This window comes from Stenotrophomonas sp. GD03680 (assembly GCF_029844625.1).
GTDB lineage: Bacteria > Pseudomonadota > Gammaproteobacteria > Xanthomonadales > Xanthomonadaceae > Stenotrophomonas > Stenotrophomonas maltophilia_P.
On sequence record NZ_JAOCKC010000016.1, the window covers coordinates 1 to 55,821 of the forward strand.

General features: G+C 64.8%; 55 protein-coding genes and 2 pseudogenes (1 of these 57 only partly in view). 43 read left to right on the forward strand and 14 right to left on the reverse strand.

The genetic code is table 11. From position 1 onward, the window contains the following. Positions 1–358: 358 nt before the first annotated feature. Positions 359–1,771, forward strand: coding sequence for a DEAD/DEAH box helicase (locus N5J29_RS14680; protein WP_065175363.1), 1,413 nt, complete (start codon positions 359–361; stop codon positions 1,769–1,771). A gap of 114 nt (positions 1,772–1,885) precedes the next feature. Here N5J29_RS14680 and N5J29_RS14685 read toward each other — a convergent pair whose 3' ends face one another. Then, positions 1,886–4,480: a M14 family zinc carboxypeptidase gene (locus tag N5J29_RS14685; protein ID WP_164150970.1), complete on the reverse strand. Its 2,595-nt coding sequence runs from the start codon at positions 4,478–4,480 to the stop codon at positions 1,886–1,888. Between the two features lie 73 nt (positions 4,481–4,553). Beyond that, complete coding sequence (locus N5J29_RS14690) at positions 4,554–7,193, reverse strand: TonB-dependent receptor (protein WP_164150972.1); 2,640 nt, start codon at positions 7,191–7,193, stop codon at positions 4,554–4,556. A 192-nt stretch (positions 7,194–7,385) separates the two neighbouring features. On the opposite strand from N5J29_RS14690, the gene queD reads away from it, so the two are divergent. The 5 genes from queD to radC all read left to right on the forward strand — a co-directional run bounded on the left by queD (position 7,386) and on the right by radC (position 11,592). After that, a complete protein-coding gene (gene queD / locus N5J29_RS14695; RefSeq protein ID WP_053518296.1) occupies positions 7,386–7,748 on the forward strand; it encodes a 6-carboxytetrahydropterin synthase QueD in 363 nt (120 codons plus the stop codon). Between the two features lie 115 nt (positions 7,749–7,863). After that, the gene (locus tag N5J29_RS14700) at positions 7,864–8,217 is read left to right on the forward strand and encodes a phasin family protein (protein ID WP_065175367.1); all 354 of its coding nucleotides are present in this window, start codon (positions 7,864–7,866) and stop codon (positions 8,215–8,217) included. Between the two features lie 261 nt (positions 8,218–8,478). Continuing rightward, the gene (locus N5J29_RS14705; protein WP_023083128.1) at positions 8,479–9,681 is read left to right on the forward strand and encodes a site-specific integrase; all 1,203 of its coding nucleotides are present in this window, start codon (positions 8,479–8,481) and stop codon (positions 9,679–9,681) included. After that, positions 9,678–10,742, forward strand: coding sequence for a PDDEXK nuclease domain-containing protein (locus N5J29_RS14710; RefSeq protein ID WP_023083127.1), 1,065 nt, complete (start codon positions 9,678–9,680; stop codon positions 10,740–10,742). The genes N5J29_RS14705 and N5J29_RS14710 overlap by 4 nt, the downstream gene beginning before the upstream one ends. Positions 10,743–11,082: 340 nt before the next feature. Continuing rightward, on the forward strand, positions 11,083–11,592 hold the full coding sequence (radC, locus tag N5J29_RS14715; protein WP_008643200.1) for a DNA repair protein RadC: 510 nt from the start codon (positions 11,083–11,085) through the stop codon (positions 11,590–11,592). A 41-nt stretch (positions 11,593–11,633) separates the two neighbouring features. Here radC and arsH read toward each other — a convergent pair whose 3' ends face one another. Genes arsH through N5J29_RS14755 form a run of 8 tightly spaced genes read right to left on the reverse strand, consistent with a single transcriptional unit; the run spans position 11,634 to position 17,373 of the window. Next, a complete protein-coding gene (gene arsH / locus N5J29_RS14720) occupies positions 11,634–12,356 on the reverse strand; it encodes an arsenical resistance protein ArsH (RefSeq protein WP_031668144.1) in 723 nt (240 codons plus the stop codon). Further along, positions 12,349–12,771 carry an arsenate reductase (glutaredoxin) gene (arsC, locus tag N5J29_RS14725; RefSeq protein ID WP_023083125.1) on the reverse strand — a complete coding sequence of 141 codons (423 nt, stop codon included), beginning with the start codon at positions 12,769–12,771 and terminating at the stop codon, positions 12,349–12,351. The genes arsH and arsC overlap by 8 nt, the downstream gene beginning before the upstream one ends. A gap of 14 nt (positions 12,772–12,785) precedes the next feature. Further along, complete coding sequence (arsB, locus tag N5J29_RS14730; RefSeq protein ID WP_021204056.1) at positions 12,786–13,865, reverse strand: ACR3 family arsenite efflux transporter; 1,080 nt, start codon at positions 13,863–13,865, stop codon at positions 12,786–12,788. Between the two features lie 29 nt (positions 13,866–13,894). Then, positions 13,895–15,661: an arsenical pump-driving ATPase gene (arsA, locus tag N5J29_RS14735; RefSeq protein WP_164150974.1), complete on the reverse strand. Its 1,767-nt coding sequence runs from the start codon at positions 15,659–15,661 to the stop codon at positions 13,895–13,897. A 13-nt stretch (positions 15,662–15,674) separates the two neighbouring features. Next, a complete protein-coding gene (arsD, locus tag N5J29_RS14740; RefSeq protein ID WP_023083123.1) occupies positions 15,675–16,034 on the reverse strand; it encodes an arsenite efflux transporter metallochaperone ArsD in 360 nt (119 codons plus the stop codon). 41 nt (positions 16,035–16,075) lie between these two features. After that, positions 16,076–16,573 (reverse strand): arsenate reductase ArsC, encoded by a 498-nt coding sequence (locus tag N5J29_RS14745; protein ID WP_008643209.1) that lies wholly within the window; start codon positions 16,571–16,573, stop codon positions 16,076–16,078. 11 nt (positions 16,574–16,584) lie between these two features. Further along, positions 16,585–17,031 (reverse strand): ArsI/CadI family heavy metal resistance metalloenzyme, encoded by a 447-nt coding sequence (locus tag N5J29_RS14750; protein WP_023083122.1) that lies wholly within the window; start codon positions 17,029–17,031, stop codon positions 16,585–16,587. Between the two features lie 12 nt (positions 17,032–17,043). After that, complete coding sequence (locus N5J29_RS14755; protein WP_008643211.1) at positions 17,044–17,373, reverse strand: helix-turn-helix domain-containing protein; 330 nt, start codon at positions 17,371–17,373, stop codon at positions 17,044–17,046. Between the two features lie 369 nt (positions 17,374–17,742). Between N5J29_RS14755 and N5J29_RS14760 the strand changes: the two genes are divergently transcribed. The 5 genes from N5J29_RS14760 to N5J29_RS14780 all read left to right on the forward strand — a co-directional run bounded on the left by N5J29_RS14760 (position 17,743) and on the right by N5J29_RS14780 (position 22,366). Continuing rightward, a complete protein-coding gene (locus N5J29_RS14760; RefSeq protein WP_023083121.1) occupies positions 17,743–18,093 on the forward strand; it encodes a DUF2958 domain-containing protein in 351 nt (116 codons plus the stop codon). 65 nt (positions 18,094–18,158) lie between these two features. After that, positions 18,159–18,437 (forward strand): hypothetical protein, encoded by a 279-nt coding sequence (locus tag N5J29_RS14765; protein WP_023083120.1) that lies wholly within the window; start codon positions 18,159–18,161, stop codon positions 18,435–18,437. Between the two features lie 703 nt (positions 18,438–19,140). Further along, positions 19,141–19,968 carry a DUF932 domain-containing protein gene (locus tag N5J29_RS14770; protein ID WP_023083119.1) on the forward strand — a complete coding sequence of 276 codons (828 nt, stop codon included), beginning with the start codon at positions 19,141–19,143 and terminating at the stop codon, positions 19,966–19,968. 80 nt (positions 19,969–20,048) lie between these two features. Next, on the forward strand, positions 20,049–22,094 hold the full coding sequence (locus N5J29_RS14775; protein WP_164150976.1) for a ParB/RepB/Spo0J family partition protein: 2,046 nt from the start codon (positions 20,049–20,051) through the stop codon (positions 22,092–22,094). A 62-nt stretch (positions 22,095–22,156) separates the two neighbouring features. Beyond that, entirely contained in the window at positions 22,157–22,366 is a 210-nt protein-coding gene (locus tag N5J29_RS14780; protein ID WP_023083117.1) for a hypothetical protein, read from the forward strand. Between the two features lie 130 nt (positions 22,367–22,496). On the opposite strand, the gene merR is transcribed toward N5J29_RS14780, so the two are convergent. Next, on the reverse strand, positions 22,497–22,910 hold the full coding sequence (gene merR / locus N5J29_RS14785) for an Hg(II)-responsive transcriptional regulator (protein WP_343168429.1): 414 nt from the start codon (positions 22,908–22,910) through the stop codon (positions 22,497–22,499). 48 nt (positions 22,911–22,958) lie between these two features. Between merR and N5J29_RS14790 the strand changes: the two genes are divergently transcribed. The 4 genes from N5J29_RS14790 to N5J29_RS14805 all read left to right on the forward strand — a co-directional run bounded on the left by N5J29_RS14790 (position 22,959) and on the right by N5J29_RS14805 (position 25,004). Next, entirely contained in the window at positions 22,959–23,318 is a 360-nt protein-coding gene (locus N5J29_RS14790) for a mercuric transporter MerT family protein (protein ID WP_031668143.1), read from the forward strand. A 12-nt stretch (positions 23,319–23,330) separates the two neighbouring features. Then, positions 23,331–23,606 (forward strand): mercury resistance system periplasmic binding protein MerP, encoded by a 276-nt coding sequence (gene merP / locus N5J29_RS14795; RefSeq protein WP_023083114.1) that lies wholly within the window; start codon positions 23,331–23,333, stop codon positions 23,604–23,606. 7 nt (positions 23,607–23,613) lie between these two features. Then, complete coding sequence (locus N5J29_RS14800) at positions 23,614–23,829, forward strand: GDCCVxC domain-containing (seleno)protein (RefSeq protein ID WP_071535040.1); 216 nt, start codon at positions 23,614–23,616, stop codon at positions 23,827–23,829. Between the two features lie 860 nt (positions 23,830–24,689). Continuing rightward, positions 24,690–25,004, forward strand: coding sequence for a DUF736 domain-containing protein (locus N5J29_RS14805; protein ID WP_023083113.1), 315 nt, complete (start codon positions 24,690–24,692; stop codon positions 25,002–25,004). 318 nt (positions 25,005–25,322) lie between these two features. Here N5J29_RS14805 and N5J29_RS14810 read toward each other — a convergent pair whose 3' ends face one another. Continuing rightward, a complete protein-coding gene (locus N5J29_RS14810; RefSeq protein WP_071533935.1) occupies positions 25,323–25,616 on the reverse strand; it encodes a helix-turn-helix transcriptional regulator in 294 nt (97 codons plus the stop codon). 319 nt (positions 25,617–25,935) lie between these two features. Here N5J29_RS14810 and N5J29_RS14815 point away from each other — a divergent pair, with 319 nt between their 5' ends. The 26 genes and pseudogenes from N5J29_RS14815 (at position 25,936) to N5J29_RS14940 (ending at position 50,152) form a co-directional block, all read left to right on the forward strand. Then, complete coding sequence (locus N5J29_RS14815) at positions 25,936–26,286, forward strand: DUF2958 domain-containing protein (RefSeq protein WP_023083111.1); 351 nt, start codon at positions 25,936–25,938, stop codon at positions 26,284–26,286. 343 nt (positions 26,287–26,629) lie between these two features. Next, a complete protein-coding gene (locus N5J29_RS14820; protein WP_023083110.1) occupies positions 26,630–27,400 on the forward strand; it encodes a DUF2285 domain-containing protein in 771 nt (256 codons plus the stop codon). 114 nt (positions 27,401–27,514) lie between these two features. Further along, positions 27,515–27,799 carry a helix-turn-helix domain-containing protein gene (locus N5J29_RS14825; protein WP_023083109.1) on the forward strand — a complete coding sequence of 95 codons (285 nt, stop codon included), beginning with the start codon at positions 27,515–27,517 and terminating at the stop codon, positions 27,797–27,799. Between the two features lie 26 nt (positions 27,800–27,825). Next, the gene (locus N5J29_RS14830; protein ID WP_031668140.1) at positions 27,826–28,671 is read left to right on the forward strand and encodes a replication initiator protein A; all 846 of its coding nucleotides are present in this window, start codon (positions 27,826–27,828) and stop codon (positions 28,669–28,671) included. A 265-nt stretch (positions 28,672–28,936) separates the two neighbouring features. Beyond that, entirely contained in the window at positions 28,937–29,575 is a 639-nt protein-coding gene (gene parA, locus N5J29_RS14835) for a ParA family partition ATPase (protein WP_021204048.1), read from the forward strand. Next, on the forward strand, positions 29,572–29,835 hold the full coding sequence (locus N5J29_RS14840; RefSeq protein WP_023083107.1) for a hypothetical protein: 264 nt from the start codon (positions 29,572–29,574) through the stop codon (positions 29,833–29,835). Before parA ends, N5J29_RS14840 begins: the two co-directional genes overlap by 4 nt. Next, entirely contained in the window at positions 29,832–30,389 is a 558-nt protein-coding gene (locus N5J29_RS14845; protein ID WP_023083106.1) for a DUF2840 domain-containing protein, read from the forward strand. The genes N5J29_RS14840 and N5J29_RS14845 overlap by 4 nt, the downstream gene beginning before the upstream one ends. Next, the gene (locus tag N5J29_RS14850) at positions 30,386–30,985 is read left to right on the forward strand and encodes a S26 family signal peptidase (protein ID WP_023083105.1); all 600 of its coding nucleotides are present in this window, start codon (positions 30,386–30,388) and stop codon (positions 30,983–30,985) included. The genes N5J29_RS14845 and N5J29_RS14850 overlap by 4 nt, the downstream gene beginning before the upstream one ends. Before the next feature lie 447 nt (positions 30,986–31,432). Then, a complete protein-coding gene (locus N5J29_RS14855; protein ID WP_019043455.1) occupies positions 31,433–33,421 on the forward strand; it encodes a relaxase/mobilization nuclease and DUF3363 domain-containing protein in 1,989 nt (662 codons plus the stop codon). Between the two features lie 312 nt (positions 33,422–33,733). Further along, positions 33,734–35,212 (forward strand): SulP family inorganic anion transporter, encoded by a 1,479-nt coding sequence (locus tag N5J29_RS14860; RefSeq protein ID WP_019043456.1) that lies wholly within the window; start codon positions 33,734–33,736, stop codon positions 35,210–35,212. A gap of 14 nt (positions 35,213–35,226) precedes the next feature. Continuing rightward, on the forward strand, positions 35,227–36,090 hold the full coding sequence (locus tag N5J29_RS14865) for a universal stress protein (RefSeq protein WP_019043457.1): 864 nt from the start codon (positions 35,227–35,229) through the stop codon (positions 36,088–36,090). Positions 36,091–36,331: 241 nt separating this feature from the next. Further along, a complete protein-coding gene (locus N5J29_RS14870) occupies positions 36,332–37,243 on the forward strand; it encodes a LysR substrate-binding domain-containing protein (RefSeq protein ID WP_023083103.1) in 912 nt (303 codons plus the stop codon). A gap of 33 nt (positions 37,244–37,276) precedes the next feature. Next, positions 37,277–37,543 (forward strand): EexN family lipoprotein, encoded by a 267-nt coding sequence (locus tag N5J29_RS14875; RefSeq protein ID WP_024570447.1) that lies wholly within the window; start codon positions 37,277–37,279, stop codon positions 37,541–37,543. A 235-nt stretch (positions 37,544–37,778) separates the two neighbouring features. After that, positions 37,779–39,785, forward strand: a pseudogene (locus N5J29_RS14880) (conjugal transfer protein TraG). Further along, positions 39,782–40,270 (forward strand): hypothetical protein, encoded by a 489-nt coding sequence (locus N5J29_RS14885; RefSeq protein WP_023083102.1) that lies wholly within the window; start codon positions 39,782–39,784, stop codon positions 40,268–40,270. The pseudogene N5J29_RS14880 and the gene N5J29_RS14885 overlap by 4 nt, the downstream one beginning before the upstream one ends. Continuing rightward, on the forward strand, positions 40,267–41,337 hold the full coding sequence (gene trbB, locus N5J29_RS14890; RefSeq protein ID WP_019043462.1) for a P-type conjugative transfer ATPase TrbB: 1,071 nt from the start codon (positions 40,267–40,269) through the stop codon (positions 41,335–41,337). Before N5J29_RS14885 ends, trbB begins: the two co-directional genes overlap by 4 nt. Further along, a complete protein-coding gene (locus tag N5J29_RS14895) occupies positions 41,334–41,726 on the forward strand; it encodes a TrbC/VirB2 family protein (RefSeq protein ID WP_019043463.1) in 393 nt (130 codons plus the stop codon). The genes trbB and N5J29_RS14895 overlap by 4 nt, the downstream gene beginning before the upstream one ends. Beyond that, entirely contained in the window at positions 41,723–41,992 is a 270-nt protein-coding gene (locus N5J29_RS14900) for a VirB3 family type IV secretion system protein (RefSeq protein WP_019043464.1), read from the forward strand. Before N5J29_RS14895 ends, N5J29_RS14900 begins: the two co-directional genes overlap by 4 nt. A 12-nt stretch (positions 41,993–42,004) precedes the next feature. Further along, entirely contained in the window at positions 42,005–44,455 is a 2,451-nt protein-coding gene (gene trbE / locus N5J29_RS14905; RefSeq protein ID WP_019043465.1) for a conjugal transfer protein TrbE, read from the forward strand. Next, positions 44,452–45,195 carry a P-type conjugative transfer protein TrbJ gene (gene trbJ / locus N5J29_RS14910; RefSeq protein WP_023083101.1) on the forward strand — a complete coding sequence of 248 codons (744 nt, stop codon included), beginning with the start codon at positions 44,452–44,454 and terminating at the stop codon, positions 45,193–45,195. Before trbE ends, trbJ begins: the two co-directional genes overlap by 4 nt. A 12-nt stretch (positions 45,196–45,207) precedes the next feature. Then, positions 45,208–45,522, forward strand: a complete 315-nt coding sequence (locus N5J29_RS14915) for a hypothetical protein (RefSeq protein WP_023083100.1) — start codon at positions 45,208–45,210, stop codon at positions 45,520–45,522. Beyond that, positions 45,519–46,907, forward strand: a complete 1,389-nt coding sequence (gene trbL, locus N5J29_RS14920) for a P-type conjugative transfer protein TrbL (protein WP_019043468.1) — start codon at positions 45,519–45,521, stop codon at positions 46,905–46,907. Before N5J29_RS14915 ends, trbL begins: the two co-directional genes overlap by 4 nt. 17 nt (positions 46,908–46,924) lie before the next feature. Continuing rightward, positions 46,925–47,629, forward strand: coding sequence for a conjugal transfer protein TrbF (trbF, locus tag N5J29_RS14925; protein WP_019043469.1), 705 nt, complete (start codon positions 46,925–46,927; stop codon positions 47,627–47,629). Beyond that, positions 47,626–48,630 (forward strand): annotated as a pseudogene (gene trbG / locus N5J29_RS14930) (P-type conjugative transfer protein TrbG). The gene trbF and the pseudogene trbG overlap by 4 nt, the downstream one beginning before the upstream one ends. A gap of 2 nt (positions 48,631–48,632) precedes the next feature. After that, complete coding sequence (locus N5J29_RS14935) at positions 48,633–49,910, forward strand: TrbI/VirB10 family protein (protein ID WP_019043471.1); 1,278 nt, start codon at positions 48,633–48,635, stop codon at positions 49,908–49,910. Then, entirely contained in the window at positions 49,907–50,152 is a 246-nt protein-coding gene (locus N5J29_RS14940) for a DUF2274 domain-containing protein (protein ID WP_019043472.1), read from the forward strand. Before N5J29_RS14935 ends, N5J29_RS14940 begins: the two co-directional genes overlap by 4 nt. Positions 50,153–51,229: 1,077 nt before the next feature. Here the strand turns inward: N5J29_RS14940 and N5J29_RS14945 are convergent. After that, the gene (locus tag N5J29_RS14945) at positions 51,230–52,705 is read right to left on the reverse strand and encodes a HAMP domain-containing sensor histidine kinase (protein WP_065175368.1); all 1,476 of its coding nucleotides are present in this window, start codon (positions 52,703–52,705) and stop codon (positions 51,230–51,232) included. Further along, on the reverse strand, positions 52,702–53,421 hold the full coding sequence (locus tag N5J29_RS14950; RefSeq protein WP_053518291.1) for a response regulator transcription factor: 720 nt from the start codon (positions 53,419–53,421) through the stop codon (positions 52,702–52,704). The genes N5J29_RS14945 and N5J29_RS14950 overlap by 4 nt, the downstream gene beginning before the upstream one ends. A 143-nt stretch (positions 53,422–53,564) precedes the next feature. Between N5J29_RS14950 and msrB the strand changes: the two genes are divergently transcribed. Together msrB and N5J29_RS14960 are read left to right on the forward strand one after the other, a co-directional pair. Then, the gene (msrB, locus tag N5J29_RS14955; RefSeq protein ID WP_053518289.1) at positions 53,565–54,143 is read left to right on the forward strand and encodes a peptide-methionine (R)-S-oxide reductase MsrB; all 579 of its coding nucleotides are present in this window, start codon (positions 53,565–53,567) and stop codon (positions 54,141–54,143) included. Next, a protein-coding gene (locus N5J29_RS14960; RefSeq protein ID WP_065175369.1) for a cytochrome c biogenesis protein DipZ crosses the window boundary here: on the forward strand, positions 54,143–55,821 show its 5' portion. 91 nt of this gene lie beyond the right edge of the window; only the first 1,679 of its 1,770 coding nucleotides appear in the window; it begins with the start codon at positions 54,143–54,145; the stop codon falls past the right edge of the window. Before msrB ends, N5J29_RS14960 begins: the two co-directional genes overlap by 1 nt.

Sequence of the window (55,821 nt, forward strand, 5' to 3'; positions counted from 1 at the left end):
AGCCCGCTTTTGACGTTGACGTTGACGTGGCTTCGGCCTCTGCGGGTGCAGGGCGCAGCCCTGCAGAGAGAACCCTTACCTGAACAGGCCTTTTTGCGTGAAGTCTCAAACATCGTTTAGACTTGCGGAGTCTGCAGCGGCCGTCCGTTTCCCTCCGGGATCGCCGGCGACCAGGGTCCGCCCTCTTCGCCCGCCCCCACTCCGACGCCGTTCGTCACGCATTCCAGCCTGCGCTTCGTGCCGGCTGCACCCAATTCTCGCAGCGCGGTTCACGGGAACGCTCCGAGTCAGCCGATCAGTTTGATCTGCCCCCGTCTGTCCATTCGGACAGGCGTTTCTTGTACTTGGAGCACACTCGATGTCTTTTGAATCGCTGGGCCTGGCGCCCTTCCTGCTGCGTGCGCTTGCCGAGCAGGGCTACGAAAACCCGACCCCGATCCAGCAGCAGGCGATCCCGCTGGCGCTGGCCGGTCGCGACCTGCTGGCCGGCGCACAGACCGGCACCGGCAAGACCGCAGCCTTCGGCCTGCCGCTGCTGCAGCATCTGGGCACCGCGCCGCAGGAAGTGCGTGGCGGTGGCCCGCGCAAGCCGCGCGCGCTGATCCTGGCCCCGACCCGCGAGCTGGCCACCCAGGTGCATGACAGCCTGCGCGGCTACAGCAAGTATCTGCGCATCCCCAGCGCCTGCATCTACGGCGGCGTCGGCATGGGCAACCAGCTGGACATCCTGCGCCGTGGCGTGGACCTGCTGGTGGCCTGCCCGGGCCGCCTGATCGATCACCTGGAGCGTCGCAGCATCGACCTGTCCGGCATCGAACTGCTGGTGCTGGACGAAGCCGACCGCATGCTGGACATGGGCTTCCTGCCGTCGATCAAGCGCATCCTGGCCAAGCTGCCCAAGCAGAACCGTCAGACCCTGCTGTTCTCGGCCACGTTCGAGGACAACATCCGCCAGCTGGCGCTGGAGTTCATGCGCAACCCGGAACAGATCCAGGTGACGCCGAAGAACACCGTGGCCGAGACCATCACCCATCGCGTGCATCCGGTCGACGCCGGCCGCAAGCGCGACCTGCTGCTGCACCTGCTGGCACAGGACAGCCGTGAGCAGACCCTGGTGTTCGCCCGGACCAAGCACGGCAGCGACAAGCTGGCCGCGTTCCTGGAGAAGTCGGGCATCAAGACCGCGGCGATCCATGGCAACAAGAGCCAGGGCCAGCGCCTGCGTGCGCTGGGTGACTTCAAGGCCGGTCGCGTGACCGTGCTGGTGGCCACCGACATCGCGGCGCGAGGCATCGACATCAACGAGCTGCCGAAGGTGATCAACTTCGACCTGCCGATGGTCGCCGAGGATTACGTGCACCGCATCGGCCGCACCGGCCGCAACGGCTCCACCGGCCAGGCGATCTCGCTGGTGGCGCAGGACGAGGTCAAGCTGCTGCGCGCAATCGTGCGCCTGCTCGGACGCGACATGGACATCCGCGATGTGCCGGGCTTCGAGCTGCAGGTGCCGATCCGCTGGGGCAACAGTGCACCGGGCAAGGCCGAGCACGACACCGGCGAGCGCGCCCCGCGCAAGAGCCACGCGCGACGTCCGCACGGCGATGCGCCGCGCCATGCCCACGCCGGCCCGAAGAAGGCCGGTGGTGGCCGTCGTGAGGGTGGTGGCAACGGCCAGCAGCGTGCCGGCGCTGGTCAGGGCCAGCGTCGTGGCGGAGGCGGCAACGGCGGTGGTCGTGGCCGCGGCCAGGGCGGCGGCGGTCGCGCCGGCTGATCCTGACTGACAGGAATGAGGGCGTCCCGCTGCGCGGGAGGCCTTACATCGGGGACGGCGCTGGCGCGCCGTCCCTTTTTTGTTGCCCGCGCATCAATCAAGGCGCCAGACGCCTCACCCGCGTGCTTTCGCCGGATTCGCCAGATTCCCGAAGAAGATCGCATTGATCAGCAGTCGATCCGTGCCATGCCAGTACTTGCGGTGTGCCGGATCATCGGCGAACAGCACCACGTTGCCCTTTCCCTGGGCCGACACCAGCAGCCACGCACTGCCTGCCACCCGCGCACGATTGCGCTCGGACAGGTAACCGTTGACCCGTGGTGACGCGTCGATGCGCACCACCGTCGAGAACGGATTCGCACTCGGCTGCAGCGTCACGCTGTTTTCCTTGTTCACCGCCAGCTGCCGGCCCGGCACGCCGAACGCCAGGGGATGGCTGGTATCGACATCGGCGCTGAGGATGTTGCCGCTCACCCGCTCGATCGCGGCGATATCGCGCTGGTCACCGAAGGCGCGACGGTTTTCGTCGCCGGCCTCTTCGTCCTTGCCGGTCTTCTCGCCATCGGCGAGCTTCTGTTCGATCGCCCACTTCGACGCGCTGCCATAGGTCACCAGCGAGCCGCCGGCCTGCACCCAGCGCTTCAGTGCGGCCACGGCAGTCGCATCGACACTGTTGTAGGTGCCACCGGACAACACGAGGGTGGTGTAGCGATCCAGCGGAACCTTGCCCAGCTGCTGCGGATCCAGCTTGCTGGCCGGCAGGTGCAGGTGCTGGTCCAGCAGGAACCAGGCCGATCCGATCTCGGTGGCCGCCACGCCTTCGCCCATCACCAGTGCCACGGCCGGCTTGCGCAGTGCCTTCACGCCATCGCTGCCGAGATCGATGCCCTCGCGGCTGCGGCCACTCGACAACGCATGCACCTGTACGCCTGAAGCACGTGCCGCCGCGGCCACCGCGTCGAGCAGGGCCGCCCCCTGCAGTGGCTGGCCGGCGACCGGAACGACGATGCTGCCGGCCGCGAAAGCCACATCGCCCTGTGCGGTTCCGGCGGTGAACGGCTGGAATGCAGCGCGGGCGGCCAGTCCCCTGCCCTGCAGCTCGGCCAGCGCACGGCTGGCGTTGTAGTCACGCCAGTCGATGGCATAGGCGAACCCCGCCTGGCCGCCGACGACCGCGCCCTGCAGTGGTGGCAGCTCGCTCACCTGTGCACCGCCGTCGATGCGGCTGCGGCTGCCGGCGAAGGCCACGCCGTAGGCTGGCGCAATAGCGTAGCTGGTGCTGCCATAGAACACGTCGCCCTTGATCGGTGGCGTCTCGGCGAAGATCGAGTGCACCAGGCGGAACTGCGCCTGCTGCACGGGCACGACATAGGCACTGCCTGCCTGGAAGCGCTTCCCCTCGACGGTGACATCCCGGTCCAGCGCGCGTACCTCGATCCGGTGCAGGAGCAGCAGTTCAAGCAGGCGCCGGGTCAACGCCGGATCATGCGCGTCGCCGAACACGAAGCTCTTCTGCGGCTGCTGCGCGGCCTGCTTCAATGCGCTCTGGAAGAAGGTCTTCTGCAGGTCGAACAGGCCACTGCGCTCGGCCACCGCACCGCGCACCGTGCCCAGGCCGGTGGCGACCTGGTTGCGGATGGTGAACGGGAAGGTCAGCAGCCCGTTCACCGACTCCTGCACCCGTCCCCGCGAACTGGCCTGCTCGACGGTGACACCGACCGCGCCATGGAAGTCCGGATAGGTCGAGCCATACACCGGCGAGAAGTTGTCGAAGTTCTCCCCCGTGTAGTACAGCGACCCCAGTGCGTCCAGCGCCTGTGCGTGGTACGTGGCCAGCGTCCTGTTGAACTCGTAGGAGGCAGCCGGGATCAACGGGCTGTGCATGCTCTTCGGCGAAGGCTCGAAGTAGTACGTGCTGTCCTTGCCCATCTCGTGGAAGTCGATCTGCACGTTCGGGTACCACTGGTGGAAGGCGGCCACCTTTGGCCGCGAATCCTGCTGGGTCAGCGCCAGCCAGTCGCGGTTGAGATCGGTGAAGTAATGGTTGGTACGGCCCTGCGGGAACGGCTCGACATGCTCCTTGTCAGCCGGATCGGCCGAGGCCGGGTCCGATGCCCAGGCGTTGTGCCAGTTGGCGGCACGGTCGCGTCCGTCCGGATTCTGCGCCGGGTCGAACAGCACCACCGCCTGCTGCAGCCATTGCTGGGTTTCACTGCTGCGATTTGCCACCAGGTAATACGCGGTGAGCATCGCCGCTTCGCCGCTGGAGGTTTCATTGCCGTGCACACTGTAGCCCAGCCAGACCACCACCGGGCTGTCACCGGCTGCGCTGCGCGGTTGTGCCGGATCGACCAGGGTCGCGTGCTGCTGGCGGATCTGTTCCAACCGCGCCTGGTTGCTGGCCGCGGTGATGGTGGCAATCAGCAGGGGGCGGCCTTCATAGCTGCGTCCAATGTGCTGGACGCGGATCCTGTCCGAATGCCTGGCCAGTTCCTCGAAATAGGCGACCAACTGGTCGTGGCGGGTGTAGCGGCTGCCGATCGGATAGCCGAGGAACTGCTCCGGCGTGGGAATGGCGCTGTCGAACGCGCCGGCCTCGCTGGCCTGCGGGAAGAAATAGGCGCTCTGCGCCTGCGCGGACAACGCGGGGAACACTGCGCTGGCAGCGGCGATCAGCAACGGAAGAACGGCACGGCGGTGGAAGGACACGGTGACTCCCCGGAAACAGGACGGCAGAGGGCAACGTGGCCGGTCACGGCAGGTGACCGGCCACGGCGGTGGATCAGAAGCGGTAGTCGAAGCCCAGCGTGAAGTAGCGACCCCGCAGGTCGTACTGGGTGAAGTCATACGGCGCACGGATGCCCGGGAACGACGCATCGTAGGGCGGCGTCTTGTCACCCAGGTTCTGCACCTTGGCGTACAGGGTCAGGCTGTCGATGCCGGTGTACCCCAGGTACAGGTCGTACTGGCTGTAGCTGCCGACACGCTGCTGCACGGCCTTGGCGGCGGTACTGGCTTCCTGCCGATAGCTGCTGGTGTAGTACCAGGTCACCGCCGCGTTGAAGTCGCCGTACTTCCAGTCCAGCGTGGTGGTGGCCTTGTCCTTGGGCAGGGTGGCGCCGAGGTTGCTGCCGGCGTAGTCGACCAGGGGCCCACCGACCACGGTGGGACGGCGGTAGTCACGGACGTGGGTGTAGGCCGAAGACAGGGTGAAATCTCCCAGGCGCGCCGTCGGAATGCGCTGGCGCAGTTCCACGTCGATGCCCGATGTCTTCAGCTCGCTCAGGTTCTGGTAGCGGTTGTAGACGGCCTGCAGCTTGCCGCGCTCATCGCGCTGCACGGCACCGGCAACGTTGTCGTTGATCAGAGTCTGCGTGTTGTTGGTGCCGACCAGGTTGTCGAGCTGGATACGGTAGTAGTCGACACTCAGATTGGTGTTCGCCCACGGTGACAGCACCACGCCGAAGTTCACGCTCCTGGTGCGCTCCGGCTTCAGGTCACTGTTGCCCACGGTGAAGAACGTCGGGCTCTGCCGCGAGCCCGGCACATCCGGGTCGCGCGGATCGACCACGCTGCCGTAGGAGATGCTGGTGCTGTTGGAGTTCTCCGACAGCGAGGGCGCACGGAAGCCCTTCGAGGCCGACGCGCGCACCAGCAGGAAGTCCAGCGGTTGCCAGCGCAGTCCGAGCTTCGGCGAGAACGCATCGCCGAAGTCATCGTAGTGATCGGCACGCGCAGCGGCGGACAGTTCCAGGGTCGAGGCCAGCGGCACGTTCACTTCCGCGTACGCAGCGCTGACTTGGCGCTCGCCGTGCACCTCGGCGATGGCCGGACGCACCTGCAGGCCGGCATCGATCTGCCAGGGGTTGTTCGAATCGAGCTTCTCGCGGCGCCACTCGGCGCCAGCGGCAAAGCCGATGTCACCGGCCCAGGTGCGGCCCAGGCTGCCCGAGATCTTCGCATCGACACCCTGCAGCTTCGATTCGGCCGGACGCAGCGTAGCGATGTTGATCGCATCACGCACCGACTGCGGGGTGGCCGCCGGGTCGAGCAGATTGTAGCTGCCGCTGGCCAGCGCATCGGCCAGCGCCCAGCGGTTGGCGAAGCCGCCCGAGACGGTCTCACGCTCGCTGCTGCGCGCACCGAACGCCGCCACTTCCCAGTCCCAGTTGGCGGTGGTGCCGCGCAGGCCGAACACGCCGCGATAGGCGGTGGAGCGGTTGGTCTTGATGGTGCCGCCGAGATCGAAGAACGTGTACTCGATCGGCACGGCACGCCCGTAGGGATTGTACGGATTGCCCGCCGGCAGCTGCGACGACACCGGCTCGGCCAGGCCGGTCTCGGCATTCAGGGCGAAGCGGCCGCTTTCCAGCGTGAAGAACGGGCTGCTGCCGAACCAGGCCGCGCTCTTGATCTGGCTGTACAGCACTTCACCGAACGCTTCGACGTTGTCGCCCAGGCGGAAGGTGCCGTTGGCATAGGCCTGGTAGCGCTTCGTGGATGGAATCAGCGTGGTGTACGGCGCTTGGTTGAAGCCGCAGGTGTCGCCAGCCAGGCCGTCGATCGGAGCGCTCGCGACGCGCGTGGTCCCGGTGGGGCAGTTGCCGCTGGCGTCGAGCATCGGCACCGACACGCCATTGATCAGATAGCGCGCACCCTTGGCCGACCAGCCGTTCCAGCGCCCGCCCGGCAGGTCGGTGTAGATGCCGCTCTTGGTCAGATCGCGCTCGTCCTGGTCCAGGCGGTCGCGGTTGTAGCCCTGCAGACTGAACAGGATGTTGTAGCCATCGCTGTCCAGATCACCGAGGCCACCCACGAACTTCAGGTTCTGCTCGCGCAGGCCCCCTTGGTCGGCGCCTCCGAAGCTGCCACCGATCTCGGCACCTTCGAAGTTCTGGCGGGTGATGATGTTGACCACGCCGGCCACGGCATCGGAGCCATACACGGCCGAAGCACCATCCTTGAGCACTTCGATGCGCTCGACCGCAACCAGCGGCAGGGCATTGAGGTCGACGAAGGTATCGGACAGGCCACCGGCCGGGAAGCCGTAGTTCGCCACGCGACGGCCGTTGAGCAGCACCAGCGTGTTCTTCGGTGACAGGCCGCGCAGGCCGATGCTGGCCGAGCCGGAGGCCCAGCCGTTGTTGGTGGTCTCGTTGTTGGCATTGCCGGTGTTGGCGGAGATCGAGCGCAGCACATCGGCGACGGTGGCCTTGCCGGTCTGTTCCAGCTGCTGGCGGCCGATTACCTGCACCGGATTGGACGCCTCGGTATCGGCGCGCTTGATGTTGGAACCGGTGACGCGGACGGCGGCCAGGGTACTGGCTTCGCCACTGGCGGCAGCGGTGGTTTCGGCGGCGGCGGACAATGGCGCGGCCAGAGCGGCGGCCAGGGCCGCCACGAGCAGGGTGTGCTGGGGCATGACGATGTGTGGGGTGGTGGTAGGGCGACGAAGTTCCGCAGTAATCCATGACTGGCCGGGGTCCGACCAATAACATCTCTTCATACGGATATAAGAGAAGCTAACATCTCTTCATCCGGATGGAAATAGTCACTCCGCTTCGGGCCGGCGCGATCCCGGTCGGATGCGACAGCAGCGGCGTACAATCCGCTCATGGAAATCTTCAAAGTCTTCATGCTTGAGGCGGCCCACCGCCTCCCGAACGTACCGCCGGGGCACAAGTGCGCGCGCCTGCATGGCCACTCCTTCCGGGTGGAACTGAAGGTCGAGGGCGAACCCGGCGCGCAGACCGGCTGGATCATGGATTTCGGGGACGTGAAGGCGGCCTTCCAGCCGATCTACGAACGCCTGGACCACCACTACCTCAATGACATCCCCGGCCTGGAAAACCCGACCAGCGAGAACCTGGCGGTGTGGATCTGGAACGAACTCAAGCCCGCCCTGCCGGCGCTGAGCGAGATCACGGTCCACGAGACCTGCACCTCCGGCTGCCGGTACCGGGGCCCCGGCACCTGAACAACTCATTGATATCTAAAGATTTCTAAAGGCGCCTTGGGCGCCTTTATGATTTTTGTTGCAATGCGGCATCATCGGCGTATGCTGCAATGCATCAAGTCCTTTCCTGACGCCCATGACCGCCGCCTTCAGCGATCGCTTCAGTGATGCCACCCGCCAGCTGGCCGCCGCCGCAACGCGCGCGAACCGGTTGGCGCTGGAGAACGCTGAAAGCATGTTCGGCGTGCAGCTGAAGGCACTGGAACGCAACCTGACCGCGACGGGCGGCTGGCTCGGCGAGCTGGCACGAAGCGAAGATCCGGCCGGATTGCTGTCGCAGGGCGCTCAGCTGTGGCAGGACAACCTGCAGCGGTTTGGGCAGGCCCAGCAGGACGTGGTCGGTCTTGGCCTGCTGGCTGGACGCTCCTGGTCCGAGCTGGTGCAGGGCTACAACGAATCAACAGCGGACGCGACCGGCCACACGCCCTGACGCGACGCTTTCGCTCATTGCATGGGTCCCTCCCCCCATGCAATCCGGACCCGGCAGATCCCTCCCTCTGCCGGGTCTTTTTTTATTTCAGGATGACTCCAGTACCGCACTTTGCTGGACTACGCCACAGCCATATACAGCAGGTTTATCAATGACTTAGGCGAGTTCAAGATATGCCGGTGCTTTCTGAAACTTGACCCGGCTTCCCTTCTACTGGCTCCTACGAGGCTCCTGGGAATCGGGTCTTTCCGAGGAGTCATCATGGCTAAGATCAAGCTCACCAAGTCCGCAGTAGATGCGGCACAACCCCAAGCGCAAGCCATCGAGCTGCGCGACACCCTTGTTCCCGGCTTCCTGTGCAAGATTACGCCGGTCGGTCGCAAGGTGTTCATGCTCCAGTACCGAACGAACGCCGGCGAGCGACGCAAGCCGGCCCTGGGCCTGTTCGGCGAGCTGACCGTTGAACAGGCCCGCTCGCTGGCGCAGGAATGGCTGGCCCAGGTGCGCCGGGGCGGCGATCCGGCAGCGGACAAGGCCGAGGCACGCCAGGCACCCACCGTTGAGGAGTTGTGCAAGAGGTTCATGGAGGACTACTCCAAGAAGCGCAACAAGCCCAGCACCCGAGTCGGCTATCAAGGCGTCATCGACCGCTGCATCATCCCGCTGCTGGGCCGCAAGAAGGTTCACGACGTGAAGCGGCCGGACGTTGCCGGGCTGATGGAGAAGCTTTCATACAAGCAGACCGAGGCGAACAAGGCGTTCAGCATCCTGCGCAAGATGTTCAACATGGCGGAGGTGTGGGGCTATCGGCCAGACGGCACCAATCCTTGCCGCCATGTCCCGATGTTCCCTGCCGGCAAGTCCACCCATCTCATCAGCGACGACGACATGGGCAAGCTGTTCCGGCAGCTCGACAAGATCGAGGTCGAAGGGCTTGAGAACTACGTCATCCCTCTGGCGATTCGCCTGCAATTCGAGTTCGCCGCCCGCCGCTCCGAAATCGTCACGCTCGAATGGGAATGGGTCGATCTGGAGAATCGGCGCGTCGTCTGGCCTGACAGCAAGACCGGCGGCATGTCCAAGCCCATGAGCGAGGAAGCCTACCGGCTGCTTTCGACGGCACCGAGACAGGAAGGCAATCCCTATGTGCTGCCGTCGCCACGCCATCCGGCGCAGCACCTGACCACAGGCGAATATTACGGCGGCTGGTGCCGCGTGCTCAAGGCGGCGGGCGCGACGCACGTGGGGACGCATGGCATCCGCCATCGCTCTGCTACCGACATTGCCAATTCAGGTATCCCGGTCAAGGTCGGCATGGCGCTGACGGCGCACAAGACCGTCGTGATGTTCATGCGCTATGTCCACACCGAGGACGATCCAGTGCGCGAGGCGGCCGAACTGGTGGCGAACCGGCGCAAGGCGATTACCGGCGCCAAGCAGCCTCCTGCGGAGGCGACAGCATGACCAGGCGCCGGTCATCTGTGGTATCGCCCGTAGCGCCGTCGGCGCTGCTGGGCGACATTCGGGCACTGATCGAGGCGGCGCGTAAGCACGCCGCCTCGACGGTGAATAGCGAGCTGACGATGCTCTACTGGCGCATCGGCCAGCGCATCCACACGCAGGTCTTGGACGGGCGCCGGGGCGCTTATGGCAAGGAAGTCCTGCCTACCCTGGCGGCGCAGTTGGTGAAGGAGTACGGCAGCAGCTTTGCCGAGCAGAACCTGCGCCGTATGGTGCAGTTCGCGGCCACCTTCCCCGACGAGAAGATTCTCGTATCACTGATACGAGAATTGAGCTGGACGCACTTCATCGCCCTGATCCCGCTGAAAGACCCACTCCAGCGGGACTACTACGCGCAGATGGCGAGCGCCGAACGCTGGAGCGTGCGGACGCTGCGCGAGCGCATCGACTCGATGCTGTACGAGCGCACGGTACTGTCCCAAAAGCCGGGCGAGACGATCGCGCAGGAGCTGGCGACGATGCGCGATGCGCAGCGCATGTCGCCCGCCCTGGTCATGCGTGACCCGTACATCCTCGACTTCCTGGGACTGCGGGACACATGGCAGGAAGGCGACTTGGAGGCGGCGATCATCCGCGAAATGGAATCCTTCCTGTTGGAGCTGGGCGCAGGTTTCAGCTTCGTTGCCCGGCAGAAGCGCATCCAAATTGACGGCGAAGATTTCCACCTTGACTTGCTGTTCTACAACCGCAAACTGCGGCGGCTGGTGGCAGTGGAGTTGAAGGTCGGCGAGTTCAAGGCGGCTTTCAAGGGTCAGATGGAGCTATACCTTCGCTGGCTGGACAAGCACGAACGGGAGCCGGAGGAAGCCTCGCCGCTGGGAATCATCCTTTGCACCGGCAAAAAGCGCGAGCAGATCGAATTGCTGGAGCTGGACAAGTCGGGCATCCACGTTGCCGAGTATCTGACCGCCTTGCCGCCGAGGGGCGTGCTGGTGGAGCGGCTGCAACAGGCAACGCAGCGGGCGCAGTTGCAGATCGAGCAGCGCAAGACCGACAACGAGTAGTCCTGTCCCAAGCAGTCGGGCGTCCCGGCGTGCCGCCGTCGGGTTCACGGGCTGCGCCCCGCGCTTCGTGCCGAATCGCGGCCATCCGGCTTTGACCCCTGACGCCTCCGGCCCTCTCGGGCCTGCGTGCTCCGCTTGCCCCAAAAGCCGACTGTGTGCAGTGGGCGGGTGTGGGCGGTCTTGCTGTTCCCTTCACCGTATCACGGCGTTCTCGCCGTCAAGGGCGGCGCGTGCCATGCACGCTTGCGTCCTGGCGGCCGTCTGCGACCCCTGACTGCTTGCGCTGCGCCGTGCTGGCCACGGTTCCGGGCAATTCCGCCCGAGCAACCGGAGCACGATCATGTCGCAACTGTCCTTTTCCTCGTTCGATGCCTCGCTGATGGTGCGCGATGCACAGGGCCGCTACCTGCTGGCGACGGCCGACCAAATTCTGGAGGCCGCACGCCAGGCCATCGAGTACAAGATGCAGCGCGGTGCGTCGTTCAGTTCGCCGGTGGCGGTCAAGGAGTACCTGAGCGCCAAGTTGGCTGGTTTCGAGCATGAAGTCTTCGCTGTGCTGTTCTTGGATACGCAGCATCGCCTGATCGAATACAGCGAGCTTTTCCGAGGCACCATCGACAGTGCATCGGTGTATCCACGCGAGCTGGTCAAGGAGGCGCTGCGGCTCAATGCGGCAGCGGTCATCGTTTCGCACAACCATCCGAGCGGCAACCCCGAACCGAGCGGCGCCGACAAGGTACTGACCCAGCGGCTCAGGGAGGCGCTGGCGCTGGTGGATGTCCGCACGCTGGATCACATCATCGTGGCGGGTGGCAGCACCATATCCTTCGCCGAACGCGGTCTGATTTGACCGAGGGGGCTTCGGCCCCCTTTTTGCTGCGATGGCGGCTCTCAGATCGCTGCTTGATTGACGCGCCGGCTCAGGGCTTCGGCGCTTTCCTTGCGTTCGCTGTAGCGATCTACCAGATATGGCGCCACGTCGCGCGTGAGCAGCGTGAACTTCATCAGCTCTTCCATCACATCCACGATGCGGTCGTAATAGGCCGAGGGCTTCATGCGTCCCGCTTCATCGAACTCCTGGTATGCCTTGGCGACCGAAGACTGGTTTGGGACGGTCAGCATCCGCATCCAGCGGCCCAACACGCGCATCTGGTTAACGGCGTTGAAGGACTGCGATCCACCCGACACCTGCATCACCGCCAACGTCTTGCCCTGTGTCGGGCGCACCGCGCCGACCGACAGAGGAATCCAGTCGATTTGGGTCTTCATCAAGCCGGTCATGGCACCGTGGCGCTCGGGCGAACTCCACACCATGCTTTCGGCCCATTGCACCAGTTCGTGCAGTTCCCTGACCTTTGGGTGATCGTGAGGCGCGTCATCCACCAGCGGCAGGCCCGAGGGGTTGAACATCCGTGTCTCACCGCCGAGCGCGCTCAGGATGCGTGCCGCTTCTTCGGCAGCCAGGCGGCTGAACGAGCGTTCGCGCAGCGAGCCGTAAAGCAGCAGGAAGCGCGGCGCGTGGGTGGCACGCTCGGGTGCCATCAACCGCTGGGCATCGGGTTGCTGGAACAGCGCGGTGTCGATATTGGGTAGGTCGATTCTGGATTCAGACACGGCGGCCTTCCGCATTCACGACGGCTTCGCCGTCTTCCTTGCTGAATGCACCGCGCTGCGGCTGGGGCAGGATGCCCAGCACCGCTTCCGAAGGTCTGCACAGCAGTGTGCCCAACGGCGTGACCACGATGGGGCGGTTGATGAGGATGGGGTGCTGGAGCATGAAGTCGATTAAATGTTCGTCGCTCCATTTGGAATCATCCAGGCCCAATTCCGCATAAGGTGTGCCTTTCTCGCGCAGCACCGCACGCACTGGCACGCCCATCGCGGCGATCAGCGTTTTCAGCGTCTCGCGGTCGGGCGGTGTTTTCAAGTATTCGATAATGGTCGGCTCTTCGCCGCTGTTGCGAATCAAGCCCAGCACGTTGCGCGACGTACCGCAGTCGGGGTTGTGATAGATGGTGATCTGGCTCATGCCATTGCCTCGGTTCAGGGATTCGTGGGGTTGGCGGAATACATGCTGGCGCCCTTGAGCCGCCACCGGCGGCCCAACCGCAAGGCGACATGCACCAGCAGGATGAGCACCGGCACTTCCACCAGCGGCCCGATCACCGTGGTGAAGGCGACAGGCGAAGCCAGGCCGAACGACGCGATAGCCACGGCGATGGCCAACTCGAAGTTGTTGCCTGCGGCAGTGAAGGCGATGGCGGTGGTGCGTGGGTAGTCGGCTTGGATCAGCCGGCCCATGAAGAAACTGATGAGGAACTGGATCACGAAGTAGAGTGTCAGCGGCACGGCAATCTTTAGCGCGTCCATCGGCAGGCGCACCACGTCGGCACCTTTGAGGCTAAACATGGCCACGATGGTGAACAGTAGCGCCGCCAGCGTGATGGGACTGATCCGCGGCAGGAATGCACGCTCGTACCAGTCCTGGCCCTTGCGTCGAATCAGCGAGCGCCGGGTCAGGTAGCCGGCCAGGAACGGGATGCCCAGGTAAATCAGTACCGCCTCGGTGATCGTCCAAAAGCCCACGTCGATGACGCTGCCTTGCAGGCCGAACACAGGCGGCAGCACCGAAAGGAAGAACCAGGCATAGGTCGAGAAGAACAGGATCTGGAAGATCGAATTGAAGGCGACCAGGCCCGCGACGTACTGGTTATCACCACGCGCCAACTGGTTCCACACAAGCACCATAGCAATGCAGCGTGCCAGTCCAATCAGGATCAGGCCGGTCATGTATTCCGGCTGGTCGCGTAGGAAAATCACCGCCAGCACGAACATCAGCACCGGCCCGATGATCCAGTTCTGCACCAGTGACAGCAGCAGCACGCGCCGGTCGGCGAAGACCTCGTGTAGCGTCTCGTAGCGCACCTTGGCCAGCGGCGGGTACATCATCAGGATCAGGCCGATGGCGATCGGGACGTTGGTCGTGCCGATCGAGAGCGCATTGAGCGCATCGGGCAAGCCGTCGAAGAACGTGCCCAATGCAACACCCAGCGCCATCGCGGCGAAAATCCAGACGGTGAGATAGCGATCCAGGAAGGACAGGCGCGATGGCGTGTTCAGCATCGAATGCCCGCTTTGGGGGCTGTCGTGATTCATGAGGTTTTCCTGTTTGCCAAAGCCCGCAGACGCTCCACTCCCACCGGCTCTTCGGTCAGAAGCGGCACGACAGCATGGCGTCGGGCATGTTGTGTGGCCACGGCGTCGATTTCCCGCAACTCGTTGCGTGCACGCTGGCGCAGCAGCGGGGAATGCGGATGTGCGGCCGCCACGCTGTTGTTAACGATCCAGGCCCACGGCTCGATGCCCGCGCGGCGCAGGTCGTCTTGCAGGTTGGCCGCTTCCAGCACGGGCGTGGTTTCGGCCAGGGTGACAATGAGCACCTTGGTCTGCTTCGGGTCTTGCAACTGCATCATCGGCGTCGTGAAGTGAACGCCCGTCTCACCCATCTGCCGGGCGATGTCGCGGTGGTATGCGCCGGTGGCGTCGAGCAGCAGCAAGGTGTGGCCCGTGGGCGCGGTGTCCATCACCACGAACTTTCTGCCCTCTTCACGGATGGCACGGGAGAATGCCTGGAACACCGCGATTTCCTCGGTGCAGGGCGAGCGCAGGTCTTCTTCCAGCAAGGCGCGGCCTTCGGCATCGAGCTGCACGCCCTTGGTGTCCATCACATGCTGGCGATAGCGTGCCGTGGCTTCCTGGGGGTCAATGCGGCTGAGAGCCAGATTGGGAAGCGAACCTTCCAGCGTGTCGGCCAGATGTGCAGCCGGGTCGGAGGTAGTGAGATGCACGGGCAGGCCCCGGCCCGCCAGCTCCACGGCAATGGCGGCGGCCAGCGTGGTCTTGCCCACGCCGCCTTTGCCCATCACCATGACCAGACCGTGCCCATCGGCAGCGACTTCATCGACCAGGGCGGACAAGTCCGGTGCATTGATCTGGTCGGGCAGCTCGATGGCATCGGCGCCATACGTGGCGTCGGTATCGACCAGCAGGTGGCGCAGAGCGTCGAGGCCCACGAGGTTGAACGGCTTGAGCGCGATCTGATCCCGAGGCAACGCCTGGAGGACAGACGGAATGGCGGCCAGCGTAGCCTGCTCTTTTTCGTAGATGGCAGCGGCAAGCGTATCGGTTTCGGCCTCGCTGGCAGGAAATACGCCGTTGATGACCAGGTGTTGCTGTGACAGGCCGATAGCGGCCAGTTCTTCATGGGTGCGGGCCGCCTCGCGCAGCGTGGGGCGCTGCGCACGGGCAACCAGCACGAGGCGAGTACGCAAGGGATCAGCCAACGCCTCTACCGCAGCCTTGTACTGACTGCGCTGTTTTTCCAGGCCCGCCAGCGGCCCCAGGCACGACGCATCGCCTTTGCCTGCTTCCAGAAAGCCACTCCATGCGCCCGGCAGTTGCAGCAGGCGGATGGTGTGGCCGGTAGGGGCTGTGTCGAAAATGATGTGCGCGTAATCCTGCGTCAGCGCCGCATCGGTCAGCAGGGCCGTGAACTCATCGAAGGCGGCGATTTCCGTGGTGCAGGCACCCGACAGGGATTCTTCGATGCCATCCACTACCGCATCGGGCAACACGCCTCGCACTGGGCCGACTATGCGGTCACGGTACGCTTGCGCGGCTGCCTGCGGGTCGATTTCCAGTGCCCATAGATTCGGCACGGCGGCAATCGTCGTGATGTGGTTTCCGATGCGTTCGCCGAAAACCTGCCCCACGTTGGAAGCCGGGTCGGTACTGACGAGCAGCACACGCTTGCCCTGGGTCGCCAGTTGCACGGCCGTTGCGCAGGCGATGGAGGTCTTGCCGACGCCCCCTTTGCCGGTGAAAAACAGGAAGCGAGGCGGCTGGGTCAGGAAGTGCATGGGATCTCCTTGTTCAGCAGCAGCGGCCGCCAGAGCAGCAGGCGTTTTGGGCTGGCGAGGCTTCGGGCGCCTCGATGCCAGCCCAGCGGGTCAATTCGCTTCGGCTGGGGTAGCGACCGGCCAAGGCCACCTCACCATCGACCAGAACCAGGGGCAGCGCCTCTTGGCCCGAGCGTTGTAAAAAGCCTTTCACTGTCGGGTTTTCGGCGAAAGCGAGGGGTTGCTGTGCCAGGTTGAAGCGTTCGACCTGAGCACCGTGTTGCTTGGCCCAATCCACATCGGCGGCGAAGTTCACCAAGTTTTGATCCACTTCAACGCCACATACGCCGGTGCTGCAACACAGCGCCGGGTCGAAAATCTGGATGTTTGGCATGGGGTGTCCTTTCAAATTGGTTGTTGATGAAATGACGCTCTTCACTCTTGGCCGATGTTTCGCAACTCGCGTTGCAGCGACATGGCGTCCAGGCGTTGCAGTGGCAGCGAGAGAAACAGCTCGATGCGGCGGCGCAAGATCAGCGCGGCATCCTTGAACGCTTTGAGTCGTTGTTCTTCGCTGCCTTCGACGGCTGCCGGATCGGGCACGCCCCAGTGAGCCGATACCGGCTTGCCCGGCCAAAACGGGCACGCCTCGCCGGCGGCGTTGTCGCAGACGGTAAAAATGAAGTCGAACACCGGCGCCCCCGGCGCTACGAACTCATCCCAGCTTTTGCTGCGGTAGCCAGTCGTTGGCATGTGCAGCCGCTCCAGCGTGGCGAGCGCCAGCGGATGCACTTCGCCCTTGGGCTGGCTACCTGCCGAGTACGCCCGAAAGCGCCCTTGGCCCAGTTTGTTGAGGATGCCTTCGGCGAGGATGGAGCGTGCGGAATTGCCCGTGCAGATGAACAGTGCGTTGTATGCGGCCTCTGTGGTCATGGTGTGCTTTCTCAACAGCAGGAAGAACGGGGGCTTGCTGTGCAGCAAGCCGGTGCGATGATCGGTGTCGTGACTGAGGCCGCTTCATGGAAGACCGGGATGCTGCCTAACGTGTGGAAGTGCTCCCAGGCAATACCCTGCGGATCGGTGACCCAATGCTTCTCGCTGCGTGCGTAGCAGCAGGTGGTCGTGCCTTCGTCGAGCAACTCCATGTCGGCGGCTTGTGCACGGATTTTCAGGGCGGCCAGTTCCTCGGCGTCGTCGGTCTGGATACCCAGGTGGTCGATGCCCGGCTTGCTGCCGCGCGTGGAGATGGCGAAGTTGACCGGCGGGTCTTCGAGCATCCACTTCGCGTAGTCGCCTTCGACGCGCGCAGGCTGCGCCGCGAATAGTTGGGAATAGAAGCCGATGCTGCGGTTCAAGTCATCGACGTGCAGGTGGACGTGGAAGCGCTTCATGGAGAGTTCCTTTCAGCAGGAGGCACAGGTGGAGGGAGATTCAGTGACTTCGCATACGCCGCCCTGGCAGCAGTGCTCGGTCATGTAGCCAAGCAGACTATTCATCTGCGCGAAGTCGGCGCGATAGATCAGGTTGCGCCCTTGCTGTTCGATGGTGACGAGGCCAGCGTGAGCCAGCTCCTTCAGATGGAAGGACAGAGAGTTGCGGGCCACGTCGAGCTGGTCGGCCAAGACGCTGGGCGTCAGCCCCTCGGGGCCTGCGACGACCAAGGCGCGGAACACGCGCAGGCGTTGGGTGTGGGCCAGGGCACCGAGGGCGGAAACAGCTTGATCTTCGTTCATGGTTCGATAATACAACATTTATTGAATCATTGTGCAAGAAACCAGCAAACAGAACCTCGTAGCGCCCCGGCGTGCCGCCATCGGGTTCGCGGGCTGTGTCCCGCGCTTCGTGTCGAATCACGGCCATCCGGCTATGCCCCCTGGCGCCTCCGACCTGGGTGCTCTGCTCGCCTAAAACCGACGCATATGGAGGTGTAAGGGAGGCGGTCTTGCTGTTCCCTTCATCGTGCCACGGCGTGCTCGCCGTCAAGGGCTGCGTGCCGATGGCGCTTGCGTCCTGGCGGCCGTCGTTGACCCCTGACTGCTTGCGCTGCGCCGTGCCCCGGAAGGGTCGGGCAATTCCGCCCGGCAACCCTTCAGGAGTTCACCATGAACAACGCACTCATCACTGACGAGCAGCGCGTCGTGCTGCTGGCCAACGGCCGCGAATCGCTGGAGAACCCGGACTTCGATCCGGCGCCCGTGGTCAAGCTGTTCACGCCGGATGGCGGCGCGACCTGGCTGCTGACCGAGATTGATCCCGACGACCACGACCACGCCTTTGGTCTTTGCGACCTGGGCTTGGGGATGCCGGAAATCGGCTGGGTCAGCTTGGGCGAACTGGCGACGGTGCGCGGCGGGCTGGGCCTGCCGATCGAGCGCGACCTGTCTTTCCGAGCCGAGAAGCGGTTGAGCGCCTACGCACGCGATGCGCGGCTGGCCGGGCGGATCGCTGTCTGACTCGGCCCTGGAAGCGCCGCAAGGCGCTCCTTGTGCTTTCTCAACCTTTGCAGGAGATCCATGCCATGAGCAGCCATCACGACTACATCATCGAAATCACGGCGCAACACGATGCGCTCAAGCCGTTCGCGCCGGAGAACGGACAACCCTTACGCTTCAAGATCGGCGACGCGGTGATCTACACCAACGAGTTTGGTGCGCAGTTCCGGCGCCGCGTCACCGGGTTCTACCAGCCTACCGAGCCTTCGGGGCTGTATGCGCGTGGCAGGCGCTACTACCTGAACTCGACTTCGCCTTGGATGCCGGTTGCGGAATCCAGCCTGTGTCCTGACGACTCGGCGTGATGCCTTCGCGCCCCTGACGGGGCGCTGCGCTTGCCTCCAGGGGAAAGCCCTCCGGGCCATCCCCGCCGCGCGATGCTTGGCGCCCCTCAAAGACCGCCGAACCGGCTACGCGGGATCGGCCAGACCGCAGCAATCACCGGCACAACTGGCTCTGCTTCCCGATGCTTGGCGAATGAGCTTGTGCATCGAGCTTTGAAATCCGGGCGTCCCCGGCCAAGAAACATGGCCGGTCGCGCTGTCGTGCTGCGCATCGAACCCCCTGCGGGGTTTCGCCCCTGACGGGCTTCCATCGTTCCCTCGCTCCGCTCGGCTGACGCCTCCGGCCCGGCTTCCAGCTTCGGGCCTGCGCGCTTCGCTTGCCGTGCGGTTCGGCACACAGGGAAGGCCGTTGCCTTGTCCAGCCGTCTCCCCTGACTTCATCACCTTGTCCGCGACTGTAGCCCGCGCCCGTGCGCCGTCAAGGCGCGCAGGGCCGTGTCCTCGGCTTCGCCTGCGGGCCGCACCAACCCTGCGCTTGCCTCCTTGACGGCACCCGTTCGCGCGCTCCTGACCGTCGCGGGCGATGAACTAAGGAAAGACGGTGGCAACAGGGCCAACCGGGTTCCTCGTGCCAACCGCACCGAACAGCCGAAAGGCTGGGCTCCGAATCTAGGAATCCGGTGTGCGGTTTGAACAGCAAACCCTTTTCGTCAGGAGAAAGACCATGCAACTCGCATCCCGTTTCGCTTCCCGTTCCCCGTCGCTGCGCAGCGACTACCCGCTGTCCGATGACCAGATTCGCCGCGTGGCCCCGTCCATCTTCGCGGATGCCCCACACGAGAGCCGTTCCGAGCGGTACAGCTACATCCCCACCGCCACGGTGCTGACCGAGCTTCGCAAGGAGGGGTTTCAACCCTTCATGGTGACGCAGACCCGCGTGCGCGATGAAGGCCGCCGCGAGCACACCAAACACATGATTCGCCTGCGCCACGCCAGCCAGATCAACGGCGCGGAAGCTAATGAAATCGTGTTGCTGAACTCGCACGACGGCACCAGCAGCTATCAGATGCTGGCCGGGATGTTCCGGTTCGTGTGCAGCAATGGCCTTGTGTGCGGCGACACCGTGGCGGATGTGCGCGTACCCCACAAAGGCGACGTGGCCGGGCACGTCATCGAAGGCGCTTTCGAGGTGTTGAGCGGCTTTGAGCGAGTGAAGGAATCCCGTGACCTGATGCGCAGCATCACGCTGGACGAAGGCGAGGCCGAAGTGTTCGCCCGCGCTGCGCTGTCGCTCAAGTACGACGATCCCGACAAGCCTGCACCCATCACCGAATCGCAAATCCTGATGCCGCGCCGGTTCGACGACCGCCGCCCGGACTTGTGGAGCGTGTTCAACCGCACGCAGGAGAACCTGACCAAAGGCGGATTGCATGGCCGCAGCGCCAACGGACGCCGCCAACGTACCCGCCCCGTGCAGGGCATTGATTCCGATGTGCGCCTGAACCGCGCCCTGTGGCTGCTGGCCGATGGCCTGCGCCAGTTGAAAGCCTGATTCCCCACGCGGCAGGGGCAGGCAGCAGCCCTTGCCGCTTCTTTCGCTGCTGCATTTCCTAACCGCAAGGAGTTATCACCATGAACGCCATCACCCAAACCGAAGCCCGCGCCGTCAATACCGCCGCAGCTATCCCGCTGGAAGCCGCCGACCCGACCAAGAACCTGATTCTGGTTCCGCTGTCGCGGCTGGTGCTGCGCCCCACCGGCCGCAACGTGCGCAAGACCCCGCGCATGTCCATCCCCGAACTGGCCGCATCCATCCAACGTGTCGGCTTGCTGCAAAACCTGATCGTGATTGCATCCGCCGATGGCGAGCATTACGAAGTCGTGGCCGGTGGCCGTCGCCTCGCCGCCTTGAAGCTGCTGGCAAAGAAGCATCGCATCAGCAAGGAATGGGAAGTGCCTTGCCTGCTGGTGGCCGATGGCACCGCCTGCACGGCCAGCCTCACCGAAAACGTGCAGCGCGAGGCCATGCACCCGGCAGACCAGTTTGAAGCCTTCGCCGCGCTGGTGGCCGAAGGCCGGCCCATCGAGGACATTGCAGCAGATTTCAGCGTTACGCCGCTGGTGGTGCAGCGCCGCTTGAAACTCGCCAACGTGTCACCGCGATTGATGGCCGACTATCGCGCCGATGCCGTGAGCCTTGACCAGTTGATGGCCCTTGCCATCACCGACGATCACGCCGCGCAGGAAGCCGCGTTCTACGATGCCCCGCAATGGCAGCGCCATCCCTCGCACTTGCGCGAACGCCTGACCGAACGGGAAATCGACGCCTACCGGCATCCGCTGGTGCGCTTCGTCGGGCTGGACAGCTACGAAGCCGCAGGCGGCGGCATCCGCCGTGACCTGTTCGCCGAAGATGACGCAGGCGTGTATCTGACCGATGCCGCGTTGCTGGAACGGCTGGCGCAAGACCGGCTGGCAGGCATTGCCGCCAATGTTCGCGCCGAAGGTTGGGCATGGGTGGATGCCACGCCGGGAATGACCCATTCCGACCTGCACGCCTTCCAACGCGCACCGAAGGAGCGCCGCGAACCGAACAAGCGCGAAGCCGCACGCATCGAGAAGCTGCAAGCCAAGCTGCACGAACTGGCCGAAGCCGTGGATGCCGCGCTGGACGCCGAGGACGAGGACAAGGCCGACGCGCTGCAAGAGGAAGGCGAAGCCGTGGGCGAGCAATTGCAGGCGCTTGAAGATGGCTTGCAGGACTACAGTCCGAACGTGAAGGCCGCAGCCGGGGCTATCGTCACCATCGACCGCAACGGCGAAACCGTGATTCATCGCGGCCTGATGCGTGAGGCCGAAGCCAAGGCGCTGCGCACGCTGGAACGCTTGCGGCAGGGTTTCGGCGGCGAAGGCGAAGCCGGAAACGACGACGAAGGCGAGGACGACGAACAGCCCAGGATCGCCGCCATGTCTGACCGGCTAGCGCAGCGGTTGAGCGCCCACCGCACCGCCGCGCTGCAAATCGAAGTCGCCCGGCACCCGCAAGCCGCGCTGGCTGCCGTGGTGCATGGCATGGTGCAGACCATCTTGCAGGGCAGCCACTACGGCCACGACCTGCCGCTGGGCGTGAGCTTGAAAGTGCAAGACCGGCTGGAAGGCATGGTCCCGGACTGGCCGGAATCGCCCGCCGCCGTGGCACTGCGCGAACTGCAACAGGTGGCGGGCGAAGCCTTGCCGGAGGACAGCGCCGAACTGTTCGCCGCGCTGCTGGCGAAGCCGCAAGACGAACTGGTGCGGCTGCTGGCCGTATGCGTGGCTTCCACGGTGGACGTGGTGACGCCCCGCGCCACGGTGCAGCAACCCGGCGAGGAATTGGCGCAGGCCGTGGGCCTAGACATGGCCGCATGGTGGCAGCCGACCGCAGAAGGCTATTTCAAGCACGTTCCTAAGGCCGTGATTCTGGATGCCGTGGGCGAGTACGCGCCGCAGCACGTCACCCGGCTGGCGAAGTTGAAGAAGGCCGACATTGCCAGCGAGGCCGAACGGCTGGCCGATGGCACCGGCTGGATGCCCGCCATCTTCAAGGCCGCAGGCCCGCAGGAGGCAGGCCCGGAGCAGGACGCCCCGGAGGACGCCGAGGCAATGGCGGATGAACCCGCCGAGGCGCTGGCCGCTTGATCCGCGCCGAAGGCATGCGCCCCGGCCTCAACCGGGGCGCTTCGCTGGAAGGAGACACCCCCATGACCCGCACCACCATCAGCCGCCCGCGCATGGCGGCGATCTACGCCCCCGGCACGGTACGCGCCCGCCGCTGGCACGGCGATGGCGACGTGCGCGGCTACCGTCCGCCCTTGGGCTGGACGGCCTGCGCCGACCTCACCGACATTCATCCCATCACAGGCCGCGTCTTGCCGCGTGCCGTGTGGTGGCTCATCGAGACGAAGGGATGACGCCAGCGCCGACCCCAGCGTTTTGCTGGGGCCGGTGGACTCAAAAATCCGGGCGCGGCAGTGGCCGCGCCCGGTGTTGAAGGCCAACAGCCCAACGCACTTCGCCGCCCTCATTCCTGGGAGACGGGCCTCAATCACACTCCAGCACGTCGATGATCGGGCAGGAAGCATGTCTACCCCCGGCATCGCACTGCTGCACCAAGCTGGCCAGCGCCTGCCGCATGGCCGCGAGATCGGCCATCTTCTGTTCGATCAGACTCAGCTTGCGCACCGCCAGCGCCCGCGTCTCGCTACAGGCGCACGCCGCGTCGAGAGTCAGCAGGGCGCCCACCTCGTCCAAGGTGAAGCCCAGCGCCTGCGCGCGCTTGATGAACCGTACGCGCTTCACCTGCCCCGGTTCGTAGCGTCGATGACCGCCCTGCGGTTTGGGTGGCTCGTCCAGCAAGCCGCGCCGCTGGTAGTAGCGGATTGTCTCGATGTTCACCCCGGCAGCTTCCGCCAGCCTGCTGATGGTTAGATCGGCTGTCATCAGATTTCCCTTGATTCCGTACCTAGGTACGGAATGTAGAGTAACACTTGGGCAAACAGGTTCATGGGGATCTCTATGGCACAACTCACCGGGAAGGGCTCGTTGATCGCGGGCGTATTGGCCGCCATCGGTGCGTCGGTGTGCTGTGTCGGGCCGCTCGTGCTGCTGACGCTCGGGATCGGCGGCACGTGGGTCGCTGGCCTCACGGCGATGGAGCCGTATCGACCCATTTTTATCGGCCTGACGCTGCTGTTTCTCGGGCTGACCTTCCGCCAGCTCTATCTGGTGCCGCAAGTCTGTGCGCCGGATACGTCATGTGCCGCCCCTCGCACGCGCGCACGCCAACGGCTCGTGTTCTGGATTGTCGCGGCGTTGCTGGTCGGTCTCTTGGCCGTTCCGTGGCTGGCCCCGCTGTTTTACTGAAAGGAGACGCTCATGCGCAAACTGCTGATCGCTTTGCTGGCGGCCTTGCCGCTCGCGGTGCTGGCTGCCACCCCGAAATCCATCACGCTGTCCGTGCAGAACATGACCTGTGCGCTATGCCCGTTGACGGTCAAGAAGTCGCTGGAAAAGGTGTCTGGCGTCAATGCTGTTCACGTCGATTTCGACAAGAAGACGGCCACCGTCACCTATGACGCTGACAAGACCAAGCCAGAAACTTTGACCCAAGCGACAACAAGCGCGGGCTACCCGTCCACTGTGCAGAAGTAGCGCCACCATGAGTATCGTCAATCTCGAATCCGTGCTGACCTGCCCGCGCTGCGGTCATGCCAAGCAGGAAACCATGCCAACGGATGCCTGCCAGTTCTATTACGAGTGCTCGGCCTGTCATACGCTGCTGCGCCCGAAGCCGGGAGATTGTTGTGTGTTCTGTTCCTTTGGCTCGGTGCCATGCCCGCCGATCCAGGAGCAACGCGGGTGCTGCGCAGGTTGAAGCCATAGCGGCCCGAGCTGGCGGCGCTGCTCAAGGCGGCAGCAGCCTGGGGTAGTCCTGATTGGACAAGCCCCCAGGCTCCTGAAAGAACGGCCTGGGCGTGTCGGCGCGATGCGCCGCCGGGCTTTCGGGCTGCGCCCCGTGCCGACTTCGCTGTCACGGCCATTCGGCTTCAATCCCTCACGCCTTCGCGCCTGCGGCGCTGCGCGCTGCGCTTGCCTCCAGGGGAAAGCCCTGCGGGCTATCCCCGCCGCGCGTGGCTTGGCGCCCCTCGGTCCCGCCGAACCGGCCCGGCCAGCGCCCCGCCGCAATGGGCGGGGCGCTGGCGAACACGCTGGCGCTTGCTGCGGCGGGTTGTGCAGTTGCGTGCCGTCCTCAACGCTAGTGGTTCTCGCCCATCACGTCACGAAGGACGGTTCACGGATATCCCGTCCGGCATCGCTATGGAACTTCCACGCCACGCCTCAAGACCGGCGCCGCAAGGTGCGGCAGGGGCGTTCTCGCCTGTCGTCGGGTGGTTGACCTGGCCCACGTCAGCGGGCGAGCCGGAGAAGCCTTCGTGCGGGGATGCCGAGTCGGCCACATCTCCTTTCGGTGCGGTTCGGCCCAAGGCGTCCTTGTGTTGTTATGAATCCTGGCGGGGGCGCGGCTGCGCCTCGGGCTTCATGGCTGCAACCGTCCGGCGAAAACAATTTCCCCTGCGCTGCGCGCATTCCTCGCGGGACAAATTCTTTTCGCCTCCCGGCTCTCCACTGCGTTGCGACCGCAAGCGGTGCAGCCAGCCCGCCCCCCCCCGCCGGCCGGATCACAACAAGGACGCGATGGGCGCGAACCTTGTTCAACCGAAAGGAGAAATCATTATGGCCAACATCGGCACCTTCACCGCAGACAAAGACGGCTTCACCGGCACGCTTCGCACCCTGACGCTCAGCGTCAAGGTCAAGCTGGTTCCCAACGACAAGGGCAGCAGCGAGAACGCCCCCGACTTCCGCCTCCAGGCCGCCGGCCACGACATCGGCGCGGCGTGGAACAAGACCAGCGAAGCCGGGCGGGAATACAAGTCCGTGACCCTCGACGATCCTTCATTCCCGGCTCCGGTCTATGCTCGCCTGATCGAAGGCGAGGACGGCACGCACGATCTGATCTGGTCACGCAGCAGGCCGCAAGCGGCCTGACGGCTACCCCAAGCACCCCGCCCATTGCGGCGGGGTGCAGCGCTGCTTATCGCAGCACCGAACACGCGGCAGCGGGAAACCGTCAGCTCGCGCCCGATCGTTTCTGGTTCCGGTATTGCCGCAGTCATATTCAGCAGGTTCAATGCCCGTGGAGGCAAATCCAAGATGGCGTGTCGGCGCTGCTAGCACCGCCGGGCTTTCGGGCTGCGCCCCGTGCCGGCAAGCCGTCACGGCCATGCGGCTTCAATCCCTCACGCCTTCGCGCCTGTGGCGCTACGCGCTCCGCTTGCGGACTCCAGTCTTACACGCCGACGCGCGCTACGGCGTGCTGCGCTCTTTCAACACCGCCTCAAGCTCCTGGCGTACCCGCGCCAGCAGCTCATCGGTCTTATCCGTGCTGTCGCCGGCATAGGCCAGTGTCAGCAGCGTGAGCGGATGCACCTCCATGACCTCGCACAGCTCGGTCAGCTTGTGCAGGGTCGGGCTTTTCAAGTCGCGCTCCAGCGAACTCATGTAGGTGCGGCTAGACACGTCCGAAAACGCTTCCTGGCTCAAGCCCCGCGCCTTCCTGACTGTCCGTATCGCCGTCGCCAATGAGTGTTTCGCTGTCACCAACTTGGTTTCCCCATAAAAACCAAGATGACAGTCCATTGCGCCCTATAGGGCTACAATCTATAGTGTTCATTTATGACTGAGAGGCACGCTTTCGTGCTTTTACGGAAATCCGCATATGCGGATTTCCTCAAACCCGTGGAGCCACATCCGTGTCTTTCATGGCCTGCACAATTCCGCTTCTGCGCTTCCGTGCCTGTACGGATTCGACGGCTTACGCCTTCGTGCTTCCGCACGAAAGCACGCATCCATTTCGCCGCTTCCGTGTTTTGGCAGGAAGGCTCCTCCTTGCATCGTCGGATTCGTGGGAATGCCAACCATGACCCAACCGCTCATCACTGCCGAACAGCACGCACAACTGCTCGCCGTTGGCGAGGCGCGCGCCGCCGGCCGGAGCATCGACCCGATGCCCGTGGTGCGGCTATTCACCCCGGACGCGCACGCAACCTGGTTGCTGGCCGCGCTCGATCCTACCGATGGCGATACGGCCTACGGCCTGATCGACCTCGGGATCGGGATGCCCGCCTTGGGAACGGTGAAGCTGTCCGATCTGGCTGCCATCGTCGGGCCATGCAAGCGGCCCGTGATGCGCGACAGTTACTTTCAACCTGTGCGGCAACTATCGGAATACGTGCGGCTGGCGCAGGAAAACGGCTCGATCATGGATTGATGCAAGCCAGCGCAGCCGGGTCAAACGGGCGCATCGTGACTATTTCGGTCTTACCCAAGACCGGGCAGGACTGAATCCACATCCTTGCACCGAAGCGGTGCGCTTCTGACGCAAACAGTCATGATCTTTGGCGCGGGCTGCTGCACCGTGCGCCATGCCGCGCACCATTTTCGTGGCGGCGCAGCCGTCGCATTCAGACGATTTCAGCAATGCCCCGGAGCGAATCTGTCTTGACACCAGTAGTTACAGCTTACCCCGATTTCGATGACAACCTGATGGTGATTCGATAGCTCCCGCACGACGGAATCCAGGCGACGCACCCCAAGCACAGGGAGGTTCCGTCATGACTGATCGCAGCGTCGAACACTGGTATCCGACAGCGGCTTATCTCTACGTTCTGCACCAGGGCGGCCCCGCGCTGGCCTGGGAGTACCTGCGCCGAAACCCTGACTACCGGCACGACTGGCTGCACCGTCGCCGCCGACCAGATACGGCGCATCGTTGGGGCTTGCGCCTGCTGGAAGATCCCGCCCTGGATGCACGCGACGCGCATCCGGCGTGGTTCCCCGATCACGATGGCGTGATCCAGCTCTACCCGGACGACGACCCGCCGCCGGATGCCGATGCCTTCGAATTCTGGAACGTCCCAGGACGCAAGCACCTGATCCATGATGGCAAGCGCCTGGTGCTGACGACGCAATGGCCTGGCTGCTGCGTGCGGCTCGCGCTCACGCCGAGCATGGCCGACGGAATGGCCTACCTCTACGCCATCCGAGGCTGCACTACGCCTTGCGCACGCTATCGCGCACTGGCGGCTGGGCTGGATGCGTTGTCCACTGCAACCGGGGCCGCGCCTGCGGCGGCGACCCGCTCGCGGCCCACGCACGCCGCAGTGCTGGAACTGCACACCTTGCAGGCACTAGACGCGACCCTGGCGGGCGCGTCTTTGCGCGAGGTTGCCGAGGGGCTGTTCGGCGTTGATGCCGTCGCGGCCGATTGGCACAAAGACAGCGCCTTGCGTGCCCGCGTGCGGCGCCTGGTGCGCCGGGGCGATGCGCTGATGCGCGGCGGCTACCGCCGCCTGGCACAGCTTCCGCCGTTCCCGTCGCATTAGGAGGGGGGACGTTTCGCGCCCCCTGCAAATCGTCCCTTAGCAAGAAGCCTTGCCTTCTTGAAAGTGCCTCTATCCGGCCGCGTGGTGTGGCCGGGCTTGATGGAGGTACACCCCATGCGACCCTCTCCCTTGCGGCCTGCCGCCGCTACTGTCGCTGCGCCCTCGCAGCCCCAACGCTACCTGACCAACGACGAAGCCGCCGAGTATCTGCGCCTCAGTCCTCGCACGCTGGAGAAGCAGCGCGTGATCGGCGGTGGCCCGAAGTTCCGCAAGTTCGGTCGCCGCGTCATGTACGCAGTAAGCGACCTCGATGCCTGGGCCGACCAGCGCAGCTACGAGGCTACATCCGACCCGGAATACGCCGAACGCCACGCGGGTGACTACCGTGATGGCCGCTGATCGTCGGCGCGTGGGTGGCCTTCGCCATGTCCGGCCCTCCAGGGCAAGCCTTGCCGCAGTGCGAACAGCTCGACCTGTTCCGCGCGCTGCCGGGCGACATGGCGCCACGCGACAGCCAGGACTTGATGGCCTTTCCATTCTTCTCGCTGGCGAAGTCGCGGCGCATCGCGCCGATCGACTTCCGCAGCGGGAACATCACCATCCGCGTGGAAGGCACGGCCGAGCACGGCATCGCCACGATATGGGATGCCGACGTTTTGATTTGGGCGGCCTCGCAGATCGTGGAGGCACGCGACGCGGGCATTCGCCCGTCGCGCTGGATACACGCCACGCCCTACGAGATCCTGCGCTTCATCGGGCGCGGCACATCCCTCAACGACTACCTGCGCCTGAAAGCGGCGCTCGACCGGCTGCAATCGACCAGTGTGGCCACGTCCATCCGAGAAACCACGGGCAGGCGCTTGCATCGCTTTTCGTGGATCAACGAATGGCGCGAACTGGCCGATGCCAGCGGCACGCCGCTGGGCATCGAGCTGATCCTGCCGGACTGGTTCTATGCCGGCGTGCTCGACGCCGCCCTGGTGCTGACCATCGACCCGGATTATTTCCGCTTGAAGGGCGGCATCGAACGCTGGCTGTACCGCTTGGTACGCAAGCACGGCGGGCGGCAGGAACACGGCTGGCAATTCGACTTCCGGCATCTGCATCGCAAATCCGGCAGCGCGGCTCGCTTCTCGGACTTCGCCTACGACCTGCGCGTGCTGGTGGCACGGCAGTCGTTACCCGGCTACGTCCTCGGCATCGAGCGCATGCCGGACGACAACACCGAACTGCTGACCTTCCGGCCCGTGCTGCATACGGCACGGGGATAACTGCGGGAAAAGCTGTGGACGGCCTCGTGCTATCAGGAGTACCCGGTATCGTGCTATCGGGAGTACGCCTATCGTGCTATCAGGAGTACGAAAACGCCGCAAAGCCAGTAATGGCGCGGGTTTTCGGCCTCTCTAACTTACCTAACTATAAATCTCTAACTTTTAGTAGAAGCGCACCGTTTCGGTGGACAACCGCCAAACGGCACAGCGAACAGCGTTTTGCAGGGCAGGTGAATCCCCGCTTTCCAGCATGGGAGGCCGCGTCATGATCTTCGCGCTTCTCAATCAGAAAGGCGGCGTCGGCAAGACCACGCTCGCCACGCACATCGCGGGCGAACTGGCGATGCGCGGTCTGCACGTCATCCTGCTGGATGCCGACCCGCAGGGTTCCTCACTGGACTGGACGCAGCGCAGAAGCCAGCAGGGCTTGCCCCGGCTGTTCAGCACCGTGGGCCTCGCCCGCGAGACGCTGCATCAGGAAGCGCCGGAGCTGGCCCGCCGCGCCGATCACGTCATCATCGACGGCCCGCCGCGCATCGCCGCATTGGCGCGTTCCGCGCTGCTGGCGGCCGAGCGCGTGCTGATTCCCGTGCAGCCCAGTCCGTATGACCTGTGGGCCAGCGCCGAGATGGTGGCGCTGATCCGCGAAGCGCAGGTGTTCCGGCCTGCGCTGCACGCGGCCTTCGTCATCAACCGGCGCGTCAGCACCACCATCATCGGCAGGGAAGCGCGGCAATCGCTGGCCGAACAGCCGCTGCCGGCGCTGCGCAGCGAAGTGCGCCAGCGCATCGTCTTCGCCGACAGCGTGGCCGCTGGCCGGCTCGCCCGCGAGACGGCGCCCGACAGCGCCGCCGCCCGCGAGATCGCCGTGCTCACCGATGAACTGCTGCGGTGGCCGACATGAGCAGCCCGCGCAGCAAGCGCGTCGGCATCGGCGCACGTCCGCCCGCGAATCCGCACGCCGAGGCGTGGATTCGCCAGGGCGATGCCGATGCGCTCAACAAGGGCGACCTTTATACGGCCCGCCTGACGCTCGACGTGACGCCCGCGCTACGTGCACGCATCAAGATCGCCGCCTTCGGCCAGGGCGTGACCGTGGCCGAGTTGCTGCGCGGCTTGCTGGAACGGGCGTTCCCCGACAAGCGCCCGGAGAACCTGCCATGAATGCATCCGCCTTGCCTGCCGCTCACGCGGCGACGGCTGCACCGGCTGCTGCGCCGCCGCCTTCGCTTTCGACGCTCGCCGGCCAGGCCGGCAGCGTGCCGCTGACTCGCGTATCGCTCGCCTACATCGAACCGCGCTTCAAGCTCTACCTGCGTTTCGGCGAACCGGCGCGCACGTTGCGGCTCGACCGCTGGCGGCGCTGCGCGGTGTTCCTGCCGCGTGCAATGTTCTGCCGCGTGCGCTGGGAAGCAAACGACTACGGCACGATCCGCTGGCAGCTCATGGTGATGCAAGCCGCCACGCCGCTGGACGACATGCAGCGCATCCCTGGCGTGCGGCCGGGCGCACGCCTGCTGCTGCACGCCGAAGGCGAAAACGCAGTGCGTGCCGCGCTGGAACGCATCGACAACATCGACGCGCAGGGTATCGCCGCCATCGACGTGTCGCCCGCGTACTGGCGCACGCTGGGCAACCGTCTGGCGGCCCGCCTGGCGCTGCCCGAATACACCGCCGAACGGCACGCCGCCTGGCTCGCTGGAAAGGCGCTGCCATGACGACCCAATCCAACACCACATGCACGCACGAAGCCGCGCCGCATCCTCGCTCGCGCCTGCGTGCTCGCATCGTGCTGGCGGCCTTCGCCGCCGTCGGCCTCGCTGCGCTGGCCTGGGCGGCTTTCGTGTCGCCACTGCCGCGTCTGACCTACAACCCGTCCGACAGCGTGGCGGTCGGCTGGTATCGCATCGAACCGTTCGACCCGCGTACCGCCTCGCTGCCACGTCCGTTGTCCGTGGACAGCATCGTGCTGGTGCGGCTGCCCGACAGGGCCGCCACGCTGGCTGCGCAGCGCGGCTACCTGCCGACGCGCGTGCCGCTGCTCAAACGTGTGGGCGCGGTCGCGCCGCAACACGTTTGCATCGTTGCCGGGCAGGTTCGCATCGACGGCGTGCCTGCGGTCGCCGCGCTGCCTGCCGACCGGCTGGGCCGGCCGCTGCCATCCTTGCAGCTTTGCCGCCGCCTCGAATCGGGCGAGCTGTTCCTGTTGAGCGTGACCAATCCAGCGTCGTTCGACAGCCGCTATTTCGGGCCAGTCAGCGCATCCGCCGTGATCGGCGTCGCGTATCCGGTCTGGCTGGAGACACGCCCATGATGGCCGCCGATTCGCTGCACGTTGCCGTGCATCTCATCGTGCCATCGGGCATGTCGTTCCGGTGGCTGCCGCCGTGTCGTCGCGCGTGCAGCGCGGGCGCATCCGCGCCGCGCCTCGCGCAACATCCGGCGCAGCCGTCCAACGTGCAGGCGTCTTGCCTCGAACGCGCCCGGCCTGCGGCCATTGGCGCGTTCGCCGGCGGGCGGGTTGCAAGCAGCACAGCGCCGCCGGGCCGCCGACGCCCGGAGCGACAGCGAAGGGCAAAGGCGGAAGGCAAGACAAAAGGACGCGGCACCGGGCCGCGCCCAAAGCCTGTCTGCACATGGGGGTGGCGCGGCACGGAGCGGCTTCGCCACCGTGCCGCGTGGGGCGCGAGGCCCGCGCCAACGCAGGCATGTCCGCGTGCTTGCACGACAGGACACGCCGTAGCTTGCGGGGAGCGCATCCATGACCGACCACCGCGACGACGATTTCCGCGTGCGTCCCAGCGCCCCGAAGAACCGGGGCAAGGGCCAGGGCCAGAGCTTCGTTTCCAAGGTGCTCAAGCAGGCGGGCAAGGCCAGCGGCGGCAAGTCCTCGATACGCCATTCCGCCGTGTCCGGCGGCCAGCGCGCAGGCCAGCGGCCCGGCTCGCGCCTGGGGCGCGGCCACACGGCGGCGCGTTTCGCCGGGGCGAAGCTGACGCCCATGTCGCGGCGCGTGACCATCAAGACGCTGCTGGTCAATCACCAACGGGCCAGCCCGCAGTCACTCGCCAAGCACCTGCGCTACATCGAGCGCGACGGTGCGGGCCGCGATGGCGAGCCGGGTCTGGCCTACGGGGCGCAGGCCGACGATGCCGACCTTGAAGCCTTGAAGGAACGCTGTGCCGATGACCGGCACCATTTCCGCTTCATCGTCTCGCCCGAGGATGGCGCCGAACTGGACGACCTGCGCACCTACACGCGGCATCTGGTGAACCGCATGGAAGCTGACTTGGGCACGCGGCTGGATTGGGTGGCGGTGGATCACTGGAACACCGACAACCCGCACACCCACCTGATCGTGCGCGGACGCGACGACACCGGCAAAGACCTCATCATCGCGGGCGACTACATCGCCCACGGCTTCCGCCACCGGGCCGCCGAGCTGGCGACGGAATGGCTGGGGCCGCGCACTGAACTGGAGATCCAGCAGACCTTGCAGCGCGAGGTGGAACAAGAGCGGTGGACGAGCCTCGACTGCACGCTGCAACGCGAGGCCGGCGAGGATGGCCGGGTGCAGATCGAACGCTTCAATGAACCAAAGCTGCAACGCCAGCGCCTGCTGTTGATCGGCCGCCTGCAACGCTTGCAGCGCATGGGCCTGGCCGACGAGACGCAGCCCGGCACCTGGGCCGTCCATGCGGATGCCGAGAAGACCTTGCGCGCCCTGGGCGAGCGCGGCGACATCATCCGCACCATGCAGCGGGCCATGAGCGGCCAGCCGCGCGAGCTGGCGGTGTTCGAGCCCGGCGACGACGGCCGCACCGTCATCGGCCGCGTGGCCGCCAAGGGGCTGGCCGACGAGTTGCACGACCGCGGCTATCTGGTCATCGACGGCGTGGACGGCAAGGCCCACTACGTCGCGTTGAACACCCGCGACGAGCTGGCGAACTATCCCACCGGAGCCGTGGTGGAGGTACGCGGTTCCGCCGTGGTGCGGGCGGCCGACAGGAACATCGCCGCGTTGGCGAGCGATGGCCTCTACCGCACCGATCATCACCTGGCGATCGAGCAAGGCCGAGCTGAGCCCGGCCGCGACCCGCAGGAGGTCGTCGCGGCCCACGTCCGCCGGCTGGAAGCCCTGCGCCGGGCCGGCATCGTGGAGCGCGTGGCCGATGGCTTATGGAGGGTGCCGGACGACCTGGCCGAACGTGGCCGCCAGTACGACTCGCAACGGCTGGGCGGCGTGGCCGTAGAGCTGAAATCTCATCTGCCGATTGAGCGGCAGGCACGCGTGATTGGCGCCACTTGGCTCGACCAACAACTGATCGGTGGCGGCAAGGGGCTGGGCGACTCGGGCTTTGGCGGTGACGCCAAGCAAGCCATGCAGCAGCGCGCCGACTTCCTTGAAGAACAGGGGCTGGCCGAGCGGCGGGGACAGCATGTGATCCTCGCCCGGAATCTGCTGGGCACGCTGCGCAATCGAGAACTGGCGCAGGTCGCCAAGGACATTGCCGCCGAAACCGGCCTGGAGCACCGCCCGACCACAGACGGGCAACGTGTAGCAGGTATCTACCGCCGATCCGTCATGCTTGCCAGCGGGCGCTACGCGGTGCTCGATGACGGGATCGGGTTCAACTTGGTGCCGTGGAAGCCTGTGATTGAGCGGCGACTAGGACAGCAACTTGCTGCGACAGTCCGGGGCGATACGGCGGTTTGGCATTTCACGCGGCAGCGCGGGTTAAGCCAGTGATCCACCTCACGACGATGGCTTTTATGGGGTCGTCATGCCTCTCAACTTGCCGCTACGCGCAAAGACAGGTTACAATTCAAGAGCAATTTTCAAATTCACAGCCAACACTATTGGAGTATCGACCAGTGTAACTATCAGTCTCGCAGCGAGCCGTTTCCTAATTTCAATCTTCGCTCGCACGAGGCTGTATGTATGACTGGCTGTGGTTTGCCAGCCCATAGTCTTGGGCTGTTCTCTATTCCGGGATCGGAAAGAGGCATTCGCGCCTAGTCCCGTTCCAGCCTGCGGCCGAGCCTGCACCGGAATAGATCAATGATGAAATCCTTACGTCAGGACTGGTTCTCCAATGTCCGACGCGACCTGTTAGCAGGCGTTGTTGTAGCGCTTGCCCTTATCCCTGAAGCAATCGCTTTCTCGATTATCGCAGGCCTTGATCCCAAGGTCGGCCTGTATGCCTCATTCTGCATAGCCACAGTGATAGCTTTCACTGGCGGTCGCCCTGGCATGATCTCGGCAGCCACAGGCGCGATGGCATTGCTGATGGTCACCCTCGTTAAAGAGCACGGGCTGCAGTACCTGCTCGCTGCCACCGTCTTAACCGGTGTACTCCAGATCATCGCAGGCTGGCTGCAACTGGGCACGCTGATGAGATTTGTTTCACGCTCAGTTATTACTGGCTTCGTAAACGCCTTGGCCATTCTGATCTTCATGGCTCAACTGCCGGAGCTGACGAACGTAAGCTGGCACGTCTATGCCATGACGGTTGCAGGCCTGGGCATCATTTACCTCTTCCCTTACGTTACTAAGGCGATACCGTCGCCGCTTGTCGCCATCGTGGTGCTGACAGCCGTCTCGATCTTACTCGGCCTCGACATTCGCACAGTAGGCGATATGGGGCAGTTGCCCGACAACCTGCCGGTGTTCCTACTGCCCGATGTCCCGTTGAGCTTGGAGACACTCCAGATCATCTTCCCAGTATCTGCAACTTTGGCCGTAGTGGGTTTGTTGGAATCCATGATGACGGCTTCCATCGTCGATGACCTCACCGACACGAGCAGTAACAAAAACCGGGAATGCGTAGGTCAAGGCGTCGCAAATATCGCGAGCGGCTTTCTTGGCGGAATGGCCGGTTGCGCGATGATCGGTCAGTCGGTCATCAATGTGAAATCCGGTGGCCGCGGCCGTCTCTCCACATTGGCCGCTGGCGTATTTCTTCTGCTGATGGTGGTTTTTATCGGTGACTGGGTGGCCCGTATCCCAATGGCAGCACTCGTCGCTGTGATGATCATGGTGTCCATCGGCACCTTTAATTGGGCCTCGATCCGTAACTTGCGAGAGCACCCTAAAAGCTCCAGTGTGGTGATGCTCGCGACTGTCGCTATGACAGTGGGCACCCACGATCTGGCCAAAGGCGTGCTGGTTGGTGTGCTGCTCTCGGGATTTTTCTTCGCCCAAAAGGTCGGTCGGATCTTCCATGCCTCCTCGCACACGGAGGACGAAGGCCGCATGCGCGTTTACACCATTACCGGCCAAGTGTTCTTTGCATCGGCCGAACGCTTCGTCAATTCATTCGACTTCAAGGAAGCCATTGAAAAGGTGCGAATTGACGTCGGCCGCGCCCATTTCTGGGACATCACTGCGGTTAGCGCCTTGGACAAGGTAGTCATCAAATTCCGGCGAGAAGGTACGGAAGTGGAGGTGACTGGCCTGAACGAGGCCAGCGCCACGATGGTGGACAAGTTCGGGATTCACGACAAGGACGGCGCAGCGGACATGCTCGCAGGCCACTAAGAGGAGAGCAAATCATGAAAAACGAAAATAAAGTGCTTGCTTGCGTCGATCAATCACGCTACGCGGTTCATGTGGCCGACTGCGCTGCCTGGGCGGCACGCCGTATTGATGCTCCGCTGGAGCTTCTGCACGTGATCGACAGCCATCCCGAGCGGGCAACGGATGACGATCACAGCGGCGCAATCGGTATCGACGCTCAAGAGAGTCTGTTGGCACATCTGTCTGCAGAAGATGAAGCACACGCCAAGAGCGCGAGGGAGCAAGGCCGGTTGTTTTTGAACCGACTGCGCGAACGCGCAATCTTGGCAGGTGCAGCCCGTGTCGATGTGCGACAGCGCCACGGTTCTCTGGAAGATACGTTAATTGAGCAAGCGCAAGGCTTGCGTTTGCTGGCGTTGGGGCGAAGAGGCAAAGGGGCCAGAACGCACGAAAATGAGCTAGGCCATCACGTCGAAAACATTATTCGCGCTTTAAAGCTTCCGATTCTTACTGTAAGTGAAGAATTCAAGCCTCCTGAGCGCGTCATGATCGCTTTTGATGGCGGCACTGCAATTCGGCGTGGCATGGAGATGTTGTCCAGCAGCCCTTTGCTGCGAGGCTTGCCCATCAGAATTTTGATGTCTGGAAATCAATTTGGCGGTCAAGCCAAATCGCTTGAATGGGCGAAGCAAACTCTGTCGAGAGCGAGCTCTGAAGTGACCGCTTCGCTAGTGCCCGGAGATGCCGGAGCAGTGGTCGAAAAGGCAGTGAAAGAACAGGAAATTGACCTGCTCATTATGGGGGCATTCAGTCACTCGCCACTGCGCGCTCTTCTGTTCGGAAGCAAGACGGCTGAATTACTGCGTTCGTCACACATTCCAATTCTTCTACTGCGTTAAGTCTTGATCAACGCCACTAATTGGCTGTCAGGTTTGAGCCAAACCGATCACCGTCAACCGGCAATACATCTGGATGGGAAGTTTGAAGCGAACTAGTTGATCTGCGCTGCATAAGGCGATTTGTCCCGCTGATAACAACCTGTCCTTTTAGAAGTTTTCAACACATTGGCGGTTCATGACGAGAGTTTGTTGAAAGGCGCGCGTGAGCGGTGGCCACGCGCCTATGGACAGGGAGATTCCTATGGAATTGCGTCATCTACGCTGCTTCTTGGCCGTCGCAGAAGAACTGCACTTCGCACGCGCCGCTGAAAAACTACACATCGAGCAATCGCCGTTATCGCGCACCATTAAAGAACTAGAAGCTGATGTCGGCGAGCAGCTATTCATCCGTACTAGCCGCAGCACTCGATTGACACGGGCAGGGAAGCTTTTCCTCGAGCATGTTCCTCGCATCTTCACGGCCTTACAGCAGGCTCGCGATAGCGTTAAGGCAGCGGCCAATGGCTTTCATGGGCAACTGCGCATCGCTCTGTCTGACGGCATCACGCCTTCACGTTTACCGACGTTACTCGCGCTATGTCGGCAGGAGGAACCCGAAGTCGATTTGCGCCTTTTCGAGGTGCCGCTTTCTCAACAGATCAAGGGGCTACATGACGATCTATACGATGTTGGGTTTGCGCAGTGGAACAAAGTCGGCCAAGGTATCGTAGCCGAGGCGGCGTGGCGTGATGCGTTAATGGTGGCAGTGCCTGCGCGGCATCCATTGCTCAGGTACAAGCGCATTCCGCTTGAAGAGGTTCTGCGTCATCCACTAGTGCTTTGTGATCCTTCGATTTGCGAAGGGCATGCCCGGCAGGTTGACGGCATGCTTCAGCGAGCAGGCCTGGAACCGCTGATTGCAGAACGTGTTGCGTCCTTCGACCTAATGATGGCGCTAGTGGCAGCAGGCTTTGCCTTGGGTTTAGCCGGAGCGCCACATATCACAGGTAGCCGCGAACCCGGCGTAGTCGCCCGTTCGCTGGCAGGGCGAACTCCCATGCTCGTTACGTATGTGCTGTACCGCGAGGACGAGTTCACCGAATCGGTGACACGATTCAAACAGCGCGTCCACGCAATCGACTCTCCCGAAGGGACGGAAAAACCCACGTTTTAAACCCTATCTGCGAGAGGATGTCGGATCATGATTTTGAAGCTGATTGCCCCGTTCTTGCTGGTTGCTGCAATCACCGCCTGCGGCCCATCCGAGCCGTCGAACCAGGAAGCTATTGTGCCGACCGTCGAAGAGCTGGCCGCCGATCCCGAGCGCTTGAAGGAACTGCGCCTCCAGTGCAAGACCGAGCGCCCGACGATGGGCGACGTGCTGTGCAACCGGGTGGCCGAAGCGACGAACAAGCGCTTCTTCGGCGACGGCAAGGTGCCTTACACGCCATCGGAAACGCCGCCGAAGTTCTGACCGTTGGCGGCTTGCCGCATATCCTGTTTTTCTTTCTTAACACGCCGCAGCGCGCTCATGCCTGCGGCGTTCTTATTGGCTTTGTCCCTGCATGAAACCATGCTTTCTGCATCACCTTGCTGCCGATAACGGTCTTTGACCGGCACTGAACCGACACCGATCCTGACGTCTGCGGCACGCCTTCGTGCCGCGTTTTCCACGGGGAATCGGCGCAGGAGAAATCGGAGGCCAAGGTATGCAGGCTCAAGGTGTGTTGTTCGGGCAGATCGCCGCCGTGTTCGGCATCGTGATCGCCGGTGTGTGGGTTGCCACGCAATGGACAGCCGCAGCCTTGGGCTACCAACTACGCCTGGGCTCGCCCTGGTTCGACTTCCACGGCAAGCCGGTCTATTACCCGTGGAAGCTTTTCGAGTGGTGGTTCTTCTTCGATGCCTACGCGCCGCAGGTCTTCGACACCGGCGGCATGATCGCGGCAAGCAGCGGCCTGCTGGCCGTGGCGGTCGCCATCGCCATGTCGGTGTGGCGCTCGCGCCAGGCGCGCAAAGTGACGACCTATGGCTCGGCCCGCTGGGCCGATGCCGCCGACATTCGCAAGGCCGGGCTGACGCAGCCTGCTGGCGTCTTTCTCGGCCAGCATGACGGCCACTACCTGCGGCACGAAGGGCCGGAACACGTCCTGACCTTTGCGCCGACGCGCTCCGGCAAGGGCGTGGGCCTGGTGGTGCCGACGCTGCTGTCCTGACCGGCATCCGCCGTCATCCATGACATAAAGGGTGAGAACTGGCAGATCACCGCTGGCTGGCGCAGTCGATTCAGCCACTGCCTGCTGTTCAACCCGACCGATGCCAGTTCAGCGGCCTACAACCCGCTGCTGGAAGTAAGGCGCGGCGCGCATGAGGTACGCGACGTGCAGAACATCGCCGATATCCTGGTCGATCCCGAAGGCGCGCTGGAGAAACGCAACCACTGGGAAAAGACCAGCCACGCGCTGCTGGTCGGGGCGATCCTGCATGTGCTGTACGCGGGGGAAGACAAGACGCTGCGCGGCGTCGCCAACTTCCTCAGTGATCCGGCCAGCCCGTTCGAGCTGACCTTGCACCGGATGATGACGACCAAGCACCTGGGCGGTGCCCAGCATCCCGTCGTTGCATCCGCTGCCCGCGAAGTGCTCAACAAGTCGGACAACGAGCGGTCGGGCGTGCTGTCCACCGCCATGTCGTTCCTTGGTCTGTACCGTGATCCGACCGTGGCGGAAGTCACTTCGCGCTGCGACTGGCGCATCGGCGACCTGATCGCAGCAGAGTATCCGGTATCGCTGTATCTGGTAGTGCCGCCTTCCGACATTTCGCGCACCAAGCCGCTGATCCGGCTGATCCTCAACCAGATCGGCCGGCGGCTCACCGAATCGCTCGATGGCAGTGACGGTATCGAGCGCCGGCACAAGCTGCTGCTGATGCTCGATGAGTTCCCGGCGCTTGGCCGTCTGGACTTCTTCGAGACGGCGCTGGCCTTCATGGCGGGCTACGGCATCCGCAGCTTTCTGATCGCGCAGTCGCTCAACCAGATCGACAAGGCGTACGGGCAGAACCATTCGATTCTGGACAACTGCCATGTGCGCGTGACCTTCGCCACCAACGACGAACGAACCGCCAAGCGTATTTCAGAAACTTTGGGCACCGCCACTGAGTTGCGCGCCCAGCGCAACTACGCAGGCCACCGGCTTGCACCGTGGCTGGGGCACCTGATGGTGTCACGCCAGGAAACCGCACGTCCGCTGCTGACGCCGGGCGAAGTGATGCAACTACCGACCGATGAAGCGGTGGTGATGGTGTCCAGCGTCGCACCGATCAAGGCGAAGAAGCTGCGCTACTTCGCCGACGCCAATTTCAAACAACGGGTATTGCCCCCGCCTGTAGTAACGGCTGGCCCCTACGCCGATGTACCGCCTGCACGACCTGACGATTGGAGCGGCCTGGCAATACCCGCGGTTCCTGCGGCACCGGCCACGGCATCCGCCGATGACCTGGAGGCCTTGGGCTCGACTGACGACGGCGGCCCACGCCGCCAGCCCGAACTGTCGGAAGCCATCGCCTATGCCCCCGAGATGGACGCCCCGACCAGCGATCTGTCGCTGCTCGATGACGACGACATGCCCCCGGTGCTTCCCGACCAGCTCGACCCCGCACTGCAACGCACGGCGCGACTGGCTTCTCTCGACCCCAACGACGGAATCAACCTATGAGCCAATACCGATTGAACCTGTTCATTCAGCACGAGCACGCCAAGCGCCTGGACGAGCTAGCCACGAAGAAAGGCGTCTCGAAGTCCAGCATCGTCGCCGCTGCCTTGGCGTCCTGGCTGTCGCCCGATGCTGGCGACCAGCGTGAGGCCGCCATCGCCAAGCGGCTGGATCGTCTGTCGCGGCAGGCCGAGCGTCTGGAGCGTGACCAGAACATCCAGATCGAAACGCTGGCGCTGTTCATCCGCTACTACCTGACCGTCAGTACGCCGGTGCCCGAAGCCCATCAGGATGCGGCTCGCGCTCAGGGCAAGGCTCGTTTCGAGCAGTTCGTCGAACAGTTGGGTCGGCACCTGATGCGTGGCCGCAGCCTGGTGCGCGACGTGGTGGAAGAACTGCACCCCCAAGGTCGTGAGTTCGGCATGCGCATGGACGACGCGGCGGCGTTGGCCGAAGCCCATCAACGCACAGCGGAGCGTGCGTCATGAGTGCCGTTCCACAGACCCCGCCCGATCCACGCTCATCCGCTGAGGCGTCCCAGGATCGCCGCATCCAGATGCTGCGCACGGCGATGGGGCCGGTGATCGCTGCTGCGCTGGAAGACCCGGACGTTGTGGAGGTGATGCTTAACCCCGACCGGACATTGTGGGTGGATCGGCTGTCCTCTGGCCGTGCGCCGCTCGGCGTCGAACTGCCCGAGGCCGATGGCGAACGCATCATCCGCCTGGTGGCCGCCCACGTCGGTGCGGAGGTACATCGCGGCCAACCGCTCTTGACTGCCGAGCTGCCGGAGACGGGCGAACGCTTCGAGGGCATCTTGCCGCCCGCTGCACCTGGCCCGGCCTTTGCGCTGCGCAAGCGTGCCGTGAGCATCATCGGTCTGGATCGCTATGTGGCCGAAGGCATCCTGACTGCTGGGCAGGCCGAGTTTCTGCGTCACGCCGTGCGCGAGCGGCACAACATCCTAATCGCCGGAGGCACCAGTACCGGCAAGACCACGCTGGCCAATGCCTTGCTGGCCGAGATCGCCGCCACCGGCGACCGCGTACTGGTGCTCGAAGACACCATCGAACTGCAATGCGCTGCCCGTGACCATGTGCCGCTGCGCACCCGCGCAGGCGTGGTGTCGATGCAAGAGCTGGTGCGCGCCACGATGCGGCTGCGCCCGGATCGCGTGATCGTCGGCGAAGTGCGCGGCGGCGAAGCGCTGGATCTGGTGAAGGTCTGGGGCACTGGCCACCCCGGTGGCATCGCCACCATCCATGCCGGCTCCGCCTTGGGTGCGCTGCTGCGCCTGGAACAACTGATCCTCGAAGTGGCGGTGCATCCGCCCCGCGCCCTGATCGCCGAGGCGGTCAATGTCGTGATCCACATCGCAGGCCGTGGACGCAAGCGCCACGTCGAAACCATTTCTCGCGTCGTCGGTTTCGACGGCGAGGGCTACCGCCTGGCGGATGCGCTGGAAGCACCGTTCTCCGAGCTTCCGCCGGTTCCTCTTGCAGCCGCTGCCGCTGCGCCTTCCTCGATCCCTGACCAACCTGGAGAACTGCCATGACGCAGATGCACGTTCCTGCTTTCCGCTTTTCCGTAAATCCGCTTTCCCACCTGTCCAGCCTGGCACGACTGCGTAGCCTGGCCCGCCCCGCACGGCAAGGGCTGCTGCTGGCAGCGCTGCTGCTGTTCCTGGCCGGAACCGCGCAGGCGGCCGGTTCCTCGATGCCGTGGGAAGGCCCGCTGCAATCCATTTTGGAGTCGATCCAGGGGCCGGTGGCTCGCATCGTCGCGGTCATCATCATTATTGCGACGGGCCTGGCGCTGGCCTTCGGTGATACCAGCGGTGGCTTCCGCAAGCTGATTCAGATCGTCTTCGGCCTGTCCATCGCCTTCGCGGCTTCGAGCTTCTTCCTGTCGTTCTTTAGCTTCTCCGGCGGGGCCGTCGTATGAGCACGGCCACCGATCTTCCGGGGTTTGAAGTGCCGCTGCATCGCTCACTGACCGAGCCGATCCTGCTGGGCGGTGCGCCGCGCACCGTAGCGATCGCCAACGGCACGCTAGCCGCCGCCGTCGGGCTGGGCCTGCAACTGTGGATTCCCGGCGTGGTGATGTGGATCGTCGGCCATTCGCTGGCGGTTTGGGGGGCGCGTGTCGATCCGCAGTTCATGCAGGTCTTCGCCCGGCACATCAAACACAAGCCGCTGCTGGACGCATAGGGAGAAGCCGACATGCTGAACCTTGCCGAATACCGCCAGCGGCCAGCGCTCTTGGCCGACTGGTTGCCTTGGGCCGGGCTGATCGCGACGGGCGTGGTACTGAACAAGGATGGCTCGTTCCAGCGCACGGCACGCTTTCGCGGGCCGGATCTGGACAGCGCCACGCAAGGCGAACTAATAGCTACATCAGCGCGGCTGAACAACGCACTGCGCCGGCTTGGTTCGGGCTGGGCCTTGTTCATCGAAGCCGAGCGCCGCCCGGCAGCAGGCTATCCACGCTCCGAATTCCCGGAGCCGTTGTCATGGCTGGTGGATGAAGAACGCCGCGCGGCCTTCGAGGAATCCGGCCAGCATTTTGAGAGTGCCTATCACTTCACACTTGCCTATCTTCCACCAGAAGAGTCCCGCGCCCGCGCCGCCAAAATGCTCTATGAGAACCCGCCAGGCGATGGCGTGGACTGGCGTGGGCGGCTGGAAGCCTTCGTGGCGGAAACGGATCGCGTGTTCGACTTGCTCGACGGCGTGATGCCGGAAATCGCCTGGCTCGATGACAGCCAGACACTGAGCTACCTGCACGCCACGGTGTCCATGCGGCGCTACCGCGTCGGTGTGCCCGACGTGCCGTTCCATATCGACGCACTGTTGGCCGACTGCGCCCTGGTCGGTGGTCTGGCGCCCATGCTGGGCGACCAGCACCTGCGCGTGGTGTCGGTGCGAGGCTTTCCGACTTCGACGTGGCCAGGGATTCTGGACGACCTCAACCGCCTGGGCTTTGGCTACCGCTGGAGCACGCGCTTTTTGTGCCTGGACAAAGCTGAGGCGGAAAAAGAACTCGGCCGCCTGCGCCGCCAGTGGTTTGCCAAACGCAAGAACGTCGTCGCGCTGTTGCGCGAAACGATCTTCCAGCAGGAAAGCCCGCTGGTCGATACCGATGCTAGCAACAAGGCGGCCGACGCCGATGCCGCCTTGCAGGAACTGGGCAGCGATCAAGTCGCTTTCGGCTACCTCACCGTCACTGTGACGGTGCTCGATGCCGACCCGGCCGTAGCCGACGAGAAGCTGCGCATGGTGGAGCGCGTCATCCAGGGCCGGGGCTTCGTGACCATCCCCGAGACCCTCAATGCAGTCGATGCCTGGCTGTCGTCCATCCCTGGCAATGCCTATGCCAACGTGCGTCAGCCCATCGTCTCGACGCTGAACCTGGCGCACATGATGCCGCTGTCAGCGGTGTGGGCCGGGCCGGAGAAGAACGCGCATCTGGATGGCCCGCCGTTGATCGTCACCCGCACCGATGGCGCGACGCCTTTTCGCTTGGTCACGCACATCGGCGACGTGGGCCACACGCTGGTCGCCGGGCCGACCGGCATGGGCAAGTCGGTCTTGCTCGCTACGCTGGCGATGCAGTTTCGCCGCTATCCCGGCTCGCGCATCTTCGCCTTCGATATGGGCCGCTCCATGCGTGCCACAATCCTCGGGCTGGGCGGCGAGCATTACGACCTAGGCAATGACGGGGCGATTGCTTTCCAGCCATTGGCCCGCATCGACCAGGAGGGCTACCGCACCTGGGCCGCCGAATGGGTGGAAGGCCGCCTGCTGCATGAAGGTGTCTCCATTGGCCCGGACGAGAAGGCCGCGATCTGGTCGGCACTCGGCAGCCTCGCCGGCGCGCCGGTGGAGCAGCGCACGCTGACGGGCCTCTCGGTGCTGCTGCAATCGAACGCACTGCGCCAGGCGCTCGCGCCCTATGTGCTGGGTGGTGCCCACGGCAAGCTGCTGGACGCCGATTCTGATCGGCTGGGTTCCGGCAGCGTGCAGGGCTTCGAGATGGAAGAGCTGATGCACAGCAAGGCGGCAGTGCTGGCCGTGCTGGGCTACCTGTTCGCCCGCTTCGATGAACGCTTCGACGGCGCGCCCACGCTGTTGATCCTCGATGAAGCCTGGCTGTTCCTCGATGATCCGGTGTTCGCTGCCCGCATCCGCCAGTGGCTCAAAACGCTGCGCAAGAAGAACGTCAGCGTCATCTTCGCCACGCAGTCGCTGGCCGACATCAAGGATTCAAGTATTGCACCGGCAGTGATCGAAAGCTGCGCCAGCCGGATTTTTCTCCCTAACCCACAGGCGACCGAGCCTCAGATCCGCACGATCTACGAGGGCTTCGGCCTCAACAGCCGCCAGATCGAGATCGTGGCGACCGCGCAGCCCAAGCGTGACTACTACTACCAATCGCGCCTGGGCAATCGCCTGTTCGACCTCGACCTGGGGCCAGCAACTTTGGCCTTCGCCGGGGCATCCACTCCGCAAGACCAACGCGACATGGATCGCGTGCTGCTGGACGCAGGCACACCGGGCTTCGCCGGTGCCTGGCTGCGTCATCGTGGCCTCGATTGGGCCGCTGATCTGCTGCCGTCCTCGCCGGCGGCAGCGTCCTTCCTCGCTTCTCAACCCCAGGAGGTTTCACCATGAAAACCCAACCCCGTTTGCGGTCCGTCTCGCTCGCCGCCGTGCTGTCGGCATCGCTGCTGGCCGTGCAGCCTGCATCCGCGCTGACGGTGTTCGACCCGTCCAACTTCGTGCAGAACACGCTGACCGCCGTGCGCACGCTGGAGCAGATCAATAATCAGATCAACCAGCTTCAGAACGAAGCGCAGATGCTGATGAACCAGGCGCGCAATCTGACGAATCTGGACTTCAACATCGTCAATCGCCTGCGCTCGACGCTGGCGACCACCGAGCGGCTGATCGCCGAGGCTCGCGGCCTGGCCTACGACGTGCAGAGCATGGATGCCACCTTCGCCCGGCTGTACCCGGAGCAGTACGCCGCGACCGTCAGCGGCGACCAGATGCTGCGCGACGCGCAGGAACGCTGGAAGAACACCTTGAACGGCCTGCATACCGCGATGCGGATGCAGGCGCAGGTGTCGCAGAACCTGGCGCAAGACGAAAGCGCGCTGTCCGACCTGGTCAGCCAGAGTCAGTCCGCCACCGGCGCACTGCAAGCCATGCAGGCGACCAATCAGCTTCTGGCCTTGCAGGCCAAGCAGTCGATCCAGGCGCAGCAGCTCCAGATCACGCAGGAACGCGCCGCCGCGCTGGAACTGGCACGCCAAGCAGCGGCTGTCGAACGCGGCCGGGAAGTGACGCGCCGCTTCCTAGGCGACGGCACGCCATACACGCCGCAGCGCGTGGATTTCTACGGCAACTGACGGGAGACGGCCATGCGATGCGTTTCCTTGCTGCTGCCCGTGCTGCTGGTCGCTTGCAGCCAGCAGCCGACCGAAGACCTGGCCGCAGCCTTGGCTGCCAATCCCGCGCGGCTCAAGGTTTTGCGTGCGCAGTGTGCAGCCGACCGGGCTACGGCAGGCGAAGACGCTTGCCTGGCTGCGGCTGAAGCCTTCCGGCGGCGCTTCTTCGCCGGTGAAACCGGGCCTGACGAGTTCCACACGCTGGCCGATCTGCCGCCGATCCCACCGAGCTTCGACACACCCATCAGTGACCAGGACGCCATGCCCTTCGAGGGGGACGTGCCATGAATGACGTGACAGTGATCGACCGATTCCTCGCTACCTTCTCGCGCTACATCGACTCGGGCTTTGGGCTGCTGCAGGGCGAAGTCGCGTTCCTGACCGCCACGCTGATCGTCATCGACATGACCATCGCTGGGCTGTACTGGGCGATGAGCCACGCCACCGGCCAGGGCGATGACTTGATCGCAAAACTGCTGCGCAAGGTGCTTTACGTCGGCGCCTTCGCCTACATCATCAACAACTTCAACTGGCTGGCCAGCATCGTCTTCCGCTCGTTCGCGGGCCTGGGCCTAACGGCCAGCGGCTCGACGATGAGCATGGGCGAATTTCTGCAACCGGGCCGCCTGGCCAAGACCGGCATCGACGCGGCAGCGCCGATTCTTGAGCAGATCAGCGACATGGCGGGCTTCCCCGAGGTGTTCGTGAACATGACGCCCATCGTGGTCATGTTCCTGGCCTGGGCCGTGGTGATCCTGTGCTTCTTCGTGCTGGCGATCCAGCTTTTCATCACGTTGATCGAGTTCAAGCTGACCACGCTGGCGGGCTTCGTGCTGGTGCCTTTCGCCTTGTGGAACAAGACCTCGTTCCTCGCCGAAAAGGTGCTGGGCAACGTGGTGTCCTCGGGCATCAAGGTGCTGGTGCTGGCCGTCATCGTTGGCATCGGCTCGGGCCTGTTTGCCGAGTTCCAAGTGCATCCGGCCGAGCCGTCCATCGACCATGCGGTGGTCATCATGCTGGCCTCGCTCACGCTGCTGGCGTTGGGGATCTTCGGGCCGGGCATTGCCACCGGGCTGGTATCCGGTGCACCGCAGCTTGGCGCAGGCGCGATGGCTGGTGCTGCGATTGGTGCCGCAGGCGCGGCGGTTGCCGTAGGTGCCGCAGCCACCGGCGTGGGCGGTGCTGTGATGGCCGGTGCGCGCATGGCACCGGCTGCCGCCAAGCTCGCCGGGTCTGGTGCGCGGGCTGCAACCTCGGCGGCTGGCAGCGCGAAGTCGGCTTTCCAGGCCGGTTCCGCCGCTGCGGGCGGCGGAGCCAAGGGCGCGATGGCCGGGCTGGGCAGTGTTGCCAAGGGCGGCGCACAGGCCGCTGGCCAGCGCGCTGGTGCTGGCATCAAGGCAGCAGCGGCCAAGGCTGCAGCGCCATTCAAAGCAGGCTGGCAAGGCTCTGGTGCCGATGGCGGCTCAGGCGGTGGCACTGCGGGGCCAGCCGCCGCAGGCGATGCCGCTGGCAACACAGCCAACGCGCAAAAACAAGAGCAGCCCGGTTGGGCCAAAAACCTGCAACGCCGCCAACGACTCATCCAGGCCACCACTACGGCCGCGCACACGCTGCGCGGTGGCGACGGCGGCGGTTCGGGCCAAGGCCCGAGCCTGCGGGATTCCGATAGCTGACTTTCAAGGAGAACTCCATGCGATTCAAACGACCGCAGGTGCGCTATGCCGATACGCCGCAGCCTGCCACTCCGTATCAAGCCGCTGCCCAGGTGTGGGACGAGCGCATCGGCTCGGCCCGCGTGCAGGCCAAGAACTGGCGGCTGATGGCCTTCGGCTGCCTGGTGCTCGCATTGCTGATGGCCGGCGGCCTGGTGTGGCGCTCGGCCCAATCCATCGTCACGCCCTATGTCATCGAGGTCGATCAGTCCGGCCAGGTGCGCACCGTGGGCGAAGCGGCCACGCCGTATCGGCCCACCGATGCGCAGACGGCACACCACATCGCGCGCTTCGTGACGCTGGTGCGCTCGCTGTCCATTGACCCCATCGTCGTGCGCCAGAACTGGCTCGATGCTTACGACTACACCACCGATCGTGGCGCGGCGGTGCTCAACGACTATGCGCGGGTGAATGACCCGTTTGCCCGCATCGGCAAGGAATCGGTGACGGTGCAGATCACCAGTGTGGTTCGCGCCAGCGAGGCGTCGTTCAACGTGCGCTGGACAGAGCGCCGCTACGTCAATGGCGCGGCGACCGGGCTGGAGCGATGGACGGCGGTGGTGTCCATCGTGCAGCAGACCCCGCGCACCGAAGAACGCCTGCGCCGCAACCCGCTGGGCATCTACGTCAATGGCTTGTCGTGGAGCCGTGAACTGGATTCTTCTGAAGGAGCCAAACCATGAATGCACGTTTCCGTAAAACCGCATTGCCGGTGATCCTGCTGGCATCGACTGTCCTGTTTGCGGGCTGCGCCACGCAGGGCAAGCCGCCGCCGGTGATCTCGCTCGATGAGCCGGTGCAGGCTCAGCCATTGCCCGAGCCGCCCACGCCCATCGAAGTGGTGGCAGTGCCCGAACCGTTGGCATTGCCCGGACAGTTGAAACCGCTGCCGGACGTTGATGCGACCCCGGCTTCACCGGAGCCTGCCGACGAGAAGGTGCGCGTTTCGCGTGCCAATGCCGAGGCGCGCATTGCGCCGACCCGTGAGGGCTACGTCAATGCGATCCAGGTCTGGCCCTTCACTGACGGCGCGCTGTATCAGGTCTATGCGTCCGTGGGCCGCGTGACCGTGATCGCGCTCCAGCCCGGCGAGGAACTGGTGACGGTCGCTGCGGGCGATACCGTGCGCTGGATCGTGGGCGACACCTCCAGCGGCAGCGGGGCCGATCTGCGCGTCAATGTGCTGGTCAAGCCTATCCGTTCCGGGTTGAAGACCAATCTGGTCATCACCACCAGCCGCAGGACGTACCTGCTGGAACTGACTTCGACCGACAAGGCATGGATGGCGTCCGTGTCCTAGGACTATCCCAAGGATCGAATGCTGGCCTTGCAGCGCCAGGCCCAAGCCGCCAACGCTGCCGCGCCGGTCGATGCAGGCTTGTCGCTGGAGAACATCCGGTTTCGCTATGCAATCAGCGGCAGCAATCCACCGTGGAAGCCGCTGCGCGCCTTCGACGATGGCGAGAAGGTCTATATCCAGTTTCCTGCAGGCATCGCCCAGGGCGAGCTGCCGCCGCTGTTTGTCATCGGCGCGCAGGGCCATGGGCAACTGGTGAACTACCGCTTCCGGTCGCCGTACTACATCGTGGATCGGCTGTTCGGTGCGGCCGAACTGCGCCTAGGGGCCGACAAGGGCGACGTGGTGCGCATCGAGCGCACGGATGGCATTGCTGGGAGGAACTGAGCATGAGCCAGGACGATACCCCCGACCTTGACGCGCCGCAGGCGGACAAGGTGGCACCCGAGGCGGTGGCGCTGCGCGCCCAACCGCGCCCGGTCACGCGCCTGAACCGGCGCACGCTGGCCATCCTCTCCGGCGGGCTGTCGGTCGGCCTGATGGGCGCACTGATCTGGTCGCTGCAACCGCAGCAACGCAGCGCGAGCGAGTCTACCGAGCTGTACAACGTGGATCGCGTGTCCAAGTCGGAAGGGCTGGATGCGCTGCCGACGGACTATTCCAAGCTGCCAGCGCTGCCGCCCGACGTGCCGGAGCTCGGGCCACCGCTGCCGGGCGATTTAGGGCCAGCCATCGTCAATTCGCAGCAGCCAGTTGCCGCCACCTATGCCGCGCCCGGCTACGACCCCAACGATGCGCTACGCAAGGAAGAAGAAGCAGCGGCAGCTTCATCGGTGTTCTTCCGCACGGGTTCCCCGCAGGCTGCGCCCGTGGCGCAGTCGCAGGTCGCTGCCGCGGCAGGCTTCGCTGCCAATGCCGCTTTCGATCCGCTGGCCGCTGGCCCAGCCTCGACGGCGGCCCAGCCTGCTGATCCGACTGCCGTGCAGAACCGGCAAGACCAGAAAGAGGCGTTCCTGACAGGCGGCTCTAGGGAAACCCGTAACTCCGGCAACCTGCAAATGCCCGCATCGCCGTACCAAGTCATGGCAGGAACGGTGATCGCAGGTGCGCTGGTGACGGGCATCAAGTCAGACCTGCCGGGCGACGTGATCGCCACGGTGACGGAGCCGATCTACGACACGGCCACAGGCAAGTTCCTGCTGATCCCGCAGGGTTCGCGCATCCTGGGCAAGTACAACAGCCAGGTCAGCTACGGCCAGAGCCGCGTGCAGGTGGTGTGGAACCGCATCATCCTGCCGGACACGTCTTCGCTCACGCTCGACAACCTGATCGGCACCGACCCGGCGGGCTATGCCGGTCTGGAAGACGACGTGGACTGGCATTGGGATCGGATTTTTGCCGGTGCCGTGCTGACGACGCTGCTGGGCGTCGGTGCCGAACTGGCCGCACCCGAGAACCGCCAGGACGGTGATCGCGTCATCATCGCCGGGCGCGACAGCCTGCAGGACACGGTGAACCAAGTCGGCCAGGAAGTGACCCGGCGCAACCTCAACATCCAACCCACGCTGACCAGCCGTCCCGGCTTGCCAGTGCGCATCATCGTGAACCGCGATCTGGTGCTGCGGCCCTATCAGCCGCTGTTCTTCAACAAGGGGACTTCGCGATGAGCTCGACCAGGAAACTGCGGCTGGGGCCGCTGCCCAAGACCGAAAGCGTCAAGCTGACCTTCGCTTGCTCGGCCAGCTTGAAAGCCGATCTCGACCGCTACGCCGCGCTGCATGCGCAGGCGTATGGCGAGGCGGTCGATGCCTCGACGCTGATCCCGCACATGCTGGAGGCGTTCATGGCGGGGGATCGGGGATTCAGGAAAGGAAACGCCAACAAGTCCTTGCCGCCGAACCCAAGCTGAAGGTGCACCGGAACCAGATTGACCATCACTCGAACGCGCAGCCCAACGCTGCGCGTTCTTCGTTCTGGATAGGCTGCGAGGGAATGGGCTAAAGTGACCTAGCAGGCCTGCCAGTTCTTGGCAATCTCCATCGCTACAACGCGACTCGGCTTGCTTTCTACAGGCTCTTATGTGGCCCCCAGTCCACAACACCGCATCCCCTGCAAGCGGCATAAAACAGAGCTAACCTATTGCCCCATATATGGTTTCAAGCCTCCCGTGTTTTGCACGAAAGGCTTGACGCTGGCCATTTTTTATTCCTCGCCTGCGTGCAGATGCGCGTCTTCGCCCGAGCAGATCGCGAGCGCAAAGGCCTCGCGTCGGCCCGCAGCATGTGGGCAAATGTCCCCGGCGCATTTTCGCACCTCTGCGCACCGATAACCCCTGCACGCCGGGTGGATGCCCTTGCGTGCGAAGTGAAGGAGGAGGTGACGGCCACCGGCCGCCGCCGGGGGACATTCGCACGCAAGGGCATCCGACCGGCGCGACACGGAAAAACGCACGCACCTGCGCACAGGCAGCCCCAGCCCGAGCGATGCCATGCCAGTGCGGATACCTCCCCATGACGTCCCCACCTGCCCACCAGGCACGGTGCCGTCATCCGCACACCGCTGCGTGCCGATAACCCCTCAACGCCGGGTGGATGCCCTTGCGTGCGAAGTAAAGGAGGAGGTGACGGCCACCGGCCGGCGCCGGGGGACATTCGCACGCAAGGGCATCCGCCCGGCGCCACACGGAAAACGCACGCACCTGCGCACAGGCAGCCTCAACCCGAGCGATCCCATGCCAGTGCGGATACCACACCCGGACGTGTCCCACCTGCCCACCAGGCACGGTGCCGTCGTCCGCACACCGCTGCGTGCCAATAACCCCTGCACGCCGGGCGGATGCCCTTGCGTGCGAAGTAAAGGAGGAGGTGACGGCCAACGGCCGGCGCCGGGGGACATTCGCACGCAAGGGCATCCGACCAGCGCCACACGGAAAAACGCACATACCTGCGCGAAGGGGCAAACACCGCCACCCGGAAACCAGCTGCGCCTAGGCCACCGCCGCCGACTCCGCCCGCGGCAGCTCGAACACGAACGTCGCCCCTGCCTCACTGTCGCGCAGCGCGATGCTGCGGCCATGCAGCTGCACGATACGCTGCACGATCAGCAGCCCCAGGCCACCGTTCTCGCCCCGTCGCGCCCCCAACGCAGCAGGCGCCTGGAACAGCTGCGCACGCACCGCAGCAGCAACGCCGGGACCGTCATCAGAGACGATCACCTCCACGCTGTCAGCCACCGCGCGCAGCCGCACCTCGATCCGCCCTCCCTCCGGCGCATGGCGCAGGGCGTTGTCGAGCAGGTTGGTCAGCACCCGCTCCACCAGACCCAGGTCCGCACGTACCAGCGGCAACCCCTGCGGGAAATCCGCGTGCAACTGCTGGCCGCGCGCCTGCGCCGCCAGCTCGAACTTCTGCAGCACGTCCTGCAGCAGCTCGGGCAGCGCGAACACCTCCCACTCCAGCCGCACCTCGCCGTGTTCCAGGCGTGCCAGCTCGAACAGCGCGCGCGCCAATCGCCCGACCTTCGCACTCTGCGCCAGGGCAATACCCAGATAGCGCCGGCGCTCCTCCGGCGACAGCGTCGCGTCCTTCAACGCCATCGTCTCAAGGTAGCCATGCAGTGAAGACAGCGGCGTGCGCAGATCGTGCGAAATGTTGGCCACCAGCTCGCGCCGCTGCAGGTCCTGCTGGCGCAGCTGCTGCCACTGCTCCCCCAACCGCTGCGCCATCTGCGCATGCGCATGTTCGAGGATGACCAGTTCATCGCGCTCGCCCGGCCGCAGCGGGCCGGGCGGCGGCAGCGGCGTCGGCGCATCGATGTCGAATGCCTGGATGCGACGTGTCAGGCGACGCAGCGGCCGGGTCACCCAGTAGAACGCCACCAGCCCGGCCAGCAGGCCCAGGCTGCCCACCAGCATCACCGACCACAAGGTCGTGTTCCACTGGTTGCTGGCGGCGAGGTCGTCGGCGAGCATCTGCCGGTGCTCGCCCACCAGCACCACGTAGACGTAGCCGGCCTGCCGCCCCTGCACCACCAGCGGCGCCACGCTGAACACCTTGCGACCCTCGCTACTGCGCGGATCGTCGCCCAGGATCGGCAGCGGCGCGCCCGCCAGCAGACGGCGCAGCGGTGCCACGTCCACGCGGTTGCGCATCAGGTGCCCGCTGGGTGCGTCGTGGCCGAGAATGCGACCCTGGTCGTCCAGCAGGTACACCTCGACGCTGGGGTTGACCGCCATCAGTTGCCCGAACAGCGCACGCACCGCCGCATCGCGCATGCCGCTGGTATCCATCAGCTCACTGCGCTGCGCGATGTGCTCGGCCAGCCCCAGCGACAGCCGCTGCACGACTTCCTGCTCGTGCCGTGTGTTCGAGCGCATCTGCAGCGCCAGCAGCGCCATGCAGCACATCAGCATCAGCGCCGCGATCACCGCCGCCAGCTTCTGCCACAGGTTCGGCCGGATCATGCCGCCGCCCCGGCCGGGTCCACCAGCTTGTAGCCCCGGCCCCAGACCGTCAGCAACCGCCGCGGGTTGGCCGGATCGGTTTCGATCTTGCTGCGCAGGCGGTTGATGTGAGTATTGACCGTATGCTCATAGCCATCGTGCTGGTAGCCCCAGACCTGGTTGAGCAGTTCCATCCGCGCGAACACCTGGCCGGGATGGCGTGCGAAGAACAGCAGCAGGTCGAACTCGCGCGGCGTGAGTTCCAGCGGCTTGCCATCCACGTCGGCAGTACGCGCGACCGGATCCAGCTGCAGTCCTCCCAGCTCGATGGCACCTGCATCGATGCGCGCGTTCTGCGCCATGGCCTCGGCGCGACGCAGCAGGGCACGCACGCGCGCCACCAGCTCCGGCATGGAGAATGGCTTGGCCAGATAATCGTCGGCGCCGAGTTCCAGGCCGACGATACGCTGGGTTTCGCTGCCGCGTGCACTGATGATGATGATCGGGACGTAACGCGCCATCGCCCGTGCACGCTGGCAGACCTGCAGGCCATCGACGCCGGGCAGCATCACGTCCAGCACCAGCGCGTCCCACGGGCCTTCCTGTTCGAGCAGGCGCAGCCCGCCATCACCGCTGTCGGCGTGGGCGACCTCATACCCCTCATCGCCCAGGTGCATGCGCAGCAGGTCGGCGATGTGGGCATCGTCTTCAACGATCAGGACACGTTTCGGGGACATCGGCAGCTCGGGCCAGGGGGGAGGCTGAGCGCATTGTGGCGCGGGATCGCCGCCGATACCTCACGAAAAATTGAATCCTGCGTGAGGATTCGTTGACCAGGGCAGGCGCAGCATGGCCCCGTCGCCCCTTCCCGGAGTCCGCCATGCCCCTCACCCGCCGCCATCTGCTGGGTCTGGGCGGTATCGCCACCACCGCCGGCCTGCTCGGTCTCGGGGCCTGCAGCCGCGCCGCGCCAGCGGCAGCAGAAACGCGCCCTGCGCGACAGTTCGAGATCATGCGCAGTGATGCTGACTGGCGCCAGCGGCTGACCCCGGCCCAGTACGCAGTGCTGCGCCAGCAGGCGACCGAACGCCCTTGGAGCAGCCCGCTCAACAAGGAACACCGGCAAGGCACGTTCACCTGTGCCGGATGTGCGCTGCCGCTGTTCTCTTCGTCCACCAAGTTCGAGAGCGGTACTGGCTGGCCCAGCTTCTGGGCACCTTTGCACAACGCTATCGGTGAGGACCGCGACGTCACCTTTGGCATGCTGCGGGTGGAAGTGCATTGCCGCCGCTGCGGCGGCCATCTGGGCCATGTCTTCAACGACGGCCCACGCCCTACCGGCCTGCGCTACTGCATGAACGGCGCGGCGCTGGCCTTCCAGCCCGGACCTGCCGCGCATGACAGCGATGCGGGCTGGCGCGTGCCGGTGGGATCGTCCCCTGCTTCTGGAGCCCGATGATGCTGCTGTTGCTGCTTGCCTATCTTGGCGGTGTGCTGACCCTGCTCAGCCCCTGCATCCTGCCGGTGCTGCCGTTCGTATTCGCGCGTGCTGACCGCCCGTTCCTGCGCAGCACCCTGCCGCTGCTGCTGGGCATGGCGCTGACCTTCACCCTCGTCGCCAGCCTGGCGGCGGTCGGCAGCCAGTGGGTGGCGCAGGCCAACCAGATCGGTCGCTGGATCGCCCTGCTGCTGATGGCGCTATTCGCGGTGGCGTTGCTGTGGCCCGCACTGGCAGACCATCTGCTGGCGCCGTTGCAGCGTGTCGGCGCGCGGTTGAGCGCACGCGCGGACGCTGCCGATGCCGCCGGGCGCGGCGGTGCCTGGACGTCGCTGCTGATCGGCATCGCCACCGGCCTGCTGTGGGCGCCGTGCGCGGGCCCGATCCTTGGCCTGGTACTGACCGGGGCTGCGCTGCATGGCGCCAGCGCCAGCACCAGTACGCTGCTGCTTGCCTACGCGCTGGGTGCGGTCACCGCGCTGGCATTGGCGGTCTGGATCGGCGGCCGGGTGTTCCGCGCCCTGCAGGCACGGCTGGGGCTGGGCAATCTGCTCCGCCGCGTGCTCGGCGTCGCTGCGCTGCTGGCGGTCGTGGCCATTGCCCTGGGCTGGGACACCGGCCTGCTGACCCGGCTGTCCACCGTCAGCACCGCGCGTATCGAGCAGGGCCTGCTCGATGCGGTACCCGGCGCGCAGCCTTCCGCTCCACCGATGATGATGATGGGCCCGGCCACTGCAGGCAGCGAGGCACCGCTGCCGGTGGAAGGCACGCTGCCCGCCCTGGACGGCGCCACCGGCTGGCTCAACAGCCCACCGCTGGACGCCACCCAGCTGCGCGGCAAGGTGGTTCTGATCGACTTCTGGACCTATTCCTGCATCAACTGCCTGCGTGCGATGCCGTTCGTGCACGAGTGGCAGCGGCGCTACCGCGATCACGGCCTGGTGGTGATCGGCGTGCACACCCCCGAGTTCGCCTTCGAACGCGACCCGCGCAACGTCATGAAGGCCGTGCAGCAGTTGAAGGTCGACTATCCCGTCGCGCTGGACAACCAGTACGCGATCTGGCGTGCGTTCAACAACCGCTACTGGCCCGCGCACTACTTCGTCGATGCGCAGGGCAACATCCGCGGCCATCAGTTCGGCGAGGGCAACTATGCGCGTTCGGAGCAGGTGATCCGCCGCCTGCTGGCCGAAGCCGGCCAGACCCGGCTGCCACCGCCGGCCGATCCGGCCGCAGCGGACCTGAAGGGCGTGGCCGCGCAGGCGGACATGGGCAACCTGCGCTCGCCGGAGACCTACCTGGGGCATGCGCGCGCCGAGCAGTTCGCCTCGCCAGGCGGGCAACGTGCGGACACGGCATTCGACTACGCGCTGCCACCCGCGCTGGCGCTGAACCAGTGGGGCCTGTCCGGCCGCTGGATCATCGACGACGAGGCGGCACGGCTGCAGCAGCCCGGAGGACGCATCGCCTTCCAGTTCCATGCCCGCGATCTGCATCTGGTGCTCGCGCCACGCCAGGACGGCACGCCGGTGCGCTTCCGCGTCTGGCTGGATGGTCGGCCGTTGCCCGCGGCCGACGCCGGCAGCGACGTTGGCAGCGATGGCAGCGGCGTGATCGACGAACACCGTCTGTACCAGCT

What these genes read in the sequence shown, in the direction of transcription:
- N5J29_RS14755 (WP_008643211.1), bottom strand. Translation starts at nt 17,373, where the DNA reads ATGAACGAAGATCAAGCTGTTTCCGCCCTCGGTGCCCTGGCCCACACC.
- radC (WP_008643200.1), top strand. Translation starts at nt 11,083, where the DNA reads ATGTCGCAACTGTCCTTTTCCTCGTTCGATGCCTCGCTGATGGTGCGC.
- N5J29_RS14950 (WP_053518291.1), bottom strand. Translation starts at nt 53,421, where the DNA reads ATGTCCCCGAAACGTGTCCTGATCGTTGAAGACGATGCCCACATCGCC.
- N5J29_RS14770 (WP_023083119.1), top strand. Translation starts at nt 19,141, where the DNA reads ATGCAACTCGCATCCCGTTTCGCTTCCCGTTCCCCGTCGCTGCGCAGC.
- N5J29_RS14805 (WP_023083113.1), top strand. Translation starts at nt 24,690, where the DNA reads ATGGCCAACATCGGCACCTTCACCGCAGACAAAGACGGCTTCACCGGC.
- N5J29_RS14745 (WP_008643209.1), bottom strand. Translation starts at nt 16,573, where the DNA reads ATGACCACAGAGGCCGCATACAACGCACTGTTCATCTGCACGGGCAAT.
- N5J29_RS14700 (WP_065175367.1), top strand. Translation starts at nt 7,864, where the DNA reads ATGACCGCCGCCTTCAGCGATCGCTTCAGTGATGCCACCCGCCAGCTG.
- N5J29_RS14945 (WP_065175368.1), bottom strand. Translation starts at nt 52,705, where the DNA reads ATGATCCGGCCGAACCTGTGGCAGAAGCTGGCGGCGGTGATCGCGGCG.
- N5J29_RS14885 (WP_023083102.1), top strand. Translation starts at nt 39,782, where the DNA reads ATGAGCCAATACCGATTGAACCTGTTCATTCAGCACGAGCACGCCAAG.
- arsB (WP_021204056.1), bottom strand. Translation starts at nt 13,865, where the DNA reads ATGCTGAACACGCCATCGCGCCTGTCCTTCCTGGATCGCTATCTCACC.
- N5J29_RS14830 (WP_031668140.1), top strand. Translation starts at nt 27,826, where the DNA reads ATGTCCGGCCCTCCAGGGCAAGCCTTGCCGCAGTGCGAACAGCTCGAC.
- N5J29_RS14765 (WP_023083120.1), top strand. Translation starts at nt 18,159, where the DNA reads ATGAGCAGCCATCACGACTACATCATCGAAATCACGGCGCAACACGAT.
- N5J29_RS14845 (WP_023083106.1), top strand. Translation starts at nt 29,832, where the DNA reads ATGAATGCATCCGCCTTGCCTGCCGCTCACGCGGCGACGGCTGCACCG.
- trbF (WP_019043469.1), top strand. Translation starts at nt 46,925, where the DNA reads ATGCGATTCAAACGACCGCAGGTGCGCTATGCCGATACGCCGCAGCCT.
- N5J29_RS14680 (WP_065175363.1), top strand. Translation starts at nt 359, where the DNA reads ATGTCTTTTGAATCGCTGGGCCTGGCGCCCTTCCTGCTGCGTGCGCTT.
- N5J29_RS14750 (WP_023083122.1), bottom strand. Translation starts at nt 17,031, where the DNA reads ATGAAGCGCTTCCACGTCCACCTGCACGTCGATGACTTGAACCGCAGC.
- N5J29_RS14815 (WP_023083111.1), top strand. Translation starts at nt 25,936, where the DNA reads ATGACCCAACCGCTCATCACTGCCGAACAGCACGCACAACTGCTCGCC.
- N5J29_RS14850 (WP_023083105.1), top strand. Translation starts at nt 30,386, where the DNA reads ATGACGACCCAATCCAACACCACATGCACGCACGAAGCCGCGCCGCAT.
- arsA (WP_164150974.1), bottom strand. Translation starts at nt 15,661, where the DNA reads ATGCACTTCCTGACCCAGCCGCCTCGCTTCCTGTTTTTCACCGGCAAA.
- N5J29_RS14840 (WP_023083107.1), top strand. Translation starts at nt 29,572, where the DNA reads ATGAGCAGCCCGCGCAGCAAGCGCGTCGGCATCGGCGCACGTCCGCCC.
- merP (WP_023083114.1), top strand. Translation starts at nt 23,331, where the DNA reads ATGCGCAAACTGCTGATCGCTTTGCTGGCGGCCTTGCCGCTCGCGGTG.
- trbJ (WP_023083101.1), top strand. Translation starts at nt 44,452, where the DNA reads ATGAAAACCCAACCCCGTTTGCGGTCCGTCTCGCTCGCCGCCGTGCTG.
- N5J29_RS14940 (WP_019043472.1), top strand. Translation starts at nt 49,907, where the DNA reads ATGAGCTCGACCAGGAAACTGCGGCTGGGGCCGCTGCCCAAGACCGAA.
- parA (WP_021204048.1), top strand. Translation starts at nt 28,937, where the DNA reads ATGATCTTCGCGCTTCTCAATCAGAAAGGCGGCGTCGGCAAGACCACG.
- trbE (WP_019043465.1), top strand. Translation starts at nt 42,005, where the DNA reads ATGCTGAACCTTGCCGAATACCGCCAGCGGCCAGCGCTCTTGGCCGAC.
- N5J29_RS14870 (WP_023083103.1), top strand. Translation starts at nt 36,332, where the DNA reads ATGGAATTGCGTCATCTACGCTGCTTCTTGGCCGTCGCAGAAGAACTG.
- N5J29_RS14855 (WP_019043455.1), top strand. Translation starts at nt 31,433, where the DNA reads ATGACCGACCACCGCGACGACGATTTCCGCGTGCGTCCCAGCGCCCCG.
- queD (WP_053518296.1), top strand. Translation starts at nt 7,386, where the DNA reads ATGGAAATCTTCAAAGTCTTCATGCTTGAGGCGGCCCACCGCCTCCCG.
- N5J29_RS14800 (WP_071535040.1), top strand. Translation starts at nt 23,614, where the DNA reads ATGAGTATCGTCAATCTCGAATCCGTGCTGACCTGCCCGCGCTGCGGT.
- N5J29_RS14935 (WP_019043471.1), top strand. Translation starts at nt 48,633, where the DNA reads ATGAGCCAGGACGATACCCCCGACCTTGACGCGCCGCAGGCGGACAAG.
- N5J29_RS14760 (WP_023083121.1), top strand. Translation starts at nt 17,743, where the DNA reads ATGAACAACGCACTCATCACTGACGAGCAGCGCGTCGTGCTGCTGGCC.
- N5J29_RS14825 (WP_023083109.1), top strand. Translation starts at nt 27,515, where the DNA reads ATGCGACCCTCTCCCTTGCGGCCTGCCGCCGCTACTGTCGCTGCGCCC.
- N5J29_RS14780 (WP_023083117.1), top strand. Translation starts at nt 22,157, where the DNA reads ATGACCCGCACCACCATCAGCCGCCCGCGCATGGCGGCGATCTACGCC.
- N5J29_RS14690 (WP_164150972.1), bottom strand. Translation starts at nt 7,193, where the DNA reads ATGCCCCAGCACACCCTGCTCGTGGCGGCCCTGGCCGCCGCTCTGGCC.
- arsC (WP_023083125.1), bottom strand. Translation starts at nt 12,771, where the DNA reads ATGAGCCAGATCACCATCTATCACAACCCCGACTGCGGTACGTCGCGC.
- N5J29_RS14860 (WP_019043456.1), top strand. Translation starts at nt 33,734, where the DNA reads ATGATGAAATCCTTACGTCAGGACTGGTTCTCCAATGTCCGACGCGAC.
- N5J29_RS14790 (WP_031668143.1), top strand. Translation starts at nt 22,959, where the DNA reads ATGGGGATCTCTATGGCACAACTCACCGGGAAGGGCTCGTTGATCGCG.
- N5J29_RS14820 (WP_023083110.1), top strand. Translation starts at nt 26,630, where the DNA reads ATGACTGATCGCAGCGTCGAACACTGGTATCCGACAGCGGCTTATCTC.
- N5J29_RS14705 (WP_023083128.1), top strand. Translation starts at nt 8,479, where the DNA reads ATGGCTAAGATCAAGCTCACCAAGTCCGCAGTAGATGCGGCACAACCC.
- N5J29_RS14865 (WP_019043457.1), top strand. Translation starts at nt 35,227, where the DNA reads ATGAAAAACGAAAATAAAGTGCTTGCTTGCGTCGATCAATCACGCTAC.
- msrB (WP_053518289.1), top strand. Translation starts at nt 53,565, where the DNA reads ATGCCCCTCACCCGCCGCCATCTGCTGGGTCTGGGCGGTATCGCCACC.
- trbL (WP_019043468.1), top strand. Translation starts at nt 45,519, where the DNA reads ATGAATGACGTGACAGTGATCGACCGATTCCTCGCTACCTTCTCGCGC.
- N5J29_RS14895 (WP_019043463.1), top strand. Translation starts at nt 41,334, where the DNA reads ATGACGCAGATGCACGTTCCTGCTTTCCGCTTTTCCGTAAATCCGCTT.
- N5J29_RS14915 (WP_023083100.1), top strand. Translation starts at nt 45,208, where the DNA reads ATGCGATGCGTTTCCTTGCTGCTGCCCGTGCTGCTGGTCGCTTGCAGC.
- N5J29_RS14775 (WP_164150976.1), top strand. Translation starts at nt 20,049, where the DNA reads ATGAACGCCATCACCCAAACCGAAGCCCGCGCCGTCAATACCGCCGCA.
- N5J29_RS14710 (WP_023083127.1), top strand. Translation starts at nt 9,678, where the DNA reads ATGACCAGGCGCCGGTCATCTGTGGTATCGCCCGTAGCGCCGTCGGCG.
- trbB (WP_019043462.1), top strand. Translation starts at nt 40,267, where the DNA reads ATGAGTGCCGTTCCACAGACCCCGCCCGATCCACGCTCATCCGCTGAG.
- N5J29_RS14900 (WP_019043464.1), top strand. Translation starts at nt 41,723, where the DNA reads ATGAGCACGGCCACCGATCTTCCGGGGTTTGAAGTGCCGCTGCATCGC.
- arsD (WP_023083123.1), bottom strand. Translation starts at nt 16,034, where the DNA reads ATGCCAAACATCCAGATTTTCGACCCGGCGCTGTGTTGCAGCACCGGC.